We start from the raw sequence: 57,671 nt of genomic DNA on the forward strand, positions 1-57,671 counted from the left end.
TATAATCCATTTGTTTCATCCAATGAAGACGGTGAGTAGCAAAGAAGACCAGTCGATCCTTCATTAATGGAAGCATTCGCTTTTTTAGTTCCAACTCTGTCTCAATATCCAAGTGCGCTGTTGGTTCATCAAAGATCATTACTTTTCTAGCTGGATCAAGAAAAGCGCGGGCAAGTGCAATCCGTTGCGCTTGGCCTCCACTTAAGGCCCGATTACCGCCACCAATCATCGTTGAAAGTCCTTTAGGCAATTCTGCTACTAAACTATCCAACCCCACTACATGAACGGCTTCTTTAATTTGTTCTTCTGATACACCTGGCGTATAAAAAGCAATATTATTTCTTAATGTATCAGCAAAAATATATGGTGTTTGCGGAATATACAAAATTTGCTTTTGCCAATCCTTAATATTTAAGCTATCTACTGACTGGTTTTGAATATTAATTTTTCCTGATGTTGGTGCTAAGAAACCACTCAGTAAGTTAATTAAAGTTGTTTTCCCAGCTCCACTCATTCCAATTATTCCAATCTTTTTATTCCCGCTAATTGTAAGGTTTAATCCTGTTAACTCACTGCCCTCGTTAGGGTAAGCAAATTTAACATCTTTAAATACTAGCTGATCGTGGTCCTGCCATTGATGAAGCTTAATCGCTGGTCGCTTAGGTAATGACATATTGATAATTCGTAAGACCGCGTGAAACGAATTTTTACCATTTAACGTAGCATGATAATCACTAGCAAAATTTCTAATTGGTAAAAAGTATTCCGGGGCCAAAATCAAAATTGCTAATGCTGGAAAAAGTAATAAATGTCCGTCAATTAGCCGTAGTCCCAGAAATACTGCCAAAATTGCAATTGCCAATGTGGTAAAGAAATCCAAGGCAAACGTTGATAACATTGCAACCTTAATCACGCTCATGGTTGATTTGCGGAAGCGTTCACTTGATCGATAAATACTTTGTGAATACCTTTTACTCAGTCCAAAGTACTTTAGCGTATCGATCCCACGTAAGGAATCAATAAAGTGATTAGACAATACCCGGAAAGCAGCAAATTGGCGATCCGCCTTAGCTTTAGCCGCATATCCTAAAATTATCATAAATAAAACGATTAACGGATATACAAGCAGCATTACCACACCTGAAATCCAATCAAGCCAAAAACAAACGATCAAAATAATTAACGGCATTATCATCATACTAATGACTTTGCTATAAATCAGTTGAATGTAATTTTCAACTTCTTTAATACCGTCAAGGGCCAACGTTACCATGTTTCCAGTACCCTCACGCTGAATAATTGCTGGTCCCAATTCAAACACTTTTTTCAATAACTGTTTACGAAAATTTTGCGCAGCCGTTTGTGAATATTTATCAAGCCAAGCATTACTTACTTCTGTTAGTCCATGACGAAAAAGATAACAAACAATAAATCCAATTAGCCAGTAAAGCTGACTCAGCATGGAATGTCCCTGCCATAAGCCAGTTAATAAGGCAGCCAGGCTCAAGCCTTGACCAAGGATAAGAAAAGCTTGTAGGACATAAAGCCCCACAAGCTTAATCATGATATGTCTGCTCCCTTTTATTTTAAAGAGTAGTCGATCAATCATAAAATTTATTTAACCTCCGGAATAGTAGGCATTGCAATCCGCTTACGAAAAATCCAGTAAGCCCAGATCGTGTATGCCAAAACAAATGGTAATAGGCAGCACGTAGAAATTGTCATTACTACCAACGTATATCCCGTTGATGATGCATTTTGAATAAGTAAATCATAATTAGAACTAATACTGCTGATCAATACTCGTGGGAAAAGCCCAACAAAGATCAGTACTACTAACGATACCAGTGTTAGCCCACTTGAGATAAAGGCAATCAATTCATGACCAACAAAGGTTTCAACATGAGCAAGAACTGAAAAGCCAACAATCAATACCAGCATAATAATTGTTCCAATTGGGTGAACACTCATAAAGTCGGTCATAAAGATCAACAGCAATGCAAAGACGACTTCACCGGCATAAAGAATCCAGTATAGAAATTTTGCATAGTTACGTGCTCGTTCTCGAACGGGCCCAGTTGTTTTTAGCGCAATATAATTAATCCCGTGAAGGTAAGTTAGAAGTAGTAAGGCAATTCCACCTACTACTGAAATCCAGTTAAAGTAATCAAAGAAGCCAGCGTGGAAGTTACCGTTTGCATCGATTGGCATTCCATGAATCATGCTGACAAACATTATTCCAAGGAAAAATGGAACAATTGCACTACCGATTGCTAATGCCCAGTCCCAAAAACGTTTCTGCGGCATTGGGCTCTTGCTGCGAAATTCAAACGAAACACCACGAATAATAAGTCCCGCTAATATCGCTAATAAAATTAAATAGTAACCGCTAAATAAGCTAGCATACCAATATGGAAATGATGCAAACATTGCACCACCAGCAGTGATTAACCAAACCTCATTAGCATCCCATACTGGTCCTATTGTCTGAACCACTTGATCACGTTCATCTTCATTATGAGCAAGCGTTTCAACAGCCATTCCTACTCCATAATCAAATCCATCAAGGAAGAAGAAACCAGCAAATAATACTCCAATCAAGATAAACCATAATAATTGAAGAAAACTCATTTAGAACGCCTCCTTATCAAATGGATCGAGGACTTTCTTAAACTTAGGTTCAACTGCTTCAGATGGATCCTTCCGTAATTCACGAACAACTAACCAAATTAAAGTAATAGCTAATGTTGTGAATAAGATGAAGTAAATAATATTCGAAGTTAATAATGAACCAACAGAAACATTTGGCGATACACTATCAGCAATCGTAAATAGTCCATAGACAGTCCATGGATCACGACCAAATTCAGTTACAAACCACCCAGCAGTGTTACCAATAAATGGGAAGAAGGTTGTAATTGCAATGCACCATAGTGCCCATCGCCGTTGTAAGAGTGGTTTCTTACTCTTCTCACGAGTCATAATTAAGCCGACTAATGAAACTAAGAAAATCCATGCACCAATACCACACATAATTCTAAAACTATAGAACAATGTATTTACTGGTGGATAGAAGTCGATATTCTTGCCATACTTTTTCTTAAATTGAGCATTAAGTTCATTCATTCCTGTAACAGCCCCCGTTGTTTTATGGTAGGACAAAATACTCAAAGCATCAGGAATATCGATATTGTATTTAACCTCGTGATCCTTCATATCTGCAATTCCAACAATCGTCCATGGTGCACGTTTGCCAGTTGTTGTAAATACATCTTCAGTTGCAGCAAACTTCATTGGCTGTTCTTTAATCAAATACTGCATTTGTGCATCCCCAAGGGCAATTCCGCCAATAGAGAAAATTAATGCAAAGATCAAGCCAATGCGCATTGACTTCTTGTAGAACTTCTTGTTAGCTTCTGAAAGCTTGTTATTCTTTAGAAGTTGGAAGGCTGTTAAACCAGCAATGATGACACCACCCATCATAATTGCATTAAGGATAACGTGCCCATATTCAAACCATAATTGTGGGTTCTTCAGTAATGCACCAAAGTTAACCATAACGGCACGGCCGCCTTTTACCTCGTAGCCAACTGGATGCTGCATAAATGAATTAGCTGTCAAAATCCACAAAGCAGAAGTTAACGAACCAATACTTGTCATCCAAATAAAGAAGAGGTGCAAGCCAGGCTTAACCTTTTTCCACGTAAATACCCATAAGCCAATAAATGTAGATTCCATGAAGAATGATAGCAAAGCTTCTAGGGCAAGCGGAGCACCAAAAATATCTCCCATAAACCGAGAATAGTCAGACCAGTTCATCCCGAATTGGAATTCCTGAATCAAACCTGTAACAACACCAACAGCAAAACTTAATAGGAAAATATTTCCCCAATATTTTGCCATCTTTTTATACGTTTCATCTTTAGTTGAAACATACATGCTTTCCATAATGGCGACGACAAATGCTGTCCCAATTGAGAACGGAACAAAGAAGAAGTGATAAACCGTCGTCATGGCAAATTGGAAACGCGCCAGACTAAGAATAGTCATTAAAAATACCTCCCTCCGAAGTACATCAGAAAAATAAAATAGTTGAAACCGTTTCCTGTTTCTACATATTTAATCATAATACTTGTGATAAATAATTACAATCAATAAATAACAAATATGTGGAATATTTTTCAATTTAATCGCTTACTTATCAGCTTTTTAATCCTTATCATTCGATAAAGAAAAATGAATGATATATGATTTAATTTTCATGTTATACCAAAAAAGGAGTTAGATTTCTCTAACTCCTTTTAAATAAAATTTAATTTTTAATTAACTAAGGCCATTTAATAATCATAAACGAACAATAAGAGATTCAATTATATCAGTCATTTAGCCAAAATAGTCGTTAAAGCAAATATGATATATTTTTCATTTAATTCCCTAATTGTCAATTATCTGATTATAAATTTACATTATGCATTTTGCAACGATGCAAGTCGCTCTTTAGCCGCTGCTAATTTTTGCTGCCATTCGGTTGCCTTTTGTCGTTCTTCATCAACAACCTTTTCTGGAGCATTATCAACAAACTTCTTATTGCCAAGTTTCTTTGCTGACCGCTCTACTTCTTTTTCAAGCTTAGCAATCTCTTTCTCCATCCGTGTTCGTTCTTCATCGAGATCGACTAATTCTGCCATCGGAATGTATACTTCTGCTCCGGCAAGAATTCCGCTCATCGCCAGTTTTGGTGCTTCCACATCTTTACTAATTGTTAGTTTTTCAGGATGACAGAAACGCTCAATATAGTCACGGTTATCATTTAACATTTGAGCTAAGTGATCATTATCAACCTTTACCAAAATATCAACCGGCTTAGACATCGGCGCATTAGCTTCGTTACGGATATTCCGCACAGCTTTTATTAACTCAATTAGGCTACTCATTTGTTCTGTTGCGGCAGCATCATCAAGCTCTTCATTAGCTACTGGATATTTTGCAATCATGATTGACTTACCATCATGCGGCATTGATTGCCATAATTTTTCAGTAACAAATGGCATAATTGGGTGCAACATCTTAAGAGTCTGATCAAGAACATAACCTAAAATATTCTTCGTATTAGTCTTTTCTTCATCAGATCCATTGTTTAGCTTTTCTTTGGTCATTTCAATATACCAATCACAAAAATCATTCCAAATGAAATTATAAAGGGCACGGCCGGCCTCACCAAATTCAAACTTTTCGAATTGTTCGTTGACCTGTTTAACAGTGGCGTTTAAGCGACTTAAAATCCACCGATCAGCAAGATCCCACTTACTCTTATCAGGGAGAACTGGTGCAGGCATATCCCCGAGATTCATAATGACATAACGACTGGCATTCCAAATCTTATTAATGAAATTCCAAGCAGCATCCATCTTCGTGTAGCTAAAACGAATATCCTGGCCAGGAGTTGACCCTGTAATTAAGAACCACCGTAATGCATCAACACCGTACTTCTTGATTACGTCCATTGGATCAATCCCATTACCAAGCGACTTACTCATCTTTCGCCCTTGCTCATCACGAATTAATCCGTGCAAAAGAACATTCTTGAATGGTGCTTTCCCGGTAAACTCTAATGATTGGAAGATCATCCGTGATACCCAGAAGAAGATAATATCGTAACCAGTAACCAAAGTATTGGTTGGGAAGTAGCGTTTAAAGTCCGCTGAATCTGTATCTGGCCATCCCATTGTTGAAAACGGCCATAATGCACTAGAGAACCAAGTATCTAAGACATCCTTATCTTGTTCCCAATTTTCGATATCTTCTGGTGCTTCCATTCCAACATATACTTCGCCAGTTTGTTTATTATACCAAGCCGGAATTCGGTGTCCCCACCATAACTGCCGTGAGATTACCCAGTCATGAATATTTTCCATCCACTGAGTAAATGTATGTTCAAATCGTTCTGGAACAAAGTTTACGCGATCATCAGTATCCTGGTTTTTAAGAGCAGCTTCGGCTAATGGCTTCATCTTTACAAACCACTGAGTAGAAAGACGTGCTTCTACTTGAACGCCTGTCCGCTCAGAATGACCGACAGAGTGGACGATTGGGTCTATTTTTAGCATGTAGCCTTGGTCTTGAAGGTCTTTAACAATTGCTTCCCGCGCTTCGAAGCGATCCATTCCTTCATACTTACCAGCATTTTCATTCATTGATGCGTCTTCATTCATTGTATTAAGTTCTGGTAAGTTGTGGCGCTTTCCAACTTTAAAGTCGTTAGGATCATGAGCTGGCGTAATCTTAACCATCCCGGTCCCAAAGTCAGGAGTTACATAGTCATCGGCAATAATTTCAATTTCACGGTTTACAAGCGGCACCATTACTTTCTTACCGACTAATTCCTTATACCGTTCATCACTAGGGTTAACTGCCACGGCTTCATCACCGAACATTGTTTCCGGACGCGTCGTCGCAATTTCGATGTAATTTTTACCGTTAAATGTTGTTCCATCGGTAAATGGATACTTAACATGGTAAAAGGCACCCTTATCATCCTTGTGAATAACTTCAATATCAGACAAAGCTGTCCGTGCTTGCGGATCCCAGTTGATGATATAAGTTCCACGATAGATTAACCCCTTATTGTAAAGGTCAACAAAGACTTTTCGAACAGCCTTGTTTAATCCTTCATCGAGGGTAAAACGTTCACGATCATAATCAACAGAGATTCCCATCTTTGCCCATTGCTGATGAATAATATCCGCATATTCATCCTTCCAATCCCAGACTTGTTGGACAAATTTTTCCCGTCCGAGATCGTAGCGAGAAATACCTTGCTTACGTAGCCGAGCTTCTACCTTTGCCTGGGTAGCAATACCAGCATGGTCCATTCCAGGAACCCATAAAACATCGTATCCCTGCATCCGTTTTTGCCGGATAATCATATCTTGCAACGTTGTGTCCCAAGCATGGCCTAAGTGCAACTTACCAGTAACATTCGGCGGCGGAATAACAATCGAATATGGGTGAGCCTTTTTGTCCCCACTTGGCTTAAAGAATCCTTGGTCAATCCACCATTGATACCGTCCCTTTTCAACAGCAGACGGATCATACTTGGTAGACATGTCTTTTTCTGTCATAACAGAAACTCCTTTCAAAAATCAACCATCATTATTCATGCATTAACTAAAAAAACGCCCTATCGTAATTGATAGGACGAATTTATCGCGGTACCACCTAAATTGAGCACGTATCAATACGTACTCCGCTTTATCATTTAGTAACGGTAATGAACCGGATATCCCTACTTAACTTTCAGCATATCAGCTCCCGAACTACCTTCATAAAGCTTAACTAGCCCCCTTACACTATCAGGACTTCGCTTACTAAGTACCACTTTATTACTCTTTCGGTCAATGCTTATTAAAATGTATCATAGCTAAATTATCAAATCTCGTCAAGGTCTAATTTAAAGCAATTCAGCAAAAACATCTTCATTTTGGTTTAAATAATCATCACCAGGGTGAACTTCTGTAATCTCAATACCGTCAAGAGCACGCTGCATAAGTCCTTCAACGTCAAGACGCTTTTCATATTCACGAGCACGGTCGACATTAGGCCGCGTCTTAGGCGATGGCGGTGTAAATACCGTACAGCAATCCTCATACGGTAAAATTGAAAGTTCGTAGGTATCAATATCCTGCGCGATTTTAATAATTTCAGTCTTATCAAATGACAAAACCGGACGCAAAACCGGATAAGATGTTACATCATTGATTGCGAGCATACTTTCCATCGTTTGAGAAGCAACCTGACCTAATGATTCCCCGTTAAAGATTGCTAAACCATGGCGTTTAATCATTAGGGCAGCGGCAAGGCGTAGCATCATGCGCCGCTGAATTGTCATTAAGTAACCTTCTGGAACCTTTTCCTTTACTGTTTCTTGAATTTCAGCAAATGGTACCTGAATGAACTTAATACTTCCACTGTACTTAGCCAATCGTTCTGTTAACTGCTTTGCCTTTGCTAATGCTTGGGGACTGGTGTATGGCGGACTAAAGAAGTGAACCATTTCCATTGAGACACCCCGCTTCATTCCCAGGTATGCCGCAACTGGTGAATCAATACCGCCAGACATCATCATCATCCCTTTACCAGCAGTACCAACTGGTAATCCACCAGCACCCTTGATTGTTTCGCTGGAAAGGAATATACCGTTAAGACGAATTTCAACCCGCAACGTTAAATCGGGATGATGTACATCAACTTTTAACTTATTAGGGAATTTATCCAGTAGGTATCCCCCCAATTTGTTATTCATTTCAAAGGTATCCATCGCAAAATGATGGTCTGACCGACGTGTTTCCACCTTAAAAGTAATTGGCTTATCTACTTGTTCTTTAATCATTTGGGTTGCTGCCTGAGCAGTTGCTTCAAATGACTTTTCAACTTTAATTGATGGTGAAAAATTTTGGATGCCAAACACTAATTTTAACCGTTCCATTACGGAATCATAATCAGCACCATTCAATTCAACATGAAGACGATCCCGCTGAGCATGAACTTTAACTTGTACAAAACTGTGAAGAGCTTTTCGCACATTTGCCCCTAAACGGTCAATAAAGGTTTTTTTATTATGTCCCTTTGTTGACAGTTCACCATAGCGAACCATAATTTCTGTATATTGCATGTTTTATCCTCCTTTCAAAATTATTCAATAATCTTCTTAAAGCCAGCATAAAGCTCATCAAAGACCTTATTAAACTGGTCTGCTTCTGCTAACGTATTTTGATCACCAAGACTAATACGAACCGCGCTTGTTGCAATGTTTTCTGGAACTTTCATTGCAGCCAGTGTTCCTGCCTCAGAATGTTTTTTAGAAGAACAAGCACTAGTTGTTGATATATAAATGTCCTTATCTTCAAATGCATGAACAATTGTTTCGCCACGCACACCAACAATTGCAAAGCATAGGATGTGAGATGCAAAGCCATCCCTTCGTCCTGAAATCAATTCTACGTGGTCAAACGTACTCAAGTGATCATAAATTCGTTCTTTGATCGCCTGCTCCCGTTTGACCGCTGCCTGTTCATTTTCTTTTACCAAGCGAATCGCCTTAGCAAGCGCAACATTACCAGGTGTGTTCTCCGTACCGCTTCGTAATGTTCTTTCTTGACCACCACCAGCAATTAATGGCGCCAATTTGCGGCCACTCTTAAAGTAGATAAAACCGGTTCCCCGTGGTGCGTGAAACTTATGCCCAGAAAATGTTGCAAAATCAACTCGATCACTGAAAACTGAATCGTCAATCCCCTTGCCAATCGCTTGAACAGCGTCAACCATGTAATGAATATTTGGATAATCCTTCAGAATCTCACCAACTTCTTTGATTGGCTGGATTGTCCCAATCTCATTATTAACTGCCATGATTGAAACCAAAATCGTATCTGGGCGAATCGCCGCTTTAACGTCCGCTGGACTAATCCGACCTTCCTTGTCAACAGGAAGATACGTAATTTCAAAGCCAAGATCTTTTAATTGTTCCAACGCGTTCTTAACTGCCGCGTGTTCAACACTGGTTGTAATAATATGCTTACCAAAACGGTGTTTAGCTAATGCGGTCCCCTTGATTACCCAATTATCACCTTCAGAACCGCCACTAGTAAAAATAATTTCACTTGGTTTGACCCCTAGTATATTAGCAATTTGTTGACGGGCCTGCTCTTGAAGATTCCAAGCATTTTCCCCAAAGCGGTGTAAACTGCTTGGATTTCCCCAAATCTTTTGACTAACGGCATCATATGTCGACAAAACTTCCGGCAATGTTTTTGTCGTTGCACTGTTATCAAAATAGATCATACTATTTTCCTTTCTAATAATAAATACACAAAGCAATTACAAATGAGCAGCTACTTTGATTAAGATTCAACAGTCGAGGATAGGGCAACTGCTGAAGATTTCGACTCTTCTTAAAACGGTTTTATATTATAACAGAAAATCACTTATTCAGCATTAGTTATTCACGCTTACTGACCTAAAAAACGACTAATGAGAAAGTAAATAAACCTTCCCACTAGCCGTTAGCTAATTATTAAACACTAAAATGCAGAATTCATGTCCATAACTTTTAATCTTTACCAATCTCACGGTAGTAACTATCTTCTATCCGTTTGTAACTACCAGGTTCCACTTCTTCTAGCACGGTCGCAATTGCTTCCAAGCTGGCAGTGTAATTAAACTGGTCAAATAATTCCTGCGATTTCTTTGCAGCAGCCATAATTTGCTCATTATCACTAAACCGATTAGCATATTGTTGAAAACGTTCTGTTAGTTCCGCACTATCACGTAAAATATCAGTCTTATCATTTAAGGTATCAATATCTGACTCAACGATAATTAATTGTTTAGTAATCTCGTCCATATTAATTTTATATTCATTTAGCCCATCAGCTAACTTTTTAATTTCATCACTTACACCAAAGAAGTAGTCGAGATAATCCTTCGGTAGCCCGGGCAAATTTAGCTGCTCAACTTGACGATGAATCGTCCTAATCTGAACTGAATATTTCTGAAGCATTTGACGTGCACGCTGCTCATCAGTCTGGAGTTTTGCAACTTCATCATTGAGCCGCTCTTGACTCTTTTCAATTTCAGTTAGATTTTTTTGATTTGTCTTTTGCCGGTCCAATACCTGACTATATACTGCTGTCTTATTTGCAACTGCTTCTGCATCTTCACGATACTGTTTCATAATTGCTTTAATCTGCTCGTTTAATTCACGAACAGTCTCTTGTTCATGGTTTGTTAATGTGTAATTGATGCTTAACCGGTCTAATTCTACCCCTAGTTCATCATTTTGTCGTTGGGCATGACGCGTAAATTCTTTCATCACATCAATCAAGTGAATTGCTTCATTCTTTGCATCAATTTCTTTTTGCATTACTCCATATAAGTAATCAATTTGTTCGCTTAGGTCTTTATTTGATTGTTCAACAATATCTAATTGCAGATCATTGAGTTGTTCTATTGTTTCGTCTAATTTTGCCTTTAATTGGTCAATCTGTTTTTCAATATTCTTTTCTGTAAAATGATAATCTTTCTTTACAAGAGTTTCGTAACCCTTTTTCAGTTCAGCTAATTGTTCAGGAAACTCTGTTGCGATTGGTTTATAAAGTTTAGGAATTTCTGTAAGTTTTTTTTCAAATGCCGCATTTTCACTTTGCAGATTTGTAAGAATTTCTTGAGCGCCTTCAATATCACCCTTATTAGTCAAATCCGTAAATTTAGTAAACTGTTCTTCTAAATCAGCTAATTGATTATTTAATTTTTCTTCACTACCACCGTATTCAAAGCTCTTTTCATTCAATTGGCGGTGGAACTGACGATACTTAGCCTTAAGCTGTTCCAACGCCTGCTTATGATTGTGCTGCTGTTGACGTAAATGCTGAAGATCTTTTTCCATCTGCTGAATAGTTGCCGTTAACTTTGCTAAATCAGCTTGCAGCTCCCGAACTTGTGTATTTATTGTTAATAATTTGCTCGTCCGTGTATCCGCTAAAAGTTGAGGGACCTTCTTATTAAAGGCAGTAATTGCGGGTTGAACTTGTTTTTCATATTTCTTCTTAATTACTTCAAATTGTTTTTTAGCGTCACCTATTAACTGTAATGCTTCTACATTTTTTAATTGTTGATCAATTTTTTTTGCTGGTAATTCTTTCTCACTAGCCATTAAATCATTGATCTGTTTAACTACTCGTCGTTGATACAAGTATACGCAGACCAATAATGCGACAACAATAATTAAAACACCAATCAATACTTGAAAAACCACTTTTTTACACCTACTACTTTTTATTGCTTATTGATATTGCATAACAATTAGCCGTATAATCCTATTCAAAATTATAGCATACCATAACGTTACTGCTGAGAAAGAAGGAAAAATTATGCCAGAAATTTCATTATTGATTGCTCAACTGAAAAGTCTTCTCACAGGCGAACACAATAAGTTTGCCAACTTAGCTAATGTCAGTGCCCTTCTCATGCAAAACCTCTCGGAAATTAATTGGGTAGGCTTTTACTTATTTGATCCCGAAAAAGACGAATTAGTTCTCGGACCATTTCAAGGCAAAGTCGCCTGTATGCACATCAAACTCGGCAAGGGTGTTTGCGGCACAAGCGCTAAAGAACAAACAACAATTGCTGTAGATGATGTTCAACAATTCAAAGGATACATCGCCTGTGACAGTTCTGCTAAATCTGAATTAGTTATTCCCCTTATCAAAGATTCACAATTATTTGGTGTATTAGACTTAGATTCACCGCTAAAAGGACGTTTTGATAGCAAAACCATTAACGCACTAGAAGAATTTTGCCAAACACTAGTAAAAGTAATTGACTAACACTATAAATTCATTGTACACTATTCTTTGTGTAAAATAATGCAGCAGTGAGGGGCAAGCTCGTCAACAGACTGGTGCCAACTGGTGTTTTTAGTAACTCGGCTGCTAGGGTGAAAAATTCAAATCAGCCTGCACGAATGCCAAGCTCACAATCGGATTATTTTACTCCAACTAAATTTATTGGAGGAATTTATTTATGTCTCGTTACACTGGTCCAAGCTGGCGTGTTTCACGTCGTCTTGGCGTATCACTTTCAGGTACTGGTAAAGAATTAGCACGTCGGGCTTACGCTCCTGGTGACCACGGTCGTGATCGTCGCGGTAAGCTTTCAGAATATGGTACACAATTACGCGAAAAGCAAAAGCTTCGTTTTATGTACGGTATGACTGAACGTCAATTCTCAAACCTTTTCGTTCGTGCCGGCAAGATCAAGGAAGGTACTCACGGTGCCAACTTCATGGCATTGCTTGAACGTCGTCTTGATAACATGGTTTACCGTCTCGGCTTAGCTACTACTCGTCGCCAAGCTCGTCAATTAGTTAACCATGGTCACATCACTGTTGATGGTAAGCGCGTTGACATTCCATCATACGAAGTTAAGGTTGGTCAAGTTATTGCTGTTCGTGACAAGTCTAAGAACTTAGACATCATCAAGAACGCCGTTGAAGCCGTTGTTTCACGTCCTTCATACGTTGACTTTGACGCTGACAAGCTTGAAGGTAAGCTTAACCGTATTCCAGCACGTGAAGATATGAACGCTGATATTGATGAAGCTCTTATCGTTGAATTCTACAACAAGTAATCTAATAAGTTTACTTGCGTTAGAGAGAGGATTGGGTCTGTTAAATCAGATTCAATCCTTTTTCTATACCCTAAAATATTATTTTCTTGTGTTAAGATTACATTAACAAAACTTTCAGGAGGTTTATTTTCAATGTCAACAAAAGTTACTCCAGAATTTACCCGCAATTTACCAAAAGCCGAATTACACGTTCATATTGAAGGAACACTGACTCCCGAGCTTCGATTTAAGCTTGCTAAAAGGAATGGTATCGATACCGGATACTCCAGCATTGATGAAATGAAGAAAATGTATAATTATAATAGTCTTTCTTCATTTCTTGATGTTTATTATGCGGCAATGGACGTATTGCAAACTGAACAAGACTTTTATGACCTTGCAATGGCTTATCTCCATCGGGCCGTTAAGAATAATGTCCGCCACGTCGAAATATTTTTTGATCCCCAAGCTCACACCACACGCGGAATTAAATTTTCAACGGTTATTAATGGTCTTTACCGCGCCACAGTTGATGCCCGTGCATTAAACATCGATGCCCGTTTAATCATGTGTTTTCTCCGCGACCTGCCACGCGATTCGGCTCAACAAACACTTAATGAAGCCCTTAAATATAAAGATAAAATTATTGGTATCGGTCTTGATTCCGATGAGCATAATAACCCGCCAATGAAATTTTATAATCAATTTACAACCGCTAGTGCTAATGGCTTTCACTTAACCGCCCACGCTGACCCTGACCAAAAAGACTCAATTGAGCATATTCGTCAACTGCTTGAAATAATCTGTGTTGACCGTGTGGATCATGGAACTAATATCGTTGAAGATCCTGATTTAGTCGAATTAGCGGCTAAACGTAAAATTGGCTTTACCTCATGCCCACTATCGAACACTTTCTTAAATGCCGATATGAAGGGAAAAGAAGTGCTCGAACTTCTTAATAAAGGCGTTAAAATCTCCATCCACTCCGATGATCCCGCATACTTTGGTGGCTACATTGCTGATAACTACTATGCAATTGCCCAAAAGTATAATCTAACTAAAGAACAAATTGTTACCCTTGCATGTAATTCCTTCGAAGCTAGTTGGATCAGCGAAGAACAAAAAGCCTTATACCTAAAAGAAGTTAAAGACTATGTTGCACAAAATTAATCTTATATAAGTTAAGCGCAACATTAATACAACTGTTACATGACATTAGTTGGCTATTTAACCAACACCAATAAAGTCCCTAAATTCAGCATGATTACTGATTTTAGGGACTTTTTATTTATTTCGGTAAAATATTTAAAATGTACAGTAACGCAATAAAGACAAAAAACATTATCCACATTATAGGACTAACTTCTCTCTTGCGTCCTGCCGCTACCATCAAGATAGGGTAAGTTAAAAAGCCAAACGCAATTCCATAAGAAATATTATAAGTCAAGGGAATACCAATAACTACCAAAAACGCTGGCATCGCAATCTCAAACTTGTGCCACTCAATCTTTTTTAACGACGAAACCATTAACACGCCAACAACAATCAAAGCTGCAGATGTTACTTGAGTTGTCACCACCGTTAATAATGGGGAAAAAGCCATACTAAGAACAAATAAGAGTCCTGTTACAACTGCGGTCAATCCTGTTCGGCCACCAACGGCAATTCCCGCTGAAGATTCTACATAAGCAGATGTTGGTGTAGTTCCCATCACAGCGCCGCCTAACATTGAAAGTGAGTCTGCCATCAACGCTTTGCCAATCCGCGGCATCTTATTATCACGCATCAGCCCTGCTTCTTGTGCTAAACCAACCAGGGTACCTGCCGTATCGAAAAATGCAACTAATAAGAAAATTAAAACTACCGCCCACATTTTGGGGTCAGCCATTGTTGGCAAAAATTTAATCCCGATTCCAAAGGTAGGTGCCATACTGGGAGCCATCGATACTATGTGAGTTGGCATTTTCACCAACCCGGTAACTAACCCTAAAATAGTGGTCGTTACTAATCCAATGAAAATCGCACCGGGAACTCGTCTAACCATCAAAACCGCAATCAAAAAAATACCAGTAATTGTAATCCAGGTAGTAGGAACCGTCAACGAACCCAATTCAACTAGCGATGACTTGCTAGCAACAATAATTCCGCCACCCTGAAGACCAACAAATGAAATAAAAATTCCTATTCCAGCAGCCATCGCATATTTTAAATCTTTTGGAATAGCATTAATTACTACTTCCCGCACTTTTAAGAATGATAAAATCGTAAACAAAACAGAGGCAACAAGGACTCCCGCCATTGCTTTTTGCCACGGAATCCCCATCGCTAATACAACCGAGTATGTAAAAAAAGCATTATCACCAAGACCTGGAGCAATTGCAATCGGATAGTTTGCAAGTAGCCCCATCAATAAGCAACCGATAATTGCTGATAATGCGGTAGCAGTAAACACTGCTCCCTTATCCATGCCAGCGACACCAAGCACACTTGGATTAACAAATAGAATATATGCCATTGAAACAAAAGTCGTTAATCCAGCAAGGCTTTCACGTTTAATGTTCGTATTATTCTCTGTTAAATGAAAAGTGCGGTCTAGAAAACTAATTGTTCGTGTTTCTTCCAATTTTTCCACCTCATATAAATATAATGGTTAGATTATTGCATATTATATTTAATATTTCAATGGTAAAAGTTCGATAAAATAGTTAAAAGCAGCTATGCTAAATAAATTGCTATGCACTGCGGTAGCAAAACACGAACTTTGCCTTCTTTATCTCAACAATTCAAACACTAATTTTCTTGATGAAGATAGCTCTTCTCGATAACGGTAACCGCCTACTGTAAATTGCTTAACACCATCTAAACTATCAACCTGATTCTCTGCTAAATAGCGAACCATATTCCCACGTGCCATCTTTGCCAGTGTTGCTTTTTGCTTTATCTTGCCATTAATATTTTCACCGAATACGCATTTTATAAGTTTATCTTGGGAACCTAAATACGGCATAATTGCCTTTTCATATTCAATTGACGCAAGATCAATTACTAAATCATTATCTCTATATAGTTCACGATACAGTCGATCACCCCAGAATTGGTAAAGGTTCCCTGTATTATCGACTGTTGCACGATCACCCATTCCAAGACGATACGGAACAATACCATCAAACGGTCGTAAAAGGCCATAAAACCCTGATAAGATTCGTAAATTTTGCTGAACATATTCTAATCCCTTATCGGAAAAAACATCTGGTGCCATATATTGGTACTGTAACCCAGTAAAAGCAATGATTGCTGGGGTTAAATTCCGCTTAAGATTCATTTGTTGTAACCATTGATAGTTTATTGTTGCTAATCGTGTACTACAGTTCCACCATAATTCATGTAATTCATCATAAGAAAGCGAACGCATCCATTGTAAAATTTTCTTCGTTTCATCAATAAATTGCGGTAAGTTTTGGTAAGGCAAAGAATCTGTGTCAACCTTCATCGTTCTCGCCGGTGCAATTATTATCTTCAAATTTTATCAACTCTTTCAAATTTTTTTGTAAGCTTTTTCAGCAATTGGTCTAATCAGATTTTAGTTTATAGCAGATAGTTAATGATTGCGCTTTCAGTAAATCGTTTCAATAATTTTGGTATAGGATAAAACGCGGTAATTCAACTTGTGAAGCGCTTGACAAGCTTTTTTGATAGTTGTAAATTAATTCATCGTAAAGAGAAAGTGAATAACTTCACCAGACAATTGGTCAAGTTAGAAGGGAGAATATAAATGGAACAGGAAAAAGTTCCAGTACAAGGTCAAGTTGCTAAACGAACGATTTCATTAACCGCTAGTTGGGCATTCTTTGCACTGTCAATCGTTATTAACTCAATGGGGAACGTTTTAACTCTTGTTACAAGTTCACATGTACATCCCCAGTTTCTCGGTTCCGCTTATTGGACGGCAGCTGAAAACAACCTTGGGATCGCAGTTCTCGGGAACAACTCTATGACCCTTTTTTGGGCATTCATGGTTTTAGGAATGCTGACTTCCGTCTTAAATGCGATTTTAATGCATAAGTGGGATTGGCGGCGAATTGGTGGTAATTTTATTTTTATGTTACCATTTTCTATTTTTATCCAGTGGTTCTCTGATATCTTTAACCGCATCATGCCGGATGCAACTACTTTACCAATGGTTATCCTCTATGTTTTCATTAACTTCTTAGGGGTTGCTTTCATCGGAACCGCTATTTCAATTTACCAGCGTGTCAATCTTGTGCTACACCCTGCCGATGACCTTTTCCAAATTATTCGTTTCCGTTACTGCCATGGTAATGCAACAATTGCGATGTGGTTATCATATATTCCGCCAACGATTATGGCAATTATCGCTGCATTCATGCAAGGCGGTATTTATAACTTTGGTTTAGGGACTTTATTTGCCTTAGCCTTCCAAGGAGCTATTACTGGATGGGCAGACCGGTTCATCTTCCCTAAGCTAAAGCACCAAGCACTTGATATCGGTAATTAATATTATATAGGAGTGATTTATTATGGCATTTAATAAAAGTTTAGCAGGTTACTTTGATGACGTACAACATATCGGTATTCCAACTGATGATATGGCAAAAACCATTTCTTTTTGGGAAAAGCTAGGATTTAAAAAGTTAGGCGAATTCGATACTGATGACCAAGGCAATGAAGTTGTCTTCATGCAATATGGTCACTTAACCTTAGAAATTTGGACAGGTGATGGTGCAGTCCACAAGACTGGTGCTATTAACCATATTTCACTTAATACCAGCGATGCTGATGCCGCTTTTAAGGCAGCAAAAGCAGAAGGATTCAAGCTCAAAGATAGCGAAGTTCAACACCTTGACTTCTGGGATAAGGGGATTAAGTTCTTCAATATCGAAGGTCCTAACAGTGAAACAATTGAATTCTGCGAAATTGTAAAATAATTACAGTTTTACAATAAATTATAATATAGCACTTAAATAAACTCCCCCGACCGAGTAAATCGATTGAGGGAGTTTATATTAGTTAAGACTTCTTCTTATATTGGTGTGGCCGATAGCCATTATAAAATTGAAAAATTGCTAAAACAATATTAGTCCAATTAATCAGCAAAAACCATGGAGCAACTCCCCCACCACCGTTGCTAGCAGCATAGTAAGTCCAAAAGCCGATTACTACTGCAACAACATTAATCCAAGCAAATGTTTTTGACATTAACCGATTATTAAGTTGAGCAATTGTCCAGACTAAGTTAACAATAAACCAAAATGCCAACACCCAAAATACTGCACTAAACATAATAAACACTTCCACTTTCCTTATAATACATTTGCTTACCTTTCCATCCTTTTCAACGTCATCATATAATAAATTTTATATAATTATCAAGAAATAAAGTCTAATAGTTTCATGTTACAATTGCATGATAAGGAGGCATATCATATGTCAGAACAAGAAAAGAGTGCTACCCAACAGCGAATTGATAACGCTGTTTATGGAACACCAAAAATTAAGCCCGACGAACAGCGAAAATATCTTGGAACATTTCGCGAACGCGTTTGCCTTACGATCAGCGTCCAGGAGCTACAAGAACAAGATTGGACTAAGGCATTAACTGCCGAGATAAAGAAAGGGATTGGCAACCTAGTATTTATTAATGGTAATCTCCCGCACAATAAAATTCGGCCATATATTCAAACTGCCACTCATGATAATGCCCAGTTTACCTTAAAGACTGATCCAGAATATAAAACTGATCCTTCATCACTAGCTGTCGTTATTGCTGCCAAAACTGCCGTCTACCAGTCACCTGTTGATGTCAAAAAGCGCTATCCTGAATTAACGAATGCGTCTTCTGAATCGCAAACGGCAGAAAATACCCATCACGGATTTTTCCACCAGCTCTTTCATAGAAAGGAACGTCGCTAACTTATGCAACAACCACTTGCCTACCGAATGCGTCCACGAACTCTTGATGAGGTTGTCGGTCAATCACATCTTGTTGGTCCGGGAAAAATAATTTCACGAATGGTTAAAGCTAAAATGCTCTCATCAATGATTCTTTATGGTCCCCCAGGAACAGGAAAAACAAGTATCGCTAGTGCAATTGCCGGATCGACTAAGTACGCTTTTCGAAAATTAAATGCTGCTACCGACACTAAAAAGGACCTCCAAATCGTGGCTGAAGAAGCCAAGATGAGTGGAACTGTTATCTTGTTGCTTGATGAAATTCACCGACTGGATAAAATTAAACAGGATTTTCTTCTTCCCCACCTTGAAAACGGACGTATCGTTCTTATTGGGGCAACCACTGAAAACCCATATATTAGCATCAACCCTGCCATCCGTAGTCGAACACAAATTTTTCCGGTTCATCGTTTATCAATTGCAGAGATGAAGATTGCAATCCAACGAGCATTAGCAGATAAAGAGCGGGGCCTTGGTAATTTGCCGCTTGTTCTGGAAGAAAATGCTGAAGAATAACTAGTAACAGCAACTAATGGCGATTTACGAAGCGCATTAAACGGGCTTGAATTAGCAGCTAAATCAACAGATGCAAGTGACGACGACAAGATACACTTGACATTGCCAATTATTGAAGAGAGTGTACAGAAAAAAGCCCTAGCTGCTGATAAAAATGGGGATGCCCACTACAATGTTATCTCGGCACTGCAAAAGTCAATTCGTGGCTCGGACACCGATGCAGCTCTCCACTACCTTGCCCGTCTAATTGAAGCTGGTGATCTCACGATTATTGCACGTCGCTTAATGATTACTGCTTACGAAGATATCGGCTTAGCAAACATGCCTGCTGTCCAACGAGCTATTACTGCAATTCAGGTAGCAGAACGCGTAGGTTTACCAGAAGCGAGAATTCCATTAGCAGACGCTGTAATTGAGCTTTGCTTATCTCCCAAATCAAATTCTGGAATTACAGCGATTGATGAAGCATTATCACAAGTTCACCAGGGGGGCTTTGGCGACGTACCGGATCACCTAAAAGATGCTCACTACAAGGGAGCTGCTAAACTTGGTCATGGCGTTGATTATGATTTCCCTCACGATTACCCGCAAGACTGGGTTGCTCAACAATACCTACCGGATCGAATCAAGGACGCCCAATATTACCACCCAAAAAGCAATGGGCGATTTGAAACAAGCCTTGGTCGTCAATACTGGCAATTACGGCAGGCACAGCGACGTACTCTCAATGGCCAACATCACCCGCGTAAATAATTGCACCAATTAAGCAAAAATGCTATTATTAAAAGTGAAAATTCTGTAGTGTACGCGTTGTCTAAACGCAGGTTTGCCTTACAGTCTTATTACTTTGGGACTAGTGTATTGCCTTTTGGACAACATGCCTTTACACTTGGTAGTTGAATATTAGGCAGCCGTGTCCCACCTGTCTTAAACACAGGTCAACACTGAATGACAATTAACGGCACCAACGGAGTTTTCGTACATAACCCGGCGGCGTGGTAGTAAACGTATATTTTTACTACTGCGCCGTTTTTAATTCAAATATAGATGGGATCGATTTTATGCTGTTACCACTGCTAATGACTGTTTTTGGCTTAATTGCCCTTTTTGAAGGAGTTTTTCTCCTCATGCATATTCATAAACCATTTCTTGTTTTTGATCCAAATAAAAATAAGTACCTTCCACCACAATTTCGTAATTGGGGAATTGTAATGACGATTGTCGGCATTCTAAGTATCATCTCCGGCTGGACTAACAGCACTGGCTTTTTAGTTATCATGGTCATTATTGGCTGTGTAAGTGAAACTTTAATGGCATTTGCGATTACCGCCGATTTTCGTGTAAATCATCATAAGTAAAGTTCTAGTAAAGCTTTACGCTCAACGGCGGAAAAGTGTATAATAATGGTAAATGATTTAAGGAGGGCACTAAATTATGGCACAAGAATATAAACATATTTTAGTTCCAGTTGACGGTTCAAAGGAAGCTGAATTAGCTTTTAAGAAAGCAGTATCTGTTGCAAAGCGGAATGGTGCTGATACTGAATTACGTCTTCTTCATGTTGTGGATACCCGGGCATTTCAAAATATTTCAAGTTTTGATACTTCAATGGTTGAGCAAGTTACCGAAACTGCAAAGAAGACCCTTGATAAGTATATTGATTATGCTAAGAATAACGGTGTCGATAATGCCAGCTATTCAATTGAATATGGTGCTCCAAAGACGATTATTGCCCGTGACGTACCTAAAGAAATGGGTGCCGACCTTATTATGATTGGTGCTACGGGGCTTAATGCTGTTGAACGAATCTTAATTGGTTCCGTCACCGAATTTGTTACCCGCACAGCAATTTGTGATGTTTTAGTAGTACGGACTGATTTGAACAATAAACCGATTGAAAATCCTAAGAAACGTCGATTCTAGTTTTCAAGGTCAAAGCAATCAAATGCTTCATATGCATTAGCCTCGCTAATTGTTATGAAGCATTTTTATTATTACAATTAATTATTTTAGCTAAAAAGATAGGAGTGTAAGGTGCATTGGAAGTGAAATACGAAACGGTAAAGCAAACATTACGAAATGAAATTATTGATGGAAAATACCAGATCAATGAAAAATTACCAACCGAGAGTGCATTAATGAAACGCTTCAACGTATCGCGATATACAATTCGTCGTGCAGTTGGTGACCTTGAAAATGAACATTATATTTACCGAATTCAAGGTGGCGGAATGTTTGTTCAAGACTGGCAACGTGATTGGGCCAAAAATGAGAAAAATAAAATTATCGGCGTGATCAGTACGCACATCGCTGACTATATCTTTCCTCAAATCATTTCTGGGATTGACAGTGTTGTCACGGAACAAGGATACTCGATGATCGTGGGTAATACCCTTAATAAACACGATCGCGAGCGCCAAACGATTTTAAATATGCTTGACCTTCAGATTGCTGGATTAATTATCGAACCAACTGAAAGTGCCATGCCTAACCCGAACCTCGACCTTTACCGGCAAATCCAAAAATATAAAATTCCAACAATTCTTTTTCATTCCGCTTACCCGGGCTTTAACTTTCCGACCCTCCTCACCAAAGACCGGGAAGCCGAAAAGAATCTCATCAAGTATCTTTTTGACCTTGGCCATACCAATATTCTGGGCGTATTTCAAGTCAATGACCAGCAAGGCGTTGACCGGATGGGCGGGATGATCCAAGCCTATCAGGAATATGGGATTCCAACGACAAAATCCAATGTGATTATGTACCAATCTGGTGATGCGTATGATGACATTATTAAAAAGATTGACGTTATGCTTACGAGCGATAAGAATATCACTGCTATCGCCTGTTATAACGACCAATTAGCTACGAGGATCATTAGCCACTTACAAGGTCAAGGAATCAATGTTCCACAGGATATTTCAGTAGTTGGCTTTGATAACTTCGAAATGGCCCAAATTTTCCCGCCTAGTTTAACAACTGCCAACCACCCTAAACGTAAACTTGGCGAAGACGCCGGAAAGATGATTTTAGACATGATTAATGGTCTTACAGTTGAATCTAAAACATACTTACCAGCAATTATTAAGGGTAATTCAACTGCCCCGTTAAAAGCAAAGGAGATCTAAAATGGAAAATCAAGTAAAGCTATTAACTCTTGCAGATGGACAAAAGATGCCCCAAGAGGGTTTTGGAATGTACAAAATTACTGACCAGAGTACCTTAACGGCAGCAATGAAATATGCTTATGACGCTGGTTATCGCCTCTTCGATACCGCACAATTATATAAAAACGAAGCTGAAATAGGAAATGCTTTAAAAGAGCTTGCCTTGCCACGTGAAGAACTTTTCATTACAACCAAGGTTGCTGAGCCTAATCAAGGATACCAGCAAACAATCACTTCAGTAAAAGAATCATTAAGAAAACTTCAATTAGACTATGTAAATCTCTTATTGATTCACTGGCCAATTGAAAAATACTTTTTTGACACCTGGGCAGCGCTAGAAGAGCTTAAAAAGCAGGGACTTACCCGTTCAATTGGTGTTAGTAACTACCAAATGATCCACCTACAGTACCTAGCTACCCAAGCTCATGAAATGCCAGTCGTTAACCAGATTGAATGTCATCCCCGGCTAAACCAACGACCGTTAATTAAGTATGATAAGAACCACCAGATTGTCACTCAAGCATGGAGTCCACTTGGTCGAGGAACAATCTTGACTAATCCGGTGATCGAAAAGATTGCAAAAGCACATGACAAATCATCCGCACAAATTGTCCTCCGGTGGCACTTACAAAATGGGATTGCCTTTATTCCAAAATCAGTTCATGAAAAACGAATTAAACAGAATATCGATATTTATGATTTTAGTCTTACTGATAAAGAAATGACTGCAATCGATGCACTACATGATTTCACCCGTGTCGGCAAAGAACCAGCATTAGTATACGAATATAACCAAAAATGGTAATTAAAGTAGAGAAACTTCCTCTAATCCTCGCAACTAGACTTAGTAAGTTCGAAAATTAACGGTAATAATAAGGAGTTGGGAAAATTATTTTCCCCCAACCCCTTATTTTTATTCCTTATATGGATTTTCCTTAATCACCCGTGCGGGATTTCCAGCAATGATAACGTTATCATCAAATGACTTGGTAACAACACTACCAGCACCAACAATAACATTATTTCCTAACGTGACTCCCGGACAAATGACTGCGCCACCACCGACCCAAACATCATCACCAAGCGTAATATCCTTACTCTGACCAAATGCTCCATTTCGCCGCAATTGGGGATCAAGAGGATGATTAACCGTGTACAGCTGGACGCGTGGTCCTAATAAACAGTGCTTTCCAATCCTAATCGGACTAACATCTAGCATTACACAGTCGTAGTTAGCAAAAAAGTCATCATCGACATAAATATTATAACCGTAGTCACACTTAAACTGGGGATGCACTTCACAATTTTGCCCAACGTGACCAAACAATTGGCGGATGATTTCCGTACTTGCCTGTGGGTTTACCTCCCCCAGTGCATTGAACCGTTCCACTAATTTACGAGCATACTGTCGTTCCCGAACCAACTCTGGGTCATAAACATTAAACACTTCGCCAGCGAGCATCTTTTCTTTTTCTGTTTTCACTTTTACTACCATTTGTTTGCTCCTTAAAGAAAAAAGAAATGATTATTCTCGTCTCGAGGTTACCGAGGATAATCATTTCTCTTTCGTAAAATCTTATTTATTATTCGATGAAGTCGACTTTAACATCTAACATTTCAAAGAGATCCTTGATTTGTTGTGGCTTCAAACTGAAACTCAAGATGGTATGGTGACCACCACCAGCATGCATCCAACGTTGTGCACCTTCCTTTAGGCCAACAGTTGGAGTCCATAATTGCTTAGCAACTGGAAGGTGTGGTGTTTCAGCTTCTGGCTTGTGACAATCAACTGAATAACCAATAACCTTGTAACCATCGTTGAAGTATGAAAGGGTAACGTCAACAGCCTTGCCTTCACGACCAGTAAATACAAGCCGTGCTGGATCATCCTTGCCACCAATGTCTAATGGGTGAACTTCAACCCGTGGCTTATCAGATGCAATCGTTGGGTCAACTTCAAGCATGTGTGAACCAAGAATTGCTTCATGACCATGGCGAAGATCAAGAGTGTAGTCTTCCATGAAGGCAGTCGCAACATTATCCGCAGCAATCTTTAATAAGCGATCCATTCCGGCAGACTTCCAGTCACCTTCAGCACCAAAGCCATAACCGTCACGCATTAATAATTGAGCAGCTAAACCAGGTAATTCTTCAAGGCCATGTAAGTCTTCGAAGTTAGTAGTGAAACCAGTGTAGCCCTTTTCATCCATGAACTTCTTCAAGGCAAGGTATTCACGAAGTTGGTAACGAACTGAGTGTTCATAGTGTTCCTTAGTGTTATCCCCTTGAACCATTTCGTACTTGCTTGCAAGATCCTTGTAAGCAGCATCGATTTCGTCTTCGCTAATCCCGTTAACATATTCAACCAATTCACTTACTGGCCAGTAGTCAACAGTCCAGCCAAGGAACATTTGTGCTTCAACCTTGTCCCCTTCAGTAACAGCAACGTTCCGCATCGTGTCACCAAAACGAACAATCTTGATGTTAAAGCTTTCGTTGTAGGCAACAGCAACATTTTGCCAGTCAGCGATTTCTTCTTGAACTTCTTCGTCACCCCAGAAACCGTAAACGATCTTGTTGTGCTTTTGGAGACGAGCATTAATGTATGCATATTCACGGTCACCGTGAGCAGATTGGTTCAAGTTCATGTAGTCGAAGTCAATTGTGTCATATGGAATCTTGTTTAAGTATTGCGTTGCTAAGTGAAGTAGTGGCTTTTGCAAAAGCTTTGTACCACGGATCCAGTTCTTAGCTGGTGAGAAGGTGTGCATCCAAGTCATTACCCCGGCAACATTGTCGTTGTAGTTGGCTTCCTTCATAAACTTAGTAATTCCTTCAGCAGTAGTCATAACACCCTTAAAGACAACCTTGTAAGGTAATTTGCCGCTTTCGTTTAACTTGTTAACGATGTCTTCAGCGTCAGCAGCAACTGACTTTAATTGCTCTTCACCGTAAAGGAATTGACTACCAGTAACAAACCAAAATTCGTAATTCTTAATATCCATGAGATTACACTCCTTTATTGTGCTAAAAGTTTTTTAATGTAGCTACCAAAATTAATTAAGCGTGGGTGGCATGGTCCTTAGAATGGGCATTATTTTGTCCATAATATGCATTAGCACCATGCTTTCTGTAATAGTGCTTATCTAGTAAGTATTGTGGCAAGTGCAAATCTTTGTGTGTCAATTGCATTGCGTGATAATCTTCCTCTGCCACAACTTCAAGTACCTTAGCGTTGTAAACCGCCTTATCAGGGGTCGGCCCCCATGTAAATGGTCCGTGTTGCATGACTAATGCGGCAGGCGTTGCTTCATAGTCTAAGCCTCGTTCCTTGAAAGAACGTACGATTACTTTACCGGTATTACCCTCATAATCTTCTTCGATTTCTTCCTTCGTCAAGGCATCGGCTGCTGGCACGTCAGTATAGAAAGTATCCGCATGCGTTGTGTTCATGGCTGGGATATCCATCCGTGCTGCCGCAAATGAGACTGCCCATGGTGAATGAGTATGAACAACCCCACCAATCTTTGGAAAATGGTTATAAAGATAGGTATGCGTTGGTGTATCACTGGATGGATTCAAGTCACCTTCAACGACCTCACCATCCAAGTTGACTACTACCATATCTTCAGGCTTCATCTCATCATAAGGAACCCCTGAAGGCTTAATGACGAACAAACCTTTGTCACGGTCAATACCTGAGACATTTCCCCAGGTAAAGGAGACCAACCCTAACTTAGGCAGTCGCATGTTAGCATCATAAACTTCTTTTTTTAGGTCTTCTAACATCGATTAATTACTTCCTTTCTCCGTGTCACGTTCACTAATGTCTTGTCCTGCCAATGCTTCTACCGGTAAGCCAGCTTGGTAACGTTTAATAAAACTTTCATACCCCTTTACTCCTGCTGGTTCCGGTGTCAGTGTCATACTTTCTGGATCCTTAAACACTTTCTCATCTAAGTAGTCAGCTAAGGATTCTTCTGCATTTGTTTCTGCATATTTAGCAAGGACGGCCATCCCCCATGGCCCACCTTCACTTGCCGTATTCATAATCGTAATTGGAATATTTAAGGCGTTAGCCAAGACTTGTTGACCAATTACCGGTGTTCCGAATAAGCCACCTTGAGCAATCATGACATCTGTTTGAACATGCTCTTCATTTAATAGGATGTCCATTCCAATCTTTAATGGCGCAAAGGCCGCATAGAGTTGTGTAAGGAAGAAATTGGCAAGGTTCATCTTACTATTCGGTGTCCGCACAAATAGTGGACGACCTGCTTGAATCTTAGTAATGTTTTCACCAGAGAGATAACTGTAATTGATCAACCCGCCAGCATCTGGATCGGAGTGGACTGTTGAATCAAATAAGGTTTCATACAAGGTATTAGTATCAATCTTGGCACCAATTGCCCGGGCAAAGTCCTTAAATAAGCCAACCCATGCATTAATGTCTGAAGAACAGTTATTAATGTGAACCATTGCGACAGGATCACCAGTTGGCGTTGTCACAATATCAATATCCCGATGTAGTTTCTTTAACGGTTGATCTAGAACATTCATTGAGAATGCAGAAGTTCCAACTGAAATATTACCGGTTCGTTTGCGAACACTGTTGGTACCAACCATTCCAGTACCCGCATCCCCTTCTGGAGGAGCCATTAAGCTACCAGCAGTAAGCGTACCAGTCGGATCAAGGAGTTTTGCTCCTGCATCCGTTAACTTACCGGCACTGTGCCCTGCAGTTTCAACTGACGGCAGAATTGCTTGCAGTTTCCACGGGTACTGTTGAACCTCAGGAAGAGCATTGAATTTATCCACAAATTCTTGCTTATAAGTTAAAGTCTGGTCATCAATTGGGAAGACTCCTGATGCGTCACCAATTCCCAATACCTTCTCACCGGAAAGTTTCCAATGAACATACCCAGCCAATGTTGTAATAAAATCAACATCTTTAACATGTGGTTCCTGATTAAGAATTGCCTGATAGAGGTGGGCGATACTCCACCGCTGCGGAATATTAAAGTTAAACAATTTAGTTAACTTGTCAGCTGATTCCTCAGTAATATTATTCCGCCAAGTCCTAAACGGTACTAACAATTGATTATCCTTATCAAAAGGAAGGTAACCATGCATCATTGCACTAATACCAATTGAACTAATTTTTGTCAAACTAGTGTGATATTTACTTTGAACATCTGCCTTAATTTGTGAGTAAGCAGATTGGATTCCCTCCCATACTTGATCAAGGGGATAAGTCCAAATACCATCATTAAATTGATTTTCCCAGGTATAACTACCAGAAGAAATTGTTTCATAATCAGTGTTGATTAAAACAGCCTTGATTCGTGTCGAACCTAATTCAATTCCGAGTGAAGTTTGCCCATTTTCAATCTGGGCTGCTGTTTCACGTAAATTCATCGAATATTCCTCCTAGTTTTCAGGATTACTTGCCTTTACACGACCGTGGTTAGTCCCCTGCTCTTCAATTTCTTCAAGAGTGTGACCACGAGTTTCTGGAACACAAGTCTTAATGAAGAGAACACCAAGGATACAAATTACACCAAAGATTGCAAAGACAGCTTCTTGTGGCATGCTTGCAGTCATGATTGGGAAGATCAAACCAACTAACCATGAACCAATCCAGTTAAAGGATGAAGCAAGGCCTGATGCCCGGCCACGAATAGCTAATGGGAAGATTTCACCAACAAGAACCCAAGTAAGCGGTGCCCAAGTAAATGAGTAGAAAGCAACATAGATACATAAGAAGACAACGATTGTCATTGGGTTCATATTAGGCATCATCCAGTTAATAATTGCTGGTAAGATGAACGAAAGACCCATGACAGAACCACCAACCATCAATAATGCTCGCCGGTTGAACTTTTCAGCAATCCACATGTAGACTAATGAACCAACAACTAAGATAACACCTTGGATAATTGGCCACATTAAGTTTGAAGATGCGGCTTGACCGGTTGCCTTTTGAACAATTAATGGAATGTAGTAGAAGATTGCGTTAGCACCTTGGAATTGCTGAAAGGCAGCGACACCCACACCAGCGATCACAAGATAACGATACTTACTGCTAAATAATGTTGACCAGCTTGTTTTTTGGTTAGCTTGTTTTTCTTCTTTTGCAGTTTCTTTAATACTTGCTAACTCTTGATCGATTTCTGCTGGATTTTTACGAATATAAGTTAAAACCCGACGTGCCTGTGCTTCGTCACCCTTCCGAAGTAAGAAACGTGGTGATTCAGGCAAACGAAGAACACCAAGGAATAAGATCAACGCAGGAACTGCAGCTAACCCTAACATTAACCGCCATGCCCATTCACCAGGAAGGTCTTTCAATAGGTAGTCAACAACATATGACAGCAACATTCCTGAAACGATCATTGTCTGGTTTAGTCCTGACAAACGTCCCCGTGCACTAGCCGGTGCCATTTCAGACATATAAGCCGGAACTAAGGCAGAAGCAGCCCCAACTGCTAAACCTAAAAGCATCCGCACAATAATTAGGTAGTAAGCACTTGCTTCACCCATATCTGGTGATACCCCAGATAGGACTGAGAAAACCATAAAGACAATTGCTGACATTAAAATCATTTTCCGCCGTCCAAACTTATCAGAAAGCTGTCCGGCTAAAGCACCACCGAAGATTGCTCCAAACATAACTGCTGAAGTAATCCAGCCAACCAATGATGCTGCATTTTCAAGGTGCCAATCAGCCTGCAGGAAAGGCAAGGCTCCAGTCATAACACCAATATCGTAACCAAATAGGATTCCCCCAAATGATCCGAAGAAGTAGATAAATGCACTTGATATTTTCTTTTCGGCTTTAGCCATTACATTCATCCTCCTTAAAGATAAAATTCAAAGTAATATTTCCATGAACATGAACGCGCTTTCATTGAACACTTATTATAATATACGATTTGTACGGACAAATCAATACAAATTTTCAAATTTATCATTACACATTGTGAAATAATACTTTAAATATTATTCGGAATCATTTATATAAACTCTTAATCTGGTTACTATTTGTGAAAATATTTACTAATTTTTATTTATTATTTAGAAAAAATATACTAATACTTATTATTTGTTAATTTTTTTGATTGATAATAGTTGTTGGTATTTTTGATTATTACCCGCCTTAGTAATACTATTTATAAAATTTGTACGGACTATTTTAGGGAATTACTTATAAAATAATTTCATTTGCAGACTTTCACGGGAATTGCCAAAATTCTGACCATAAATGGTGCACCCTCCTTTATTTTTAATTTAAACTAATTTGATAAAGCCTTGCCGTTTTTTCTTGCGGGAATTCAGCAACTAACCTATTACCATTAACTTTAACTACTGTTTTTTCATCTTTTTGTTTAATAGGGTAAAGTTGTTTGATGCTAGCTACTTGCCCATATTTGCTAAGATCAATTGTTTCTTGACTATTTCCACCCTTGCCTCGCCAAATAGCTAAGTACAGATCATGTTCTCCTTTTAAACCATAGCTAAACCATGAATCATCTAACTTACCTAAGCCCTGTGGCCATACTGGTAACATAAACGGAATTTTTTCCCGATATTGCTTATAAACATTGATTCCATCCATTACTAACTGTTGACGGTGGTCATCAACCTTATCAAGACGACCACTCTGGTGAATCCGAAGTAACATCGCATTGACCATATTAAAAATCGCTTCTTCATCATCGCCTGCTTGAAGTGGGTAGGACCAAATAGCACACTGTTCTGGCGTAACTTCAGAAGCTGCAGCGGCCGCAATATTCCCATTACGGACATATTCCGTCTGATCAGTCATCGACTGTATACTATGACGTTGTAACATTGCATAATCATGACGCATTCCACCACTACCACAATTTTCAATAATTAAGTTGGGATAACGCTTAAAGACGTTATCAAGCCATTTTAAATAAGCCCGATTATGGTTCAATAATCCATCACCATAACTATCAGCTTGATAGTCTGTTCCAACACCGGTAGTAATATTGTAGTCCATCTTAATATAACCAATACCATACTGCTTTACTAACCGGTCAATAATCTTATCTGCATGATCTCTTACAGCCGGATTAGCGAAGTTTAAGTGGTAACGATCGGTATCAATTACTCGCTTACCATGCCGCGTAAAGAACCAATCATCAGGCAATTTATCTGCCAGCGGACACTTAATTCCCATCGCTTCAATTTCTAGCCACAGTCCAGGAACCATCCCCTTGCTGCGAATATAGTCAATTACTTCTTCGATGCCATTAGGGAATCGTTCTTTCGATGGTAACCATTCGCCAACGTTGTCCCACCAATAGCCAGCATCATACCAGCCACAGTCAATAACATAGTATTCACAGCCAACCTTTTTAGCTGCATCAATTAATGGTTTTTCACGGACGGTAGTTGGATCACCAGATAGGCAATTCATATAATCATTAAAAATCACTGCCAACGATTGATTGTCCTTATTAGGTCGACGAATTACTCGCCGATACTTAGTCATCTCACCGATGGCCTGTTCAAAGTCCCCTTGAACCTGGGCAAACGCAACCGGAACTGTTGTGAATTGCTCACCGGGATTCAGGTTCTTCCACCATTGATTATCAGTTTCTTCGGGACCTGATAACCGTAATGCTAAAAGATTACCCTTTCCAATATCAGTCAACTCATAATGCCAGGAACCATTATTTTCGATTTGCCAAATGGCAGTCTGTCCGGTTCGATTATTTACTAGCATGCCATTAGGTGAATACTCTGAACATGACCATGAAGAAGTATTAGAAATACTAATTCGTTTAGAAGAGGCCTGCTCTTTCTCACCATCAACCCAGTAGTTTAATCCTACTTCTTTCAAACTTAACTTTTCCCACTGCGCTTCAGCCGTCCAGGTATTATTAGCAAGGTAAACGGCATTATCCGTTGCATAATTGCCATCAAGGTCATTTGCCTGGTTAATACCAGTTAAAGCAAATGAAGAAACATATTCAATTCCTAATGAACTATTACCAATATTTTCCACGGTAACCCAGCTTCGAATTACTGCAGTTGTTGTATAAAGCCGGTAGTAGCTAATGACTTTAATTTGTTTATTACGATCTTCTTGAACGATCTTGATTGTTTTGCCATTATCTTCTTCTATTATTTGATGTTTAACATAGTAAAGACTGCTACCAGGTTCTGTTTCAACATAGCCGACTCCCTTATGATGAATATTTTCACCGGTTAGCTGTAACTCAACCAATCGCATCTCATCTTTTAATTGGGGATCAGCTGTTGACAAATCATTTGAATTTACCTGGGACAAAATAATTTTATTATTAGCTAGCACCTCAAAGCCTAATGAAGCGGCCGGGGTTTTGACTTCAATCTTTTTCATTTAATACTCCTTACTTTTTCTTACAATAGGTGTCATCTTATTACTTTTTATTTTCTTATACCTGTTAGCTTGTTATTATTATCTAAACTATAAATAAAGGGGGTTCTAAATAATGAACACTAAATTTAACTTAAAGAAATTTATCCTATTCATCATTTTAATTGTTATTGTTGATTTGCTATGCATTGCCTTTATAAAATAAATTAATTTTATTTCCGGGTTTTATCCAATGCTGCAATAATAGTTGGCTCCATATTTTCAAAACGTTGATACAAAATAGCTGGAATGATAGCCAAGCCATACATAAGAATTGTTACCCAATTAAATGAAATACTAATACCAACAAGTGCATGTGCGGTTTGAACATGGTTTGCAACATAACCAAATGCTGACATAATTCCACCATTTAATGCACCGGCTAAGCCCATTCCCATTGACATACAAAAAGCTGACCCAACAGTCGTCAAGATACCGGCGGCATTAACACCATTTTTCCATTCACCATAATCAACAGCAGATCCCAGCATCGCAAATGGCATTGAACATGCGATTCCAGAACCAATGTTAGCAATTAACCAGCCAACAACTGCTCCAATGATGTTTAAATGAGCAAACATAATAATAAATTGTCCAAGTACCGCACCAACTAAACCTAATGCCCAAATATGGCTTTTAGACAAAAATTTATTTAATAACGGAATAGAAATAATTCCGATCACCTGAATAATAGCAATTGAATTAAAGAAAGTTACTAATCCCTTATTATGGAAGTAGTAAGTAAAGTAATAAACCATCGATTGTTGTCGTCCTTGTTGGGCAATCCAGAACAAGAAATTCCCACCTACAATTAAAAACCATGGCCAATTTTTGTTCATTGCGTGGATACTTTTTCTTAATGTAACTCGTTGACTATTTGGTACAATTACTCGTTCACGAATATGACTAAATGAGAATAATGTTCCAAGAAAATTTAATGTGGCAAAGATAATAATAAAAATTCTAAAACCAATCACATCATTGCCATCGCCAAATAATGCAACCAATGGTAATGTCAATGAGTTAACAATGAATACCCCTAATTGAGAACCAACCATCCGCCATGAATTCAGTTTTACCCGTTGTGTTGGTGATGAAGTAATTAATGTTAACATGGTTGTAATTGGCGCATTAATACCTAGGTATAAAACACCATAAATCATATAAACAACACCGCAGTAAATTGCCTTAGCAGTTGGTGTAAGATTGGGAGCCCAAAATAAAAGAACTGCACTTGCCGCATATGGAAATGCTAACCACAAAAAGTATGGACGTGCTTTTCCATACTTTGAATGTGTCATATCCATCAATGTTCCCCAAACTGGAGCTCCAACTGCATCAACAACCCGTGCTAATAGTAAAATTATTCCTGTTGCTGCTGCAGAAACAGCTGCTACATCCGTAAAGAAATACATCAAATAACTATTAACAACAGTTGCAATTAATTGTCCTGAAAAATCCAAATTAGCATAACTTAACTTCTCTAAAACACCTACTTTTTTCTTTGTCGAACCAAATGGATACTTCTTAATGGTTGAAATACTTGGTTTTACTCTTCCATCCATCATAGTCACTCCTCACTTTTATTTCACCACTTATTGTAATCGCTTTCTAAAAGTGTAAAAATGGAGTTAATTGTAGTTTAGGTGTCGATTTCTGAGTTGCTTATTCACATTTAGTGTCTTTTTCTCACATTTTTAATAAGGTGATATTTTGAAAGTAACATATTTTAATATTAATCAACCCGTTGTAGCGGTAAATCAGGGCTTTTTTTCAGCCACAAAAGCTTGGAAACATAAGCGAATATACCAAGATGAAGCATTTGAAATTATCATTGTTAATAATGGTCCGCTTTATCTGCAAATAGATCAGCAGCAATATACAATTAGGACAAACGAAATGCTTCTTGTTCCAGCTAAATCAGTTGTTCGTGGGTGGAAGGATTCCCCGTTTAATACCCAATATTATTGGTTTCACTTTTTTCCCGCTCCACAGTCAACTCATAAAGGAAAATTCATCCATAATCCAGAAAAAATCAATCAGGGAATAATTCCTTTACCATTACAATTCAAGCTACCCGAAATAAAAAAGTCATATGTACTTGCAAATCAGGTTCTTGATATTGCCAATAATCCTATTTATCCACATATTGCAATTGACTACTTGTTAACTGAACTCTTGATTGAATTATCAAATGATTTTGTTAAATCCTTTACTACAACTAGCAACAATAAAATTAGCATTATCCAAGGATGGATTCGTTCCCATTTAAGTCAACACCTAACTGTCGACCAGATTGCAACTCACTTTGAATTCAATGCAAATTATTTGGAACGAATTTTTAAGCAGCAAACTGATTTAACAATTATTCAATATATAAATCAGCTAAAATTAGAGAAGGCACAAGAATTATTATCAAAAACAAACTTACCGATTAAACAAATTGCTGCATTATCATTTTTCAATGATGATAAGCATTTTATGAAACAGTTCAAAAAGGTTCTTCGTCTTACACCATCAGAATTTCGGAAAAGCTATAGCTCTAAATTTCAAGATAGTGACAGCTTTGATCCACAAAAACTGCTATCTAAAGACACCGACATTAATTACTGCCAAAGATTTAACCTAAAATAAACAAAAAGTCTCGTATTTATTAAGAAACATGTAATGTAACTAATAATTACGAGGCTTATTTTATCTATGCTTTATTAAACCATACCTGCATCTGTCCATTGCTCCGATTAGCCCATGCATAATATGGAATTAACCGCAGATGGGCTTGAGTCCACTCAAATGAATCATCTTCATAATAAAGTTGTTCACTATTTTGGTTAGCTCGCTCAACATCATTAGTATCAAGGGTTACAACCCCATCTAACAAGTTATTATCATAATTTGCTGTAAAGGTCAGCTTATTTCTTAAACGATAACACCAAAGCGGTACCTGATTGTCTTCTTCCTCAGCACAATAAATCACTGGTCCGCGTTGAATAGCGACTTTGCCCATATCATCTTTCACATAATTATTAGCTCTCATTAAGTGAACCCTCATGTCTAAATTAACTATAATTTGTGTTTCACTTCCAGTAATTGGGAAAGTAACTAACTGCTTTTCTAAGATTGGATCAATTTCTCGGCCATTAAAACTAACTTGATAGTTCTTTAATGACCAGCTTGGAATCCGTACCGCAAAATTGAAGTACTTTTCTTGCGGATTTTCAATTGTAAAGGTAAGTTTGCCATCCCATGGATAATCACTAGCTAATTTAATTTTAATACCATCATCAAAACTCGTCTCATTAGCAATAAATTGATCAGCCAAAATCGTATTATCTTTTACTTGATATAAGTACTTGTCAACCGACGAAAGTAAACGAGTAATATTGGATGGACAACAAGCACAAGCAAACCATGATGAACGTTGAGTATTAATATGGTTTTTCCCAGGGTTCCCCTTACTTGCTTTAGGATCAGCTTCAAGTGGATTTACGTAAAAATAATGCATCCCATCTAAGGCAATTCCACTAAGGGCTCCGTTAAACAGTTCTTTTTCAATTACATCACCATATTGACCGTTTAAATCACTAGCTAACATTTGCTTTCCAAAAAATACCATTGCTACTGATGCACAGGTTTCTCCATAATTGCTATCATTAGGCAAATCATAATCATAGGTAAATGCTTCACCAGTTGTCGTCTGACCAACATTACCGGTAATATACATTTGCTTTTTAACGGTATCATTCCATAATCGGTGAGCAGTTTTCATTAACTCTTGGTCGCCAGTTAAGCGGGCAACATGGGCTAACCCTGTACAGAAGTAGAGAACACGAACAGCATGCCCGTGAACATCTTGTTGCTCTGTCACCGGCTTATCAGCGAAGTAATAGCGGTTACCAAACTTATCCATGCCAGGGAAGAAATTACGATCTTTCCCATCGGCTTCATTTTGCCGATCAAAGAATTCGGTATCCTTCCCCCGCTGAGTGATAAAGTATTTTGCCAATGCTAAATATTTTTTATTCTTAGTTGCTTCATATAGCCGCGCTAAAGCTAGTTCAATTTCTGGGTGTCCAGGAATTCCTTTAACTTTTCCTTCCTCTAAGCCAAAATGGTTACCAATACATTTAGCCATTTTTTCCGCAATCATAAGAGCTTTTTGATTGCCAGTTACTTCATAATATGCAACACCAGCTTCTATATAGTGCCCCATTGAATAAAGCTCATGTGATTGTTGTAGACGCTTAAACTTTCGCTCAGGCATTTCAATTTGAAACATTGTTGAAAGGTAACCACCATCTTCTTGTGCTTCGGCAATTAAATCAACTACTGAATCAGCCTCCTTATGTAGCTTTTCACTTGGCGCATACTTCAAAACATAAGCAGCACTTTCAAGCCACTTATAAACATCAGTATCCTGAAAATCCATTCCAAAGAAGTGACCCTTTTCTTGACCAGCCACAATCTTAAGGTTCGCAATAGCATGACTTTTATCGGCTGAGCCACCGGCTGCAAAAGCATCATTAGTAATTTCAACCTTATTGTTATCATTAATCATATCCCATTGAAATGGAATTGAGTTATTAGCCATTAAGTTTCGGTAACGTTGCCAAAAATGTGATGTTATATTGGTTTGTAGTTCCTTAGTCATTTTTTGTTCCTCCTATTTAACGTGCTTAATCCATAAAATAAATGCTGTTCCAACTATTGTTATAAGAATTGAAACCCAGAAAACTAAGGTATAGCTATTAGTAGCTGTAACAATCATTGAAGTCGCAGCTGGTGCAACCATTTGCCCAGCCGTATTAGTTAGATTACCAAACCCGACATACTTTCCGGTTGTTTCATTTTCTTTTGCTTTTTTGGGGATAACATCAATATTTAGTGCCATATCAACTGCCAGATAAATACCATAACCTAATCCGGCTAGCACAACATATCCAATTACACCGTTAACTGTCCTAAATATAACCAAACTTAAAGTACCAAGAATCAATAAAATTCCACCAAAAGTAACAGGTATCTTCCGAGCCCTAATCTTATCAGAAATTGGGCCAGAGAAGGCAAGACCAATTAATGAAACAATTAACGTAAAGATAGATAATTTATTCATCGCCCGAGCAGCTGCTAGGGTCGATAAACCAATATGATTTTCTAAAATATATAACAAATATTGAAAAATCATTGTATAGCTAGTCATCACTAAGAACCGACCAGCACATGCCTTATAAAAGTCATGGGCACCAGTTAGTTTTGGCGGTAACAGGGTCGCTAGCACACTGATTAAATTTTCATTTTTATTAACAACCATATCAGCAGAAGACTTCTCACGCGGTGTAATTAATAAAACAACTAGCCCAGAAACGGTAATTAAAATACCACCAACAACAAATCCCCAATTTTGGTAAGGTTGTCCTAAAAAGTAAGAACTAATAAATTGTCCAACTGGTGCCCCCACCGAAGTAGCACCAAATCCAGCCGATAATGTACCACGAACATTTTTAGGAGCACGATCAGCTAGAAAAGCATACATCGGTGTTTGAATAGCATTTTGCCCTAAGGTATTAAGAATATAGGCCATTGTTAACCCTGAAGTTGTCTTAAAAATTCCCAAAGCATAAAGCCCAATTCCAGCTACAAAAGATCCAAAGAAAATCCAAGGAGTTCGCTTACCAAATCGTGAACGGGTTTTGTCAGAAAGAGTTCCCCAAATATATCCGACAAATAATGATACCAATGATGTCACAGAAGTAATGATTCCATATGCCGCTGTTGGGTTAGCAATTCCTACGTCCTTAATGTGCTGTGGAAGCAGGACAGCCCCATTTAACGTAAAGGCAGCGTTGTTCAAAACACCGAAAATAATGAATGCAATAAGGAAGCGCCAAAAAGTTGATTTAGGCCATGGCTTCCCAGTTTCAGGCGAAATTGTACTTGGATCAATACTTAGTGTTTCACCCACTTTAGATCCTGAATTATGGTTTAACATTTTATCCACCTACATATTATTAATAGAGTTAGAAAACGCTTTCTACAGTTATTATGATACCCCTTTCAATTCTCGGATAAACTGCTAAAATGTAAATAATGGTACACTTTTTTGACTATCAGGAGGAAGCAATTTGAATTATTACTGTTTTGATCCCAATAAACGATTAACCTTTATGATTGGTGGCTTATTCAATGCTAATACGGGATGGCAACACGCTAAACGATATCATCGTGGTGATTACGAACTAATTCTTTGTACTAAAGGTCCACTATACCTAAAAATAGAAAATAAGGATTTTAAGGTTCAAACCGGTGAATTTATTATCATTCCCCCATTTACCACCATGATTGGTTATCACCCTTCGCCTAACGATATTGAGTTTTACTGGCTGCATTTTTTCTTGCCTAAGAATACACTAATTATTTCTAAAGTACCTAAAAATATAACAAAGTACATTTTTCTTCCACAATTAGCAACTTTTACTAACCAAAGCCAAATTATTATTTTAATTCATCAATTATTAGCATTAAATAATCAAAACTATGATGATCGTTTAGCTGCAAATCACTTCATCTCAATTATCCTCATCGAATTAAGCAAAAACTTATTTAAAGCTTCAACAAAGAAATCTGAAAAGGAGACCAAAATTAACGAACTAAAAGAATGGATTAGAACAAATATTTACCAATCACCAACCGTTGCTGATATGGCTAAATATCTCCAAATTAATCCACAATACCTTTCACGATTATTTAAAAAAGTAGTAGGCATAAGTCCTAAAAAATACTTATTAAAGTTAAAACTCGAAACTGCCCAGGCTTTATTAATTAGAACTAATCTTTCTGTTAAAGAAGTTGCAAATAATTCATATTTTACAAATGAAAAACTTTTTCTTCGTCAATTTAAACAAAGTACTGGCCTAACTCCTAGTCAATATCGTACTCAATTCAATGATATCTATCATAACAATCAAACTATCAGTCCCATTCTACCTATTCCAGAAGAGATTACAAAACACCTTACCGATATTCCCGATCCTGGTGAGGCACCACAAAAAAAGGAATTGAGACATTATTAACTATGCTACAAAATACTTTTAATCAAATTAAAAACGACTAACCCTTCCCGCTGAGTTAGTCGCTTTTACTTAAAGATATTATTTGTTGTGAAATAAGGATGTCTATAATGGCTTGCTTATATCCCCTCCTTTCAATAACCCGCTATTAATCTTTATCTGGAACACCTGCAAGTACTTGAAAAACATCTGCTAATGACATTTTTTCATCGGCAAATTTCTTGTGGAGAAGCAGACGCCGGAAGTCCTCAATTGACATTTTCTCAGTTTGCTTATACGGCAATACTGACGAGCCACCTTGGTTCATCCCCGTAGTTAGGGTAATAATTAAGCCATCGTTACTGTCTAATTTAACGGTATAATGTTCATAATAAGCCGGAATATCATAATTTCCGCTTAATTGTTTATGCTTTTTAAAGTAATTTACAATAAAATCGTTAAATTTCTTCTCTGACTTTAATGCCTCACGCCAATCATCCTGAGTCATAATTAATCGCTCCTCTATAGTGAATTTATCTTATAAGCAATCGTCTTAGCTAAGCGTTCATGTCCCTCCGCGTTGGGATGTAAACCTTCTAATGATAAATTAGGAAATAGGTACGGGTTGTAGTTGCCTTCATTAAAGATATCCAAAACTGGAATAGCGAAATATTTGCCAACATCTTTAACCGCCTCTACATAATCACTAAATGTGTTGCCAAGGTCATTTTTTCGTAAGTTACCACCATCATCATACAACCGCCAATCTGCATGATTAGACTTAGCAGGAGTTATCAACAAGAACTTAGTTGATGGATTCTGCTTTGCCAAATTTGTAATCATATATTTAAGTGCTCCGCAAAAGGTAGTGACCTTGTCAGCCGGATCCTTAACTGACCCAATTGGCCGGTTACCAGCAAAGTCATTGGTCCCACCAAAGATTGTAATTACCTTCTGTCCTTCAACATCCTTAATCTGATCACCGATAAAGCCTCTCTCATCATCACCTTTAGCAATCGTAGCGCCGCCAACGCCAGTATTGCGGGGTGTAGTTCCTAAATATTTAGTCATTCGCGATACATAGCTCGAAATATCCGGGCGTGCAGCCGCTCCATGAGTGAAGCTATCACCAATACAGGTAATTGGTTCATTCATATATGGGAAAACTGCTTTTTCAATTGTAACTAATTCTTTTTCATCCATTATTAATCATTCTTCTTCCAATAAGTAATTGAATCATATTTAACACCGGTTAGGTCTTCACAAACAGCCTTAGTATGTGGATCGACATCCTTCATACTGCCACCCTTTTGAAGACGAACTAATTCAGTTGATAGAACCTTAAAGCTCTTCTTGCTCAAGTGGAAACGACTGGCAAAGAACATTGCTAAGAGAATAAAGCCACCAACACCGACAGACATAATTAAGGTAATCATTAAAATGGCACTGTGGGGTTGGGCTAAGGCACCAGTAGCTGACTTCTTAAACCCGGCAAAGTCTAATAGGTAACCGGCAACAACACCAGCAAGGCCTTGACTAATTTGATTAATAAAAACCATTACCGAAGCAAATAATCCAGAACGATTTTTACCAGTAACCAAGGTGTCTAAATCAGGAATGAATGGAAAAGCATTCCATGGAGTAAAGTAAAGGATATACAAGCCAATTTCGTAAAGAACCATTCCGATAACCAAGTAAACCATCATATGTCCGGGTTTAATCATCGCAATAATTCCCCACATAATTGCACTAATTAGAATTAAGGAATAACCAAAGAGGTCCATTGCCCGGTAGCTAACCTTAGTAATTACAATCCCGGCAATAATCGTAACTGGAACTGAGATGATGCTCAATGATTGCAAAAATCCAGAGGTACTAGTTGACTTGCCTAATACATAAACAATGTAATAAACAAATACCGTACTAAATAATACAGATGCAAAATAAGAACTAAGGTAAATTCCCATGTGAATCCGGAAAGTTTTAATCTTAAAAGTTGAGAAGTAATTCTTTAATTCTGCCTTTAGGCTACTTCCATTTCCACCATTTTGCTCTTTTGCTTCTGCCGCTAAGCGCTTTGCTTCGGCTTTAGTGACAAAATGTTCCCAAGTAGTCTTGTAACAAATCCAAATTAAGAAAACTGTTACAACAGAGAAAATAACCTGCATAATAAAATATGGCTCTGGTGAGGTCTTTGGATAGAACTTGAAAAGCATTGCCGGGATAAATTGGGTAAGCATTCCACCAAGTCCAGCAATTACCATCCGCGTGGTTGATAAGTAGGTACGTTCATTAAAGTCCTTGGTCATTTCATTAGGTAATGTTTCCCACGGAATTTGTAAGATTGACATCAAAATCGTCGTAATCAGATAGGTAATAAGGTAGTACCAGTATGACATTCCGGCAATCCATAGAGTAATTGGCACTAGTACTGAAGGAATGGCAGCAAGAATAAAGATATGTCGACGACCATATTTTCGCCCTAACTTATACTTATAAATATTATCTGAAATGTTTCCCATAAATAGTGAAGCAATCGCATCGGCAACCCGTCCAATTAGGAAAATAGTTGCCCCTTGTCCAGCTGACAGTCCACAGAAGGTTGTGTAGAAGAACAAGAGCCAGGCACCAACTAATCCTTGCATTGAGATACTAAAAAATGAAAACGTTCCAAAACCAATTGATCGCCAAATTCCAATTTTTCCACGTTTCTGATAGATTTTTCGGTTCTTATATTCATCCCAACCATCATGAATAACTGATTGAGAACTATGATCATTATTCATAATATTTCTCCTTTACTATTAAAGCTTATCAATTAAAATTTCGCGTAGTTTATCTGCTAATTTGGCATCTGACATTTCACGATGTGTCGTCCACAAAGTCATTACCCGCGCATCACCTGGTAACTTTATAAACCGTCGTTCCCAGTCATCTTCATCAGCGGTATCACCAAGATTGCGTAAATATTGACGTAAAAACTTTAATTTTTTGACAGTCAATGGCACATCATTATCTGCATCATTTTCATAAAAATCTCTCCATTTGGGTGATGGATTATTTTTAATTACTACCAAAATCTTATTCATCATTCGAACTGCATTATCGGCTTGTAAAAATGCATAAATTAAGTCGTCCTTTTCATGAGCTTCCTGAGTAATCTCATATGCCTTAATTAAATTTACCAGTGCATGCAGACCAGCTGATTGATTAATGGCACTCATATATAAATCGCCATAAAGAACGTTTCGATTATGCTGATCCTTCATTTCTAACAATAATATTTCTAAATTACGAATAAGTGCTGCCCACCTTGGCAAGGATGGTTCAACTATTGCTTTAATCTTCTTTAAATCAGCGCTAAGCGATCCTTCATTAACCAGCCAACCAGCGTCAGTTAATTTTCCATTTGGCGTAACCCATGCTTGAATAATTCGGCGAATAAGAAATGGTGCAAACTCATCACCAGCTGTTTCATCCTCATGCTCTCCATACTGAACGACATTTTCCCAATATTGCTTATAGTATTGAACTAGCTTATTCCTCGATTCACTATAATAAGTTTCAACATACTCACTAAGAATTTCAGTTAAACTCCGCTCCTGATAATCTTCACGCCATGATTTTGCATATTCGCGAAGATAAAGTATATGAGGCTTAATATTTCCCGTATTTACCAGTTCAATTGTATCCATGTTATTTTGCCGCGCTTTACACAGTTCACTCGATACAAAGGCCGGACTATTCGACATCAAACCTAAAAAGTTCGATGCTTGTAAATCATGAAAACCAGCATGACAGTATAATCCCCGTTGACGGTGGTGTGGATTGGGAACATTAAGGATTGGCACTCGGGGGTTATCAATTCCTTGGCGACGAGAAACCATCTTCCCATACCCGCTATCTGCCCATATTTCAATAACATCATCTGGTAATTCAAGAAGTCCGTCACGGTAAAGTCCCGTCAATTCTCCATAGATATTAATTGCCATCGGAGCATCTGGATCATATTTTTTTACCATTTCATATTGTTCTTTAATAATCTGATTTATTACCCGGGAAATAGCTTTTTTCGTCCATTCCCGACTATCATCATCTTTCCAAAAAGGCTTATCACCCTGGCCACGAAATCCCAAACTATAGACAACCTTTAGTCCTCGCTGGGCCAAAATAGCATCCTTCCATAATCGGCGGAATAAGTTAGGATATTTAATATATGAGGCCGTTAGGTTAGGATACTTTCGAGCAAACATTGCTGCTCCAAGTGGTTCCGCATGATGTTGAGCAATAATTAATCCATACTCACTAGCAGTTTGACGATTCTTATGAGAGGTCAGGTCCGTCCCAGGAATAATTACATTGCAGCCGACCCTTAAAGCTGTTTCAAAGGCACGTTGCCATACATACGAGTTAGAATCATGATCCTCCCACTTCATCAACAGTAATTCGTCATTAATAAACCACCCACGGTACTTAGTTTTATATTTTGGCAAACGCAAATTAAAATTGGTCCATAAAACACTCTCTTTCCGATCAATCGGCGTATCCATCCAGTACCAAAAATCATCAATTCCAAGGACCGAACGAGAGACTGACAAGGCCCCATACATCACACCAATAGAACTTGTTGACTTAATAGTCACCTTTCCTTCTTCTAAATTAAAGTCATATTTTTCTGATTGCGACACTGTGTCATGATCAAGTACCAGACAAATCTCATTCTTCTCTTTGTTTGCAAATGTTGTTTTGCTAATATCCCGTTGAAGAATAGCTTGAGCATTTTTTAAAATTGGATTTGTAACATCTGATATCGTTACCTGCGTATTCCTTGAAATTTCAAATCCTGCTGTCGTCATCTTTATCCCCCTTTACTGCTTAATTAACTTTACACCATTGATTGTAAGCGCTTAATAAGATATAATCTTTGCTAAATAAGACTCATTTATTGCAAAAGGAGACCTTTAAGTTGAAACATTATGATGATTTCCCACTAGATGGAACAATTAATCAACAGATAGTATGTTTTCATCACCTAGATAAACACCATGCAAGTCCATTCCATCATCATATTAACCATGTTGAATTACTTCTATTTCTGAGCGGCAATGTTCAATTCTTTTCTAAGAAAATTGTTTTTAAACCGCATCCTTTTGATTTAATCATTATTCCTGCCGGTACTTGGCATCGTGCTTACACATTAACAGCAACAAAATATGAACGAATTTTTATTAATATTCAAACGGCAAAAATCAAGGAACTTTCTACTGCCGATACAGACTTAATGCAGTGTTTTACAAAACTTCCCTTAAAGTGGGATATCAATGTTGTACATCTAAATCAGACAACGGCAAATCACTTTGTTAATCTTTGTCATCAAGTAATAATGCTGCTTGGAAAAAATGGATTTGGTGTTGATATCAATTTGAATATCCTTCAGGCAGAATTATTGTTAATCGCAAATAAAGCTGTACATAGAAAAAAGGCCGAGGAAATCAATCCTCAGCCAACAAGACTTCAACAACTTTTAGACTATATTGATACTAACCTCGATCACGATCTTTCGCTTAACCATCTAGCTAATTACTTCTTCTTGAATCCTGATTACCTTAATCGCTATTTTCGTAAAGAAATTGGTCTTTCCATTCACGTATATATTAAACTAACTCGATTAGAAAAAGCTCGTCGCTTACTAGCAGAAGGCGAAACACTTAGTAAAACTGCTCAAATGTGTGGTTATAAAAATTACAGCAGTTTTATCCGTGCCTTTACAGAAACTATCGGAATCTCTCCCGGAAAATTTCGAAGACTACACATTAAATAGTTTTTAAATAATAAGATATGCTTAAAAAGTTGTAGGTATCATATCAAATAGAATAAAAAAACAGCAACATTAAAAATTCCCTAATGTTGCTGTTTCTATTTTGTTATACTTCCAAATTCTTTAGTTCTAATAGAATTGTATCTTCTGTAACGGAACCATTTCGGGCAATACTAAGGCTTTTGGCTATTTCTAATGCCTCCTTAGCATTCTTTGCATCATCTTTTAAGATATAGCTCCGTCCAATGCAAAGGTATAGTTCATCTAATAAGAATAAGGAATCATGTTCTCGACATAGCTCAATCCCCTTATTAGCAATTTTAATTGCATTGTCTGGATCGTCAAGTTGAAGATATAATTCTGCAATCTGACAGTCGATTGAGGCCCATCGATGGAGGCTCCCAATCAATTTTTTATTTTCAATTAACTTTACTGAGCGAGTTGTTAAACGTGCTGCTCGTTCTTTATCACCACGTTTCAAGTAGGCCAATGCCATTCCTGCAGTTGTCATCGCGAGGTAAATGTTTGCACTAGTAGTAGCAAATTGTGTTAATACTAATTCAAAGTTAAAAATAGCCTCATCTAATTGGTCACTTTCTACTTGAACCATTCCAACTAGGTAGTAGTAACGTTGCTTATCAAAATCACTCTCTAGATTCTTAACATGGACTTTCTTTAAGAGTATTGAAGCATCTTCAAAATTACGAGAAATCAAGTTGTCAACAATCTGATTAAATGTTTCATTGATTCCACTAACTTCATTTTCGACAATTCGATCAGAAGAAATATTTAAACGCTCGCATATTGCCGTTAAAATATCCATTTTGGGTAAGCGATTTTGTTTTTCCATTAAGCTAATTGTCGCTTGAGTGCAGATTCCCTCAGCTAAAGCTGTCTGAGATAATCCGCGCTTGCGACGAATTTGTTTTAATAGGTCTCCTCGGAGTTTCATTGTTTACCTTCCTTCATCATAATTGTTGAATTATTAAAAATAAATCCGTTATAAGCTACACTTCCGCCAATCGTATTATACCACTAATACCAACAGGCTTTTCATTAATTTAATGATAATCACCGCTTTTTATATGCTATAAATTAATTCATAATTGCAAGGCTTGTTTTCTTGCATATCTAAATAATTCAATGGTTACTTTCTCTTGTCACCCCCAGTAACCTTGAACGCTGAATTAACATATTCAGAGGGTTAAATAACACTTTTATAAAACTATAATATATATATTATATTATAACAGCGTTTTACTTCAATCCTAATATAGCTGATTTTCCCTAACTTTGCAAAATATTTACTTACATTTACTCATTAGAAGAATAAGAGTAAGAATATTGCTTCTGCCAACATTCTTACTCTTATTGTTGTCTAGTCATTATTGTATTTCTTTTGTCCTACACGTTCAGTACCGAGCTTACGGAAATCATACTTAATCTTGCTATTACGTTCAAATTCTTCAAGTCCCAATTGAATTAGTCGGTCAATTAAATCCGAGTACGAAATCCCTGAAACTTCCCACATTTGCGGATAAAGACTGATATTGGTAAATCCTGGTAATGTATTTGGCTCACCAAGATAAGGTACATTATTACTATCCACGAGGAAATCAATTCGAGCCATTCCCTTCATCCCCAATGCCTGGTATGCCTTTAATGCCATATCAGTAATCTCGTCTACTAAGTATTGCGGCAATTTGACTGGCAATTCAAAGACTACTCCACTTGCATCAACGAATTTATTCTCATAATCATAGAACAAATCATCTTTAGGTACGCGTACTGCTCCTAACTTAGATGCAATCGGGTGTTCATTCCCAAGAATAGAAATCTCAACTTCTTGTGGCCGATCGATCCCTTGCTCCACTAATACCTTGTAATCGTATTTAAAAGCATCATCAAGAGCTGCTTCGTATTCTTCCGCATTCGTTACCCGATGGATTCCAACTGATGAGCCTTGCTTAGCTGGCTTTATAAACGTCAGATTGCCCAACTTTTCCTCAATCCGTCCCCAAGAATAATCAGCACGATTTTCTGGCGTCACTAAAACATACGGGGTATTCCGTATTCCAGCTTGAGTGATAATCTTTTTAGTAAGATCCTTATCAAATGCCATGGCACTTGCTGAAATATTGGAACCAACATACGGTTTGTTAAGGAGTTTAAACAAGCCTTGGATCGTTCCATCTTCCCCTAGGTTTCCGTGAATAACAGGGAAGAAGAAATCTATCTCCTTTTGTTCATTTAATGCCATAATTGGTGCAAGCGGACTAGAAAGATCCATCTTTTGATATGCATCTTCAACCACCTCATCCTCTGACTCACCATCAAAGATTCTTTGTGATGCCTCATTATTAAGTAAAATTCCATCCTTGGTAAACATAAACAAGCTTACGTCATATTTATCCTTATCAAGAGCATCATAAATATTATGTGCTGATCGCTTTGACACATCATGCTCAGAGGAGTTTCCGCCAAATAATAAAGCGATGTGTAATTTCTTGGTCATAGTAAATACCACCTTAAATATTTTTATCTTAACCGTTTTCCTAGAACTTTAAGTATAACATGAACCCTAAAGATCTGCCAAGGCCATAAATTATAAACATTTTTCCTTTTGAAAATCAATTACTTTTTTACCAGGACTAAAACATCCAGAATCAGCTAGGAGCTGTGACATAGGTACTTTACACGTAGTATATTAAATGAGCTCCAGTGCTGGTTAAAAACCGAACCCTGGAGCTCTATACTTATGAAACGTGATGAGGCTAGAGATGTTACTTCCCAGCTTCTATCTTCCTACCTGCAATTATTTTACTTCAACAATCCAGTTTTTTTCTTCATCACTTGAATTTAATCCAGCTGGATCATCAACAATGTTTTCGTTAACTTTAACAATTTTACCATCAATTGGGCTATCAACATCTGTTACTGCTTTCTCTGCCTCAACTGCAATAAACTTATCATTTTGTTTAAGTGTAGTTCCGACAGCTGGTACATCGATAAAACTTACAGAACCTAGTTCATCACGACCAGCATCATTTAACCCAACCCGTTTAGTACCATCAGATTGTTCTTTCACCCAGAAATAACTCTTTGCCATCTATATAACCTCGCTATCTAAATTCACGGTTACTACTAAACATATACGAATGGTGGTGATACCGCATCGACATTACCATTCCAATTCCAATTAAATTACCAATTAGTGAAGACCCACCAGCACTTATAAATGGCAGTGGAATACCCGTTAATGGCAATAATCCTATATTCATTCCAATATTTTCAAAGACATGGAATAGAATCATCATGATAACACCAGTCGAAATATATGCGTAAAATTCATTTTTTGTATCAAAAGTTACTCGAATCATTAAGTAAATCAGTAATAAATAAATAAGGATCAATAAAACTCCACCAATAAAGCCAAAATTTTCCCCAATAACTGAGAAAATCATATCAGACTCCCGAACTGGAACATATACCTTTGAATTATTAAAACCGGTTCCTGTAATGCCTCCAGATCCCACTGCTTTAATACTCTGCCAAAGCTGGTATCCCTGGTTCGTTGTATCCTGTTCTGGATGGAGCCAAGTATCAACCCGATCAAACTGATAAGCCTGAAAACCTACATGTTCAAGAATTTGCCGTCCAATAGAACTGGTTACCATTGCTAAAGCAGAGCCACCAATGACAACTAATGCGATTGCTACAGGTGCAATGATTCGCCACGTAACCCCTGACACAAGGATCATTCCACAGAAGATTGCAAAGAAAACCATCCCTGTCCCAAAGTCGTTTTGGAATTTTAATGAGATTAAAATTGGAAGCAACCATAAAAACATTGTTCCAATTAATTTCCAATCAGAATCAATCGTATGAACACTATAACGATTATTATGAGTTGTAATAACCCGCCCCATCATCAGAATATAGGCTGGTTTCATTATTTCTGACGGTTGAAAAGTGAAGGGTCCAATTGCAAACCAACTTTTTGCCCCTGTACTTGCATAGTATGCCCGGCTATAAAATACCAGAATTGCAAACATCAGGAACACACTTAACCAGTATACAATTGGCGCCAATTTCCATAACTGTTCTGCATCAAACTGCATAATTACAACAATTAAGATTGTCCCCACAGCATACCAAACTAATTGCGTGATAACCTGTCGTGCGACACTAGTCTGTTGCCGATCATGCACTGCTGCTACATAAATTGAAGCTAGCCCAATTAAGGCTAACAAGAGAACACAAAATATTATTCCCCAGTCAATCCGACTCTCTACATCATTTTGTGACCGTTGCATTACCAAACTCCTTTACAAACTATTAATTAAAGAGGATGGTTCACCAAACTAATGCTGGTGAAGATGATATTGTTGAAGAACCATTTCTAATCCTTCTTCTTGTGAGCGAACATAAAACTCGCCCTGGTCGCCCATCAGCATCGCCTTGAAACGTTCATTATCAGTTACGACTTCACCAATTAACCGCTCACCAATGAAAATTTGCTGAACAGGCTGGTTACGACGTTCAATATCTTTAACGCTGACTTCTATTTTTTTATCTTTCTTTGACACTTTTTCACCCTTAATAACTATTATTGCTACTGACGACGAAAAGTAAAATGTTTTGGTACAGGATCAAAGCCACCATGTGCGAATGGCTGGCAACGAAGAATCCGCCACAAACCTAACAAAATCCCTTTTAGGCCAAACCGTTGTAAAGCCTCCAGCATATACTGTGAGCAGGTCGGCATAAAACGACAAACACGATAAGGTCGTCGTGCAGAAATTCCTTGCTGATACCAGCGGATAAACTTACATAATATCCTTACCATCGACAATTACTTCTTCCGCTCAGTTTTTTGCATTCGTTCTAACATTTCACCTGCGCCCTTGGCAACATTATCTAACGGATCTTGTGAAACAACAACCGGTACCTTTAAGCGTGCACTAAACAATTGGTCAATTCCCTTTAGCAATGAGGTACCACCGGTTAACATTATTCCGCGGTCAATAATATCACTAGCCAGCTCAGGAGGAATCGTCTCCAAAACACTAATTGCGGCTGAAACGATTTGTTCAAGCGTATCATGTAACGCCTCTTCAATTTCGTTTTCATTTACTGTAATTTGCTTTGGCATTCCGCTTGCAACATCACGACCACGAACATCCATCGTTGCTGGGTCGTCAACACGCAAAGCTGTCCCTAATTCCATTTTAATTTTTTCTGCAGTGTGTTCACCGATTACTAGGCCATGCTTATTCTTAATATAAGAAGCAATATCACTGTTCATCTTGTCACCAGCCATACGGATTGATTGGCTAGAAACAATATCACCTAGTGAGAGAATTGCAATATCACTGGTACCGCCTCCCATATCAATCACCATGTTTCCACGTGGCTTGAATATATCAAGGCCAGCACCAATTGCGGCTACTTTCGGCTCATATTCGAGGTAGACCTTTCCACCGCCTGATTGCTCAGCAGCCTGAATAATTGCCTTACGCTCAATTTCAGTAATGTTGGTTGGGGCGCAAATCATAATATTAGGCTTTGACATAAACCCTTTGACGCTTAACTTACCAATAAAGTAGGAAAGCATCTCTTGAGTAACATCAAAATCAGAAATAACACCATCTTTTAATGGACGAATAGCGCGAATGTTGCTTGGTGTCCGTCCCACCATCCGGTAAGCCTCTGATCCAACAGCCAATACTTTATTGGTTTTGGTGTCAACCGCAACAACAGACGGTTCATTTAGAACGATGCCCTTGCCCTGAACATAAATCAAAACATTGGCAGTTCCTAAATCAATTCCAATATCCTTTGCCATTAATTTCTTCTCCTTCTAGCTAGTTAAGTGTTACCACTAAACTCGTTAATATCGTTCGTAATTATACCACAAAATAGGGGTAAGACAGAAATCACTAGTGGTCCCCATCCCCTTAATCTTGATTTGTTTTATTTTTTGATGGTTTTACGGATAGCTTAATTTTATCATCGACATCAACGCGATCAATTTTAGCGCCTAATTGCTGTAACTTTTGATGAAGGTGATAATAACCACGATCAATGTATTTCAAATTACGTACCTGGGTAATTCCATCAGCCGCAAGTCCAGCCAAAACTAAGGCTGCTCCTGCTCGAAGGTCCGAAGCTGCCACTTCTGCCCCGCTAAAATGCGTTGGACCATTCAAAACTGCAACTGGACCATTAATTTGAAATTCTGCATTCATTCGCCTTAATTCTTCAAGGTGCATAAAGCGTTTTTCAAAGATGGTCTCATCAAGGGTACTTGTCCCATTTGCTAAAAGCTGTAAAACAGAGATCTGTGGTTGTAGGTCAGTTGGAAAACCAGGATATGGCAACGTCTTAATATTCGTTGGTAATAAAACCGAGGTACCTAATACCCGAATCCCATCTCGTTGTACTACAACTGTGACACCCATTTCTTCAAGTTTAGCAATTAATGAAGAATTGTGTTTAGCAATTGCATCTTCAACAACAACATCACCATTAGTAATAGCTGCAGCAATCATAAATGTTCCTGCTTCAATTCGATCCGGCATTACATGGTGTTCACACCCATGCAAAAAATTAACACCTTGAATACGAATAACTTCCGTCCCGGCGCCATGAACACGTGCTCCCATTTTATTAAGCATATTTGCAAGATCAACAATCTCTGGTTCACTGGCTGCATTTTCAATTGTTGTTATTCCCTGGGCAAGAGTTGCTGCCATCATAATATTTTGCGTCGCACCAACACTTGGAAAATCAAGATAAATATGGTCACCAATTAAATGTTCAGCATGAGCTTCTAAATAACCATCATGCTGCTCAATAATAGCACCTAATTGCCGAAGCCCCTTTAAATGTAAGTCAATTGGTCGCGATCCAATTGCACATCCCCCGGGCAACGCTATTTGAGCATGCCCGGTTCGCGCAAGCAATGGCCCCAAAACGACCATTGAGGCTCGCATTCGACTTACGTACTCTAAGGGTGCTTCAGACGACACCGGGTTAGAAGCATCAAGTGTTAATAAGTGATTTTCTTCATCAAAGTTTATTTTTAGGTTTAAGAACCGTAATAGTTGGTTCATTGTTGTTACATCCGATAAGATTGGGACATTGGACAATTGGATAGTTCCGCTTGAAGCAAGAATCGCAGCCGCTTGGATTGGCAGAACTGCATTCTTTGCCCCTTCAACTTTTACCCGACCAGCTAATCGTTGTCCGCCCTTGACAATAATTTTCTCCATAAGTTCCTCCAGTGATAACTATCGAATTAAATAGGTCAAGTTGCCAATTGCGCTTAGAATATTGAGGAAAAATGTCGCACACAAATATCCTAGCCCAGTGGCCATTAAAACAATAAGTAAAGGTAACGTTCGCGGTGGTCGGTTAAAAAAATGTTCAAAATGAATACCCTGAATAGCAATAAATGCTAACCAAACAAAGGCAAGTTGGACAATAATCTCTATCAGTGCCCGTAAACCAGTAATTTGCAATCGATCACCTTCTTTTAAACTAAATTTAATCATATCATATCACATCACCAAATTACCGCTTTATGAAAAAGCTTAATGTTATATTAAATAAGATAGCAATTTGAGTAAAAAAAAAGGATTCATGACATTAGTCATAATTCCTTTAATATTGTTAAAATTCAAACTGCCTAAATATTGCGTTGCTTAGAAGCCTTCAAACGATTGATTGCACGCTTAAGGTGAACCTCAGCACGTGACAAGTCATTTTGATTATGCTTCTTCTTTGCTTCTGCAATAGCAGATTCAGAACGTTCCTTAGCTTTTTGAGCACGCTCAACGTCAATTGTTTCAGGCATTTCAGCACTATCAGCTGCGATTGTAGCGTTATGACCATCAAATTGAATGATTCCACCGTTAACAGCAGCGACTTCATCAGTGCCTTCAGAATGTTTAATTCGGACTGTACTGATCTCTAGCGCAGCAATTAATGGTACGTGGTTAGCCATGATACCCATTTGTCCACCAGCAGTGTTCATCACAAGCATCGTAACCTTATCATTATCATAGACGGTGCCATCTGGAGTAATAATAGTGACCTTAAAAGTATTTTCAGCCATAATTATCCCTCCTAGTCTTCTGAGCTATCTTCGTCAGTATCAGCTTTCATTTTCTTTGCCTTTTCAACAACGTCTTCAATTGGTCCAACTAATCGGAATGCTTCTTCTGGAAGATCATCGTACTTACCATCAAGAATTTCCTTAAAGCCCTTGATTGTTTCTTTTAATGGAACATACTTACCAGGCAAACCGGTAAATTGAGAAGCAACACTAAAGCTTTGTGAAAGGAAGTTTTGAATCCGCCGTGCACGTGCAACGATTGTTTTTTCTTCATCTGATAATTCATCCATACCTAAGATAGAGATGATATCTTGAAGTTCATGGTACCGTTGTAAAACGTGCTGAACTTGGGTAGCTACTTCATAATGTTCCTTACCAACAATTTCAGGAGTAAGGGCTGTTGAAGTTGAAGCTAACGGATCAACGGCTGGGTAAATACCAATCTGGGTCAAACGACGTTCCAAGTTGGTAGTTGCATCCAAGTGAGCGAATGTAGTTGCTGGAGCTGGGTCAGTATAGTCATCGGCAGGAACATAAACGGCTTGGATAGACGTAATTGAACCCTTCTTAGTAGAAGTAATTCGTTCTTGCAACTGACCCATTTCAGTAGCTAAGGTTGGTTGATAACCAACGGCAGAAGGAATCCGTCCTAAAAGGGCAGAAACTTCTGAACCGGCTTGGGTAAACCGGAAGATATTATCAATAAATAGCAGAACATCTTGACCTTTTACATCCCGGAAGTATTCCGCAATAGTTAATCCAGTCAAGGCAACCCGCATACGGGCACCAGGTGGTTCATTCATCTGACCATAAACCATGGCCGTCTTTTCAAGAACTCCAGAGGCCTTCATTTCATAGTACATATCGTTACCTTCACGGGTTCGTTCACCAACACCCGTGAAAACTGAAATACCATTGTGACCTTGTGCAATATTATGAATCAATTCCTGAATCAAAACAGTTTTACCAACACCGGCACCACCAAATAGACCAATCTTACCACCACGAACATATGGAGCTAACAGGTCAATAACCTTGATCCCTGTTTCCAAAATTTCGGTAGCATTGTTTAGGTCATCATACTTTGGTGCATCACGGTGGATAGGCATCCGCTTTGCATCAGGGCCAAATTTCGGTCCGTTGTCAACAGGTTCACCTAAGACGTTAAATACTCGTCCCAGAGTATCATCACCAACCGGTACACTAATTGATGCACCAGTGTTTTCAACTTCCATTCCCCGTTGAAGACCATCAGTACCGTCCATGGCAATTGTCCGAACGACTCCATCACCTAATTCGAGGGCAACTTCTGTCGTTAAAGTCTTGCCATCACTTTCCTTAATCTTCAGAGCATCGTTAATTTCAGGAAGTTTTTCGTCTAAGGGGAATTCAACATCAACAACTGGTCCGATAACTTGTAGAACTTTACCAGAACTCATGTTGTTTCCTCCTACGTTAGAAATATTATTCTTGAGCTGTCATTCCACCAGTAATTTCTGTAATTTCAGTGGTAATTGCAGCTTGCCGTGCTCGGTTATATTGCAATTCGAGAGTGGAGATAATATCATCGGCATTATCTGTCGCTGAACGCATTGCATTAGCACTTGAAGAGTGTTCTGACGTCTTAGCATCGAGAATCGCTCCATAAATCAAACTTTCTGCGTATTGAGCTACTAACGCAGAAATGATTTCCGTATCTGACGGTTCAAACTCATACTCAGCCGAAACATGAGCCGTACTTACTTCAGAATTATTTAATTCTTGGTTACCCTGAGTACTGATCTCATCTTCATCGAGTAATGACTTTTCTGTGATTGGAAGTACATCATGAACAATGACTTTAGATGTGATTCGATTAACGTAGTGGCTATAAACCATGTACATCTCATCAAAAACCTGATCACTGTACATCTGAACAGCAGTTTTTACAATGCTGTGCACTTCACGATAAGTAGGAACATCACTAACGCCTGAATATTCATAAACAACATTCATACCACGTTTCTTAAAAAATTCAGTTCCGGTCTTACCAATCGTCAAAAATACGGTGTTGTCCTTATCAAGATTGTGCTTAGCCATCATATCTAGTGTCTGCTTGATGATATTACTATTGTAACTACCAACCAGACCCCGGTCAGACGTAATCACAAGCACCCCAGTCTTTTTAACTGCGCGCTTTTTAAACAGTGCAGCGTAAACATCATCTTGCGAAGCTGCAGATGTTGCGCTGTGAGATTTAACCAGATCAGACAACATTTGCTTAACCTTCTCAGCATATACTTCGTAGGTCTGAGTGTGGTGTTGAATTTGATTCAGTTTTGCGGTTGAAACCATTTGCATTGCCGAAGTAATCTGACGGGTACTTTTTGTGGAATCAATCTTATGTTTAACTGCAGCGAGTGAAGCTGGCACTAAATCTCACCGTCCTTTCGACTAATCATTATAACTATTTTTCTTCGGCGACTTGCTTGTTGTCCTTGCTACCCTGAAATGATTCAGAGAACTTAGCAACAGCGTTTTGCAAATCATCGCCTTCTGGTAACTTACCAGTCTTCTTAATGGTGTCGTAGAGGTCTTGGTGGTTAGCATGCATGTAAGCAGCCAATTCACTTTCATAGCGTTGAACATCTTCAATTTCGACTTTATCGATGAAACCACGAGAAAGAGCAAATAACGTTACAACTTGTTCTTCTACTGGCAGTGGATCATGTAAGCCTTGCTTCAAGACTTCCATTGTCCGCTGTCCACGAGCTAATTTAGCCTGTGTAGCTGCATCTAAATCAGATCCGAATTGAGCAAATGATGCCAATTCGTTGTATGAAGCTATATCCAAACGTAACGTACCGGCAACCTTCTTCATTGCCTTAACCTGTGCATCACCACCAACACGGGAAACAGATGTACCAGCATCAATGGCTGGACGTTGACCTGCGTAAAATTCATCAGAATCTAAGAAGATCTGTCCATCAGTAATAGAAATAACATTAGTCGGAATATATGCAGAAACGTCCCCTGCTTGAGTCTGAATGATTGGCAGAGCAGTCATTGAGCCTCCACCAAGGTCATCAGATAACCGAGCAGCACGTTCCAACAACCGTGAGTGAGTATAGAAAATATCACCAGGGTAAGCTTCACGACCAGGAGGCCGACGAAGAATTAATGAAAGTTCACGGTAAGCATCAGCTTGTTTTGAAAGATCATCATAAACAATCAATACATCCTTACCATTGAACATGAATTCTTCACCCATCGCTGCCCCTGCATATGGTGCAATATATAACATTGGTGCAGGGTTCGAAGCACTAGCAGAAACAACAATTGTGTAATCTAATGCTCCATATTTCCGAAGGGTTTCAACACTAGCCCGAACGGTTGATTCCTTTTGACCAATAGCAACGTAAATACAAATTACATCTTGGTTCTTTTGGTTAATAATGGTGTCCAAAGCAATGGCAGTCTTACCAGTCTTACGGTCACCAATAATCAATTCACGCTGTCCACGACCAATTGGAACTAAGGCATCGATAACCTTAATACCAGTTTGAAGTGGCACACTAACACTCTTACGCTCCATAACACCTGGAGCTTTACGTTCAATTGGGCGAGTCTTATCTGTCTTAATCTCACCAAGGCCATCAATTGGACGACCTAAGGAGTCAACAACCCGTCCTAATAATGCATCACCAACGGGTACTTCCATGATTCGACCCGTCCGTTTAACGGTGTCGCCTTCCCGAATGCCTGTGTAATCTCCTAAAATAACAATACCAACATCATTACTTTCGAGGTTTTGAGCCATTCCGTAGACCCCGTTACTAAATTCGAGCAACTCACCTGCCATGGCGTTATCCAAACCATCGGCACGAGCAACCCCATCACCAACATAGGTAACAGTACCCGTTTCTTCGACAGATACTTTATCTTGGTAGTTGGCGAGTTGTTTTTTGATGAGTGAACTGATTTCCTCAGTTTTAATGCTCATAAAGGTCTCACCTCTTTGAAAAAGATCTATTTATCTAACTAGTAAACGACGAATTTGCTTAATCTTTGAGCTGAGGCTGCCATCCAGTGTCTTATTTTCAACATGGACAATAACCCCACCTAAAATTTCTGGATCAACATGTTCAGTTAATGTAATCTCATTAGCGCCAAAACGCTTTGCAAGATTGGTCTTTAGTTGATCCGCCTGTTGTTTATCGAGTTGGATCGCTGTGGTAACGTCAGCATGCATCCGCTTCATTTTACGGTCATACCGCCGTTCAAACTCATCAATAATTGCGACCATACAGTCAATGCGGCCGTAATCAAAAACCATTTGGATTAAGTTAGCAACATACTTTGAAGCACCTTGCTTTAAATCCTTAATCAATGATTTCTTTTCATCAAGTGACAGTTGAACTCCCGCAAGTGCGGCGTCCAATCCCTCGTTGTCCTC

At 38.5% G+C, this 57,671-nt stretch carries 50 protein-coding genes, 1 other RNA gene, 1 pseudogene and 1 other annotated feature (2 of these 53 cut by a window edge); of the genes and pseudogenes, 15 read left to right on the forward strand and 37 right to left on the reverse strand.

Going from position 1 to position 57,671, the window contains the following annotated elements:
• From cydD to ezrA, 7 genes are all read right to left on the reverse strand, one after another.
• Positions 1-1,609, reverse strand: partial view of a thiol reductant ABC exporter subunit CydD gene (gene cydD, locus H5S39_RS08480; protein ID WP_182596676.1) — the 5' portion only. 122 nt of this gene lie to the left of the window's left edge; only the first 1,609 of its 1,731 coding nucleotides appear in the window; it begins with the start codon at positions 1,607-1,609; its stop codon lies off the left edge, out of view.
• A 5-nt stretch (positions 1,610-1,614) separates the two neighbouring features.
• Positions 1,615-2,631, reverse strand: coding sequence for a cytochrome d ubiquinol oxidase subunit II (gene cydB, locus H5S39_RS08485; RefSeq protein ID WP_182596677.1), 1,017 nt, complete (start codon positions 2,629-2,631; stop codon positions 1,615-1,617).
• A complete protein-coding gene (locus H5S39_RS08490) occupies positions 2,632-4,050 on the reverse strand; it encodes a cytochrome ubiquinol oxidase subunit I (RefSeq protein WP_182596678.1) in 1,419 nt (472 codons plus the stop codon).
• Between the two features lie 416 nt (positions 4,051-4,466).
• A complete protein-coding gene (locus tag H5S39_RS08495; RefSeq protein ID WP_182596679.1) occupies positions 4,467-7,121 on the reverse strand; it encodes a valine--tRNA ligase in 2,655 nt (884 codons plus the stop codon).
• 69 nt (positions 7,122-7,190) lie between these two features.
• Positions 7,191-7,407: a binding site (T-box leader), on the reverse strand.
• Between the two features lie 43 nt (positions 7,408-7,450).
• A complete protein-coding gene (gene thiI / locus H5S39_RS08500; RefSeq protein WP_182596680.1) occupies positions 7,451-8,671 on the reverse strand; it encodes a tRNA uracil 4-sulfurtransferase ThiI in 1,221 nt (406 codons plus the stop codon).
• A gap of 20 nt (positions 8,672-8,691) precedes the next feature.
• Complete coding sequence (locus H5S39_RS08505) at positions 8,692-9,840, reverse strand: cysteine desulfurase family protein (RefSeq protein ID WP_182596681.1); 1,149 nt, start codon at positions 9,838-9,840, stop codon at positions 8,692-8,694.
• 268 nt (positions 9,841-10,108) lie between these two features.
• Positions 10,109-11,812, reverse strand: a complete 1,704-nt coding sequence (gene ezrA, locus H5S39_RS08510; RefSeq protein WP_182596682.1) for a septation ring formation regulator EzrA — start codon at positions 11,810-11,812, stop codon at positions 10,109-10,111.
• 115 nt (positions 11,813-11,927) lie between these two features.
• Here ezrA and msrC point away from each other — a divergent pair, with 115 nt between their 5' ends.
• The 3 genes from msrC to H5S39_RS08525 all read left to right on the forward strand — a co-directional run bounded on the left by msrC (position 11,928) and on the right by H5S39_RS08525 (position 14,334).
• The gene (gene msrC / locus H5S39_RS08515) at positions 11,928-12,383 is read left to right on the forward strand and encodes a free L-methionine (R)-S-oxide reductase MsrC (RefSeq protein ID WP_182596683.1); all 456 of its coding nucleotides are present in this window, start codon (positions 11,928-11,930) and stop codon (positions 12,381-12,383) included.
• 196 nt (positions 12,384-12,579) lie between these two features.
• Complete coding sequence (gene rpsD, locus H5S39_RS08520; protein ID WP_153710199.1) at positions 12,580-13,185, forward strand: 30S ribosomal protein S4; 606 nt, start codon at positions 12,580-12,582, stop codon at positions 13,183-13,185.
• Between the two features lie 132 nt (positions 13,186-13,317).
• The gene (locus H5S39_RS08525; protein ID WP_182596684.1) at positions 13,318-14,334 is read left to right on the forward strand and encodes an adenosine deaminase; all 1,017 of its coding nucleotides are present in this window, start codon (positions 13,318-13,320) and stop codon (positions 14,332-14,334) included.
• Between the two features lie 118 nt (positions 14,335-14,452).
• On the opposite strand, the gene H5S39_RS08530 is transcribed toward H5S39_RS08525, so the two are convergent.
• The gene (locus H5S39_RS08530; protein WP_182596685.1) at positions 14,453-15,787 is read right to left on the reverse strand and encodes an NCS2 family permease; all 1,335 of its coding nucleotides are present in this window, start codon (positions 15,785-15,787) and stop codon (positions 14,453-14,455) included.
• Positions 15,788-15,934: 147 nt separating this feature from the next.
• A complete protein-coding gene (gene yaaA / locus H5S39_RS08535) occupies positions 15,935-16,684 on the reverse strand; it encodes a peroxide stress protein YaaA (protein WP_182596686.1) in 750 nt (249 codons plus the stop codon).
• A gap of 252 nt (positions 16,685-16,936) precedes the next feature.
• Here yaaA and H5S39_RS08540 point away from each other — a divergent pair, with 252 nt between their 5' ends.
• Positions 16,937-17,680, forward strand: a complete 744-nt coding sequence (locus tag H5S39_RS08540; protein ID WP_182596687.1) for a DUF6198 family protein — start codon at positions 16,937-16,939, stop codon at positions 17,678-17,680.
• A 22-nt stretch (positions 17,681-17,702) separates the two neighbouring features.
• Complete coding sequence (locus tag H5S39_RS08545; protein WP_182596688.1) at positions 17,703-18,110, forward strand: VOC family protein; 408 nt, start codon at positions 17,703-17,705, stop codon at positions 18,108-18,110.
• An 82-nt stretch (positions 18,111-18,192) separates the two neighbouring features.
• On the opposite strand, the gene H5S39_RS08550 is transcribed toward H5S39_RS08545, so the two are convergent.
• A complete protein-coding gene (locus tag H5S39_RS08550) occupies positions 18,193-18,465 on the reverse strand; it encodes a hypothetical protein (RefSeq protein ID WP_153931389.1) in 273 nt (90 codons plus the stop codon).
• A 144-nt stretch (positions 18,466-18,609) separates the two neighbouring features.
• Here H5S39_RS08550 and H5S39_RS08555 point away from each other — a divergent pair, with 144 nt between their 5' ends.
• The 7 genes and pseudogenes from H5S39_RS08555 to H5S39_RS08580 all read left to right on the forward strand — a co-directional run bounded on the left by H5S39_RS08555 (position 18,610) and on the right by H5S39_RS08580 (position 23,622).
• Complete coding sequence (locus H5S39_RS08555) at positions 18,610-19,095, forward strand: YueI family protein (protein WP_182596689.1); 486 nt, start codon at positions 18,610-18,612, stop codon at positions 19,093-19,095.
• Positions 19,096-19,098: 3 nt separating this feature from the next.
• Positions 19,099-20,403, forward strand: a pseudogene (locus H5S39_RS08560) (replication-associated recombination protein A).
• A 37-nt stretch (positions 20,404-20,440) separates the two neighbouring features.
• Positions 20,441-20,628, forward strand: a non-coding RNA gene (ssrS, locus tag H5S39_RS11760) — 6S RNA.
• 149 nt (positions 20,629-20,777) lie between these two features.
• On the forward strand, positions 20,778-21,008 hold the full coding sequence (locus tag H5S39_RS08565; RefSeq protein ID WP_231832876.1) for a hypothetical protein: 231 nt from the start codon (positions 20,778-20,780) through the stop codon (positions 21,006-21,008).
• 76 nt (positions 21,009-21,084) lie between these two features.
• Positions 21,085-21,573 (forward strand): universal stress protein, encoded by a 489-nt coding sequence (locus H5S39_RS08570; RefSeq protein WP_182596692.1) that lies wholly within the window; start codon positions 21,085-21,087, stop codon positions 21,571-21,573.
• Between the two features lie 116 nt (positions 21,574-21,689).
• Positions 21,690-22,778, forward strand: coding sequence for a GntR family transcriptional regulator (locus H5S39_RS08575; RefSeq protein WP_182596693.1), 1,089 nt, complete (start codon positions 21,690-21,692; stop codon positions 22,776-22,778).
• Between the two features lies 1 nt (position 22,779).
• Positions 22,780-23,622 carry an aldo/keto reductase gene (locus H5S39_RS08580; protein ID WP_182596694.1) on the forward strand — a complete coding sequence of 281 codons (843 nt, stop codon included), beginning with the start codon at positions 22,780-22,782 and terminating at the stop codon, positions 23,620-23,622.
• Between the two features lie 108 nt (positions 23,623-23,730).
• Here the strand turns inward: H5S39_RS08580 and H5S39_RS08585 are convergent, their stop codons facing one another.
• The 7 genes from H5S39_RS08585 to H5S39_RS08615 all read right to left on the reverse strand — a co-directional run bounded on the left by H5S39_RS08585 (position 23,731) and on the right by H5S39_RS08615 (position 33,815).
• Positions 23,731-24,300, reverse strand: a complete 570-nt coding sequence (locus H5S39_RS08585; RefSeq protein WP_182596767.1) for a sugar O-acetyltransferase — start codon at positions 24,298-24,300, stop codon at positions 23,731-23,733.
• 100 nt (positions 24,301-24,400) lie between these two features.
• On the reverse strand, positions 24,401-25,822 hold the full coding sequence (gene araA, locus H5S39_RS08590) for an L-arabinose isomerase (RefSeq protein WP_182596695.1): 1,422 nt from the start codon (positions 25,820-25,822) through the stop codon (positions 24,401-24,403).
• 55 nt (positions 25,823-25,877) lie between these two features.
• The gene (locus H5S39_RS08595; protein ID WP_182596696.1) at positions 25,878-26,606 is read right to left on the reverse strand and encodes an L-ribulose-5-phosphate 4-epimerase; all 729 of its coding nucleotides are present in this window, start codon (positions 26,604-26,606) and stop codon (positions 25,878-25,880) included.
• A gap of 3 nt (positions 26,607-26,609) precedes the next feature.
• Positions 26,610-28,235 carry a xylulokinase gene (locus H5S39_RS08600; protein WP_182596697.1) on the reverse strand — a complete coding sequence of 542 codons (1,626 nt, stop codon included), beginning with the start codon at positions 28,233-28,235 and terminating at the stop codon, positions 26,610-26,612.
• Positions 28,236-28,247: 12 nt separating this feature from the next.
• Positions 28,248-29,672: a sugar porter family MFS transporter gene (locus tag H5S39_RS08605; RefSeq protein WP_182596698.1), complete on the reverse strand. Its 1,425-nt coding sequence runs from the start codon at positions 29,670-29,672 to the stop codon at positions 28,248-28,250.
• A gap of 430 nt (positions 29,673-30,102) precedes the next feature.
• Positions 30,103-32,214: a glycoside hydrolase family 36 protein gene (locus H5S39_RS08610; RefSeq protein WP_182596699.1), complete on the reverse strand. Its 2,112-nt coding sequence runs from the start codon at positions 32,212-32,214 to the stop codon at positions 30,103-30,105.
• A gap of 209 nt (positions 32,215-32,423) precedes the next feature.
• Entirely contained in the window at positions 32,424-33,815 is a 1,392-nt protein-coding gene (locus H5S39_RS08615; RefSeq protein WP_375139118.1) for an MFS transporter, read from the reverse strand.
• Positions 33,816-33,963: 148 nt separating this feature from the next.
• On the opposite strand from H5S39_RS08615, the gene H5S39_RS08620 reads away from it, so the two are divergent.
• Positions 33,964-34,884 carry an AraC family transcriptional regulator gene (locus H5S39_RS08620; protein WP_182596701.1) on the forward strand — a complete coding sequence of 307 codons (921 nt, stop codon included), beginning with the start codon at positions 33,964-33,966 and terminating at the stop codon, positions 34,882-34,884.
• A 64-nt stretch (positions 34,885-34,948) separates the two neighbouring features.
• Here the strand turns inward: H5S39_RS08620 and H5S39_RS08625 are convergent, their stop codons facing one another.
• Positions 34,949-36,901: a glycoside hydrolase family 127 protein gene (locus H5S39_RS08625; RefSeq protein WP_182596702.1), complete on the reverse strand. Its 1,953-nt coding sequence runs from the start codon at positions 36,899-36,901 to the stop codon at positions 34,949-34,951.
• A gap of 12 nt (positions 36,902-36,913) precedes the next feature.
• Entirely contained in the window at positions 36,914-38,239 is a 1,326-nt protein-coding gene (locus H5S39_RS08630; RefSeq protein WP_182596703.1) for an MFS transporter, read from the reverse strand.
• Between the two features lie 133 nt (positions 38,240-38,372).
• On the opposite strand from H5S39_RS08630, the gene H5S39_RS08635 reads away from it, so the two are divergent.
• Positions 38,373-39,320 (forward strand): AraC family transcriptional regulator, encoded by a 948-nt coding sequence (locus H5S39_RS08635; protein WP_231832877.1) that lies wholly within the window; start codon positions 38,373-38,375, stop codon positions 39,318-39,320.
• A 145-nt stretch (positions 39,321-39,465) separates the two neighbouring features.
• Here the strand turns inward: H5S39_RS08635 and H5S39_RS08640 are convergent, their stop codons facing one another.
• From H5S39_RS08640 to H5S39_RS08655, 4 genes are read right to left on the reverse strand one after another with little or no spacing between them, the layout of a single operon-like run.
• Entirely contained in the window at positions 39,466-39,804 is a 339-nt protein-coding gene (locus H5S39_RS08640) for a hypothetical protein (protein WP_182596704.1), read from the reverse strand.
• Between the two features lie 14 nt (positions 39,805-39,818).
• Entirely contained in the window at positions 39,819-40,499 is a 681-nt protein-coding gene (locus tag H5S39_RS08645; protein WP_182596705.1) for an SGNH/GDSL hydrolase family protein, read from the reverse strand.
• A 2-nt stretch (positions 40,500-40,501) separates the two neighbouring features.
• Positions 40,502-42,082, reverse strand: coding sequence for an MFS transporter (locus tag H5S39_RS08650; protein WP_182596706.1), 1,581 nt, complete (start codon positions 42,080-42,082; stop codon positions 40,502-40,504).
• Positions 42,083-42,100: 18 nt separating this feature from the next.
• The gene (locus H5S39_RS08655; protein WP_182596707.1) at positions 42,101-44,152 is read right to left on the reverse strand and encodes a glycosyl hydrolase 115 family protein; all 2,052 of its coding nucleotides are present in this window, start codon (positions 44,150-44,152) and stop codon (positions 42,101-42,103) included.
• A 110-nt stretch (positions 44,153-44,262) separates the two neighbouring features.
• Between H5S39_RS08655 and H5S39_RS08660 the strand changes: the two genes are divergently transcribed.
• Positions 44,263-45,117 carry a helix-turn-helix domain-containing protein gene (locus H5S39_RS08660; protein WP_182596708.1) on the forward strand — a complete coding sequence of 285 codons (855 nt, stop codon included), beginning with the start codon at positions 44,263-44,265 and terminating at the stop codon, positions 45,115-45,117.
• Positions 45,118-45,220: 103 nt separating this feature from the next.
• On the opposite strand, the gene H5S39_RS08665 is transcribed toward H5S39_RS08660, so the two are convergent.
• From H5S39_RS08665 to atpH, 14 genes are all read right to left on the reverse strand, one after another.
• Positions 45,221-46,066: a helix-turn-helix domain-containing protein gene (locus tag H5S39_RS08665; protein ID WP_182596709.1), complete on the reverse strand. Its 846-nt coding sequence runs from the start codon at positions 46,064-46,066 to the stop codon at positions 45,221-45,223.
• Positions 46,067-46,492: 426 nt separating this feature from the next.
• Positions 46,493-47,629, reverse strand: coding sequence for a D-alanine--D-alanine ligase family protein (locus H5S39_RS08670; RefSeq protein ID WP_182596710.1), 1,137 nt, complete (start codon positions 47,627-47,629; stop codon positions 46,493-46,495).
• A 300-nt stretch (positions 47,630-47,929) separates the two neighbouring features.
• Entirely contained in the window at positions 47,930-48,223 is a 294-nt protein-coding gene (locus H5S39_RS08675; RefSeq protein WP_182596711.1) for a glycine cleavage system H family protein, read from the reverse strand.
• A 13-nt stretch (positions 48,224-48,236) separates the two neighbouring features.
• A complete protein-coding gene (locus tag H5S39_RS08680) occupies positions 48,237-49,430 on the reverse strand; it encodes an FtsW/RodA/SpoVE family cell cycle protein (RefSeq protein WP_182596712.1) in 1,194 nt (397 codons plus the stop codon).
• A 48-nt stretch (positions 49,431-49,478) separates the two neighbouring features.
• Positions 49,479-49,703, reverse strand: a complete 225-nt coding sequence (locus tag H5S39_RS08685) for a DUF2969 domain-containing protein (RefSeq protein WP_182596713.1) — start codon at positions 49,701-49,703, stop codon at positions 49,479-49,481.
• 26 nt (positions 49,704-49,729) lie between these two features.
• Entirely contained in the window at positions 49,730-49,963 is a 234-nt protein-coding gene (gene yidD / locus H5S39_RS08690; RefSeq protein WP_182596714.1) for a membrane protein insertion efficiency factor YidD, read from the reverse strand.
• A 6-nt stretch (positions 49,964-49,969) separates the two neighbouring features.
• Complete coding sequence (locus tag H5S39_RS08695; RefSeq protein WP_182596715.1) at positions 49,970-50,962, reverse strand: rod shape-determining protein; 993 nt, start codon at positions 50,960-50,962, stop codon at positions 49,970-49,972.
• A gap of 112 nt (positions 50,963-51,074) precedes the next feature.
• Positions 51,075-52,391 (reverse strand): UDP-N-acetylglucosamine 1-carboxyvinyltransferase, encoded by a 1,317-nt coding sequence (gene murA / locus H5S39_RS08700; protein ID WP_182596716.1) that lies wholly within the window; start codon positions 52,389-52,391, stop codon positions 51,075-51,077.
• An 18-nt stretch (positions 52,392-52,409) separates the two neighbouring features.
• The gene (locus H5S39_RS08705; RefSeq protein WP_182596717.1) at positions 52,410-52,673 is read right to left on the reverse strand and encodes a DUF1146 domain-containing protein; all 264 of its coding nucleotides are present in this window, start codon (positions 52,671-52,673) and stop codon (positions 52,410-52,412) included.
• A 134-nt stretch (positions 52,674-52,807) separates the two neighbouring features.
• Positions 52,808-53,236, reverse strand: a complete 429-nt coding sequence (locus H5S39_RS08710) for a F0F1 ATP synthase subunit epsilon (RefSeq protein WP_182596718.1) — start codon at positions 53,234-53,236, stop codon at positions 52,808-52,810.
• 11 nt (positions 53,237-53,247) lie between these two features.
• Positions 53,248-54,675 (reverse strand): F0F1 ATP synthase subunit beta, encoded by a 1,428-nt coding sequence (gene atpD, locus H5S39_RS08715; RefSeq protein ID WP_182596719.1) that lies wholly within the window; start codon positions 54,673-54,675, stop codon positions 53,248-53,250.
• Positions 54,676-54,700: 25 nt separating this feature from the next.
• Positions 54,701-55,648: a F0F1 ATP synthase subunit gamma gene (locus H5S39_RS08720; RefSeq protein WP_182596720.1), complete on the reverse strand. Its 948-nt coding sequence runs from the start codon at positions 55,646-55,648 to the stop codon at positions 54,701-54,703.
• A 34-nt stretch (positions 55,649-55,682) separates the two neighbouring features.
• Positions 55,683-57,218 (reverse strand): F0F1 ATP synthase subunit alpha, encoded by a 1,536-nt coding sequence (atpA, locus tag H5S39_RS08725; RefSeq protein ID WP_182596721.1) that lies wholly within the window; start codon positions 57,216-57,218, stop codon positions 55,683-55,685.
• Between the two features lie 30 nt (positions 57,219-57,248).
• A protein-coding gene (gene atpH, locus H5S39_RS08730; protein ID WP_182596722.1) for an ATP synthase F1 subunit delta crosses the window boundary here: on the reverse strand, positions 57,249-57,671 show its 3' portion. 120 nt of this gene lie beyond the right edge of the window; 423 of the gene's 543 nt are visible here — the last part of the coding sequence; its start codon lies beyond the right edge, outside the window; the stop codon is at positions 57,249-57,251.

This window comes from Limosilactobacillus rudii (assembly GCF_014145455.1).
Classification (GTDB): domain Bacteria; phylum Bacillota; class Bacilli; order Lactobacillales; family Lactobacillaceae; genus Limosilactobacillus; species Limosilactobacillus rudii.

Excerpts from the sequence above, each read along its gene's own strand:
- cydB (WP_182596677.1), bottom strand. The coding sequence starts at position 2,631 with ATGAGTTTTCTTCAATTATTATGGTTTATCTTGATTGGAGTATTATTT.
- H5S39_RS08490 (WP_182596678.1), bottom strand. The coding sequence starts at position 4,050 with ATGACTATTCTTAGTCTGGCGCGTTTCCAATTTGCCATGACGACGGTT.
- H5S39_RS08495 (WP_182596679.1), bottom strand. The coding sequence starts at position 7,121 with ATGACAGAAAAAGACATGTCTACCAAGTATGATCCGTCTGCTGTTGAA.
- thiI (WP_182596680.1), bottom strand. The coding sequence starts at position 8,671 with ATGCAATATACAGAAATTATGGTTCGCTATGGTGAACTGTCAACAAAG.
- H5S39_RS08505 (WP_182596681.1), bottom strand. The coding sequence starts at position 9,840 with ATGATCTATTTTGATAACAGTGCAACGACAAAAACATTGCCGGAAGTT.
- msrC (WP_182596683.1), top strand. The coding sequence starts at position 11,928 with ATGCCAGAAATTTCATTATTGATTGCTCAACTGAAAAGTCTTCTCACA.
- rpsD (WP_153710199.1), top strand. The coding sequence starts at position 12,580 with ATGTCTCGTTACACTGGTCCAAGCTGGCGTGTTTCACGTCGTCTTGGC.
- H5S39_RS08525 (WP_182596684.1), top strand. The coding sequence starts at position 13,318 with ATGTCAACAAAAGTTACTCCAGAATTTACCCGCAATTTACCAAAAGCC.
- H5S39_RS08540 (WP_182596687.1), top strand. The coding sequence starts at position 16,937 with ATGGAACAGGAAAAAGTTCCAGTACAAGGTCAAGTTGCTAAACGAACG.
- H5S39_RS08545 (WP_182596688.1), top strand. The coding sequence starts at position 17,703 with ATGGCATTTAATAAAAGTTTAGCAGGTTACTTTGATGACGTACAACAT.
- H5S39_RS08550 (WP_153931389.1), bottom strand. The coding sequence starts at position 18,465 with ATGTTTAGTGCAGTATTTTGGGTGTTGGCATTTTGGTTTATTGTTAAC.
- H5S39_RS08555 (WP_182596689.1), top strand. The coding sequence starts at position 18,610 with ATGTCAGAACAAGAAAAGAGTGCTACCCAACAGCGAATTGATAACGCT.
- H5S39_RS08565 (WP_231832876.1), top strand. The coding sequence starts at position 20,778 with ATGCATATTCATAAACCATTTCTTGTTTTTGATCCAAATAAAAATAAG.
- H5S39_RS08570 (WP_182596692.1), top strand. The coding sequence starts at position 21,085 with ATGGCACAAGAATATAAACATATTTTAGTTCCAGTTGACGGTTCAAAG.
- H5S39_RS08580 (WP_182596694.1), top strand. The coding sequence starts at position 22,780 with ATGGAAAATCAAGTAAAGCTATTAACTCTTGCAGATGGACAAAAGATG.
- araA (WP_182596695.1), bottom strand. The coding sequence starts at position 25,822 with ATGGATATTAAGAATTACGAATTTTGGTTTGTTACTGGTAGTCAATTC.
- H5S39_RS08595 (WP_182596696.1), bottom strand. The coding sequence starts at position 26,606 with ATGTTAGAAGACCTAAAAAAAGAAGTTTATGATGCTAACATGCGACTG.
- H5S39_RS08600 (WP_182596697.1), bottom strand. The coding sequence starts at position 28,235 with ATGAATTTACGTGAAACAGCAGCCCAGATTGAAAATGGGCAAACTTCA.
- H5S39_RS08605 (WP_182596698.1), bottom strand. The coding sequence starts at position 29,672 with ATGAATGTAATGGCTAAAGCCGAAAAGAAAATATCAAGTGCATTTATC.
- H5S39_RS08610 (WP_182596699.1), bottom strand. The coding sequence starts at position 32,214 with ATGAAAAAGATTGAAGTCAAAACCCCGGCCGCTTCATTAGGCTTTGAG.
- H5S39_RS08615 (WP_375139118.1), bottom strand. The coding sequence starts at position 33,815 with ATGGATGGAAGAGTAAAACCAAGTATTTCAACCATTAAGAAGTATCCA.
- H5S39_RS08625 (WP_182596702.1), bottom strand. The coding sequence starts at position 36,901 with ATGACTAAGGAACTACAAACCAATATAACATCACATTTTTGGCAACGT.
- H5S39_RS08630 (WP_182596703.1), bottom strand. The coding sequence starts at position 38,239 with ATGTTAAACCATAATTCAGGATCTAAAGTGGGTGAAACACTAAGTATT.
- H5S39_RS08640 (WP_182596704.1), bottom strand. The coding sequence starts at position 39,804 with ATGACTCAGGATGATTGGCGTGAGGCATTAAAGTCAGAGAAGAAATTT.
- H5S39_RS08645 (WP_182596705.1), bottom strand. The coding sequence starts at position 40,499 with ATGGATGAAAAAGAATTAGTTACAATTGAAAAAGCAGTTTTCCCATAT.
- H5S39_RS08650 (WP_182596706.1), bottom strand. The coding sequence starts at position 42,082 with ATGAATAATGATCATAGTTCTCAATCAGTTATTCATGATGGTTGGGAT.
- H5S39_RS08655 (WP_182596707.1), bottom strand. The coding sequence starts at position 44,152 with ATGACGACAGCAGGATTTGAAATTTCAAGGAATACGCAGGTAACGATA.
- H5S39_RS08665 (WP_182596709.1), bottom strand. The coding sequence starts at position 46,066 with ATGAAACTCCGAGGAGACCTATTAAAACAAATTCGTCGCAAGCGCGGA.
- H5S39_RS08670 (WP_182596710.1), bottom strand. The coding sequence starts at position 47,629 with ATGACCAAGAAATTACACATCGCTTTATTATTTGGCGGAAACTCCTCT.
- H5S39_RS08675 (WP_182596711.1), bottom strand. The coding sequence starts at position 48,223 with ATGGCAAAGAGTTATTTCTGGGTGAAAGAACAATCTGATGGTACTAAA.
- H5S39_RS08680 (WP_182596712.1), bottom strand. The coding sequence starts at position 49,430 with ATGCAACGGTCACAAAATGATGTAGAGAGTCGGATTGACTGGGGAATA.
- yidD (WP_182596714.1), bottom strand. The coding sequence starts at position 49,963 with ATGGTAAGGATATTATGTAAGTTTATCCGCTGGTATCAGCAAGGAATT.
- H5S39_RS08695 (WP_182596715.1), bottom strand. The coding sequence starts at position 50,962 with ATGGCAAAGGATATTGGAATTGATTTAGGAACTGCCAATGTTTTGATT.
- murA (WP_182596716.1), bottom strand. The coding sequence starts at position 52,391 with ATGGAGAAAATTATTGTCAAGGGCGGACAACGATTAGCTGGTCGGGTA.
- H5S39_RS08705 (WP_182596717.1), bottom strand. The coding sequence starts at position 52,673 with ATGATTAAATTTAGTTTAAAAGAAGGTGATCGATTGCAAATTACTGGT.
- H5S39_RS08710 (WP_182596718.1), bottom strand. The coding sequence starts at position 53,236 with ATGGCTGAAAATACTTTTAAGGTCACTATTATTACTCCAGATGGCACC.
- atpD (WP_182596719.1), bottom strand. The coding sequence starts at position 54,675 with ATGAGTTCTGGTAAAGTTCTACAAGTTATCGGACCAGTTGTTGATGTT.
- atpA (WP_182596721.1), bottom strand. The coding sequence starts at position 57,218 with ATGAGCATTAAAACTGAGGAAATCAGTTCACTCATCAAAAAACAACTC.